Here is a 57,671-nt window from a genome sequence, read left to right as displayed (position 1 = left end):
CGTTCTGAATCTTCAACTACACGTCCTTGGAACAAACGAGTTGAAGTAGCCATTACTGTATCTCCTTTTGCAGCTTTCTCTTGGTTACCCATACATAAGTTACAACCAGGACGCTCTAAATACATAATATTTTCATATTCTGTACGAGCATTGTTTTTAGGTAAAAGGTCGCTAAATTCGAAACCAGAGTATTTTTGTAAATATTCCCAATCTCCTTCAGCTTTTAACTCGTCAATAATGTTGTAAGTAGGTGCAGCAACAACTAAAGGTGCGTTAAATTTAACTTCACCATTTTGTTTTTCAATGTTTTTAAGCATTTGAGAAACAATTTTTAAGTCATCTTTGTGAACCATACAAGATCCTACGAATCCTAAATCTACTTTTTTATCTCCACCGTAGAAAGAAAGCTCTCTAATAGTATCGTGTGTATAACGTTTAGAAATATCGTCATTGTTAACATCTGGGTCAGCAATCATTGGTTGCTCGATGATGTCTAAATCAACCACTACCTCAGCATAATATTTAGCATTAGCATCTGGAGCTAAAGCTGGTTTATCACCAGATTTAATCTCTTCGATTCTCTTATTCCCTTTATTAATTAAACCTTGTAATACGTGGTTTTTGTTATCCATACCTTTATCAATCATGATTTGGATACGGTTTTTAGCAATCTCTAAAGACTCGATTAACGTGTCATCTTGAGAAATACAGATAGACGCTTTCGCTTTCATCTCAGCAGTCCAGTCAGTAAATGTAAACGCTTGGTCAGCCAAAAGAGTACCAATATGAACCTCGATAATTCTACCTTGGAATACGTTTTCACCACCAAATTGTTTCAACATTTGAGATTGAGTAGCGTGAACCACATCACGGAAATCCATATGAGATTTCATTTCTCCTTTAAATGTAACTTTTACAGATTCTGGAATTGGCATAGACGCCTCTCCTGTAGCTAAAGCAAGAGCTACTGTACCTGAATCCGCTCCAAAAGCAACACCTTTAGACATTCTTGTGTGAGAGTCACCACCAATAATGATAGCCCAATCGTCAATAGTAATGTCGTTTAATACTTTGTGAATAACGTCAGTCATTGAATGATATTCTCCTTTAGGATCACGTGCTGTGATCAATCCGAAGTCATTCATAAATTTCATTAATTTAGGGATATTCGCTTGCGCTTTTTTATCCCAAACTGATGCAGTGTGACATCCTGATTGGTATGCACCATCAACGATAGGAGAAATAACTGTAGCAGCCATTGCTTCTAACTCTTGAGAAGTCATTAATCCAGTTGTATCTTGAGATCCAACGATATTAACCTCAACACGAACGTCAGAACCAGCGTGTAATACTTTTCCTTCTGTTACTCCAACTGCATTTCTATTGAAGATTTTTTCAACAGCAGTAAGCCCTTGACCTTCGATAGAAATTTCTTTTGACGGAGCAAAAACCACAGGAGCATCAACTCCTAATGTTTTAGCAGCAAAAGTTTGGATTTTTTTACCAAATACGATAGCGTAAGAACCACCAGCTTTGATAAACTCTAATTTTTGAGGTGTAAGAGCTTTTGCAATATCAATTAACTCTTGGTCTCCATTATAAAGTTTTTTCGCTTTTGTATCAATTGTAAGAACAGTACCTGTAGCTACAGAGTAAACTTCTTCTAATACTGGCTCTCCTTTTTCGTTACGAACTACTTCTCCGTTAGCGTCAGTCTTTTTAACCCAGTTTTTAAGGTCAAGACCAATACCACCAGTTACATCAACAGTAGTTAAGAAAATAGGAGAAATACCATTAGTACCCCCAACAATTGGAGCAATATTTACAAACGGTACATAAGGACTCGCTTGTTTTCCTGTCCAAAGAGCAACGTTGTTTACTCCAGACATTCTTGAAGATCCAACTCCCATTGTACCTTTTTCAGCGATTAACATTACACTTTTTCCTGGGTGTAATTCTTGTAACGCTTTAATTTCTTTTTGTGCTTCAGGAGTAATCATACACTGTCCGTGTAATTCACGGTCAGAACGAGAGTGAGCTTGGTTACCTGGAGATAATAAGTCAGTAGAGATATCACCTTCTCCAGCGATAAATGTAACTACTTCAATTTTCTCAGCTACAGCTGGTAATTCTGTAAAGAACTCAGCTTTTGCATAGCTCTCTAAAATATCCTTAGCGATTACGTTTCCTTTTAAGAAAGCTTCTTTTAAACGATCAGTATCTGCGTCGTATAAGAAAACTTGAGTTTTAAGTACTTTTGCAGCTTCCTCAGCAGTTGCAACATCATTACCTAAAGCTAAATCAAGAAGAACTTCAATAGAAGGTCCACCTTTCATATGAGATAATAATTCGAAAGCATAAGCAGGAGTAATTTCACTTACTACAGCAGTACCTAAGATAATCTCTTTTAAAAATTTTGCTTTAACACCAGCAGCACTTGTAGTACCAGGTAAAACATTATAAACAAAAAGTTTTAAAGACTCTGCGTGATATTCATTAGCAGCATCTTTAACTTGTTCAATAATTTCACTTAATAGTTCAGCACCATCAATTGGTTTCGGGCTAAGTCCTAACCCTTTTCTTTCTTCAATTTCGTTTAAGTAATCCTTATAAAGGCTCATAATTAATATCTATTAAATCTAAGGTTGACAAAGTAATTTTGACATTTCTATCAACCTATTAATGTTATTTTGTTTTTAGTTTTAATACTCGCTATGCTCTCACAAAGCACAAGCCCTTGCTCCCTTTAGATTACTTCACTTTTAAATAAATTCCACTTTGTGATTATTAATACAATCACCTTTAAAATTCCATATTAATAGTAAATGAATAAAACGCTATCGTCTTACACTTATTTTTAGTGTAAATAGACCATAGCACACTACCCTATTCAAGTAATTAGAAACCAAACACCTTATCCTTAAAAAAGTCTAACTTGTATTTAATTTTTTGTCATCACAAATTTACGCAAACTAATTAATTTTCAAAAGTTTTTAATGTTTCCTACAAATACAAATAAGATTATTTATAAACATTCTATTGTAATGATAATAAGCTAATAATTTTAAAGAATAAAACCTACTTTACTCAAATTGATTGTTTTTTAATGCTTAAAATATCATTTTAGAAAATAAACTCTTTAATTAATAAAAAAACGACATTTCAACCTATTGTCAAAATGTCGTTTTCAATCTCTGTGATTATTATTTTCTTATTTTTTCAGCCAATTATTGCGAAATTTACAATCGCGAAAATCACCCTGAATATTGATATAAGCATCTTTTGTCTTAATAGATACCCATTTTTCTACTTCTTCAGCTTGTTTTTTGTTCAAAGCCATATTCTTAACCTTAGTATAATCTTCTACAAAGTCAATTTTGTGCTCTGGAAACTTCTTATTTACAGTTACAATACGGAAATTCTTCCCTCTTGTTTGCATATCTGTTTTTGTAGCAATTGGAGAAACTTCCCCTTCTTTTAGTCCAGAAACTAAGAAATACAACTCTCTATCATCCATATTATTCAATTCAAAACGAGGGTCCATTGTCATTGGATCTTTCATAATTCCCCCATTTTGTCTTGTCTCTTTTTCGTCAGATGAAGCTGCTGCTGCCTCTGCAAAAGTGATTTCCTTATTGATAATTTTCTCTCTAATTCCCTCTAATTTCTTCTTAGCTTCAGCTACTGCCTCATCCGTTGGTTTAGGAATTAACAAAATATGGCGTAAGTCCACATATTGTCCTCTAATTTTTTCAACCTGAATAATGTGATATCCATACTCTGTTTCAAATGGCTCAGAAATATCTCCCTCTGCCGTACTGAAAGCAACATCTTTAAACTCTTTTACGAAAGGTGTTTTCTTTGTAATAGAGTAGAATCCTCCATTTGGTGCAGAACCAGGGTCATCTGTAAACAATACAGCCTTACTAAAAAAGCTTGCCCCATTTTCAAGAACATCTTTTTTCATTTCTTTCAAACGGTCAATCACCAATTGTTTTTGCTCTTTTGAAATAACTGGTTTAATAACAATCTCAGCCAATTCAACCTCATCACCTACCATTGGTAATTCATCTTTTGGAATCTCGTTAAAGAACGAACGTACCTCTTCAGGAGTAATCGTAACCTTAGACACAATGTGCTGTTGCATATTTTGTGTCAATTTGTTTTGCTTTACAATATCAAAAAAGTACTCGCGGAATTCCTCTTCAGTCTTTTTGTTGTAAAACTTCAATATCTTATCCATTGAACCTACCTCTTCAACCATTCGGTTTACTTGGTCAGTCATAAAACTCGTAATCTCAGCATCAGTAACCTCTAAACTGTCTTGTACTGCTTGGTGCGCAAAAAGTTTGTCCTCTAATAATTTTTCGAACAAGTCACATCTCGACAAATCTCCAACAGGAATACGTTGTGCTTTTAACTCAATCAACGTTTTGTCAATTTCAGACTCCAAAATAACGTACTCTCCTACTACTCCTACTACACCATCAATCTTTCTTCCTGGCTTAGTCTGCGCTTGTGCGAAACCTACAAAAGACAACGACAGCCCTAAAGCCATTATCATCTTCTTATTAAAAAACTTCATATCTCTTATTGTTTTTAGCATCCTTTAAAATATCTTCTTCAAATTGTTTTAATAACTCCATTTTACGATCGTTTATTACCATCAATCGCAATGATTTTTTCATAAAGTCATACGGTATCACTTTTCCTCTACCTATAACTGATTTCACTTTCACAAAATAAGTACTATTTTCTCCTTCTTCCTCAAAAAAATAGTTGTTTTTTAAATAACTATCCCTATTTCCTCGCTCTATAAACGGTAATTTCTCATAAATCTGTTTTACATCTACCCAAATTGAATCATTCAAAGCATAAGATTTCATATGTAATGACATATCTTCTAACTTCGTTAAATCCTCTTTTTTAGACGATGTAAAGTACTTTTTAATAGTCTTAAAATTGCTGTTGTCATTCATTACATTAACGTAAGACAACTTTACCAGCATATCATCAATCAAGAAATTCTGCTTATACTTACTATAGTACGCTTCCAAATCTTTTTCTTTAACTACGGTATCAATTTGCTGTTGCACTAACTTTTCCAAATACGCTTTAATCAGCAAATCACTTTTAAATTGAGCGACCAATTTATCTATTTCCTCTACTTTATCATCTGATAAGTTAAACTCAGCCGCATCTAATAACAGTCGCTTACTTGCCCACTTATCTATAAATCGAGTTACAATTCCCAAACTATCTTTTTGTGTTGCCCCTAACGGAACAATACTATTTAGTTCATCTCTTTGTAAGTAATTGTTGTTTACCCTTGCTACAGCATTCTTCTTATCACCTGCATCCCCATTGTTTCCACAAGAAGTCAAAACTGTACAACTCGCCAGTAAAATCAAACAATAGCTTAGAATATTACGGTTTTTCATACCAATACATTTTGACTTTTATCAAACTAATTTTCAAAAATACTTATTTAAAGTTAGTTCTTAGCAATCTTTCTTTTATTAATCACCTATTTACAACAAATGGTGTATAAATTAGAACTACTGTAACACAATAATACAACTACTCTTACAAAGCAGAACTATATGTTAACTCTATATTGGCATTTTAATTGCCTTACTGTTTTAAAAAGATTCTATTCCTTTTTTCCACAACGTTATTACTCTAAAAAAAGGGATGAATTCAACGCAATTGTACCCAAATAACTAAAGTAAGCTTTAAAAATAAGCATAAAATAACCTACTTAGCAAGTCAAGACACAGCTATAACGCAAAAAACAGCTTTTTTTTATACAAATAATAAGTACTTTTGTAGCCTAAAATTTTTAATAATGAGTTTTTTAAAAGAAATTGATCGTAGACGTACATTTGGTGTTATTGCTCACCCGGATGCTGGTAAAACTACACTTACAGAAAAGTTACTTCTTTTTGGTGGAGCTATTCAAGAAGCTGGGGCTGTAAAAAACAACAAAATTAAAAAAGGAGCTACTTCCGATTTTATGGAAATTGAGCGTCAACGTGGTATCTCTGTTGCTACATCTGTACTTGCGTTCAATTATAAAGACAAAAAAATCAATATTTTAGATACACCTGGACACAAAGACTTCGCTGAAGATACGTTTAGAACGCTAACTGCTGTAGATAGTGTTATCGTAGTAATCGACGTTGCGAAAGGGGTTGAGGAACAAACAGAAAAATTAGTTGAAGTTTGTAGAATGCGTAATATTCCAATGATTGTATTCATCAACAAATTAGACCGTGAAGGTCGTGATGCATTCGAATTAATGGATGAAGTTGAGCAAAAACTACAATTAAGAGTTACTCCTTTGAGTTTCCCAATTGGAATGGGATACGACTTTAAAGGTATCTATAATATCTGGGAAAAAAATATCAACTTATTCAGTGAGGATAGTAGAAAAAACATTGATGAAACAATTAGTATTTCTGACTTAGAATCTCCTGAATTAGATAAAATAGTTGGAGCTAAAGCTGCTGGTACACTACGTGAAGAATTAGAAATCATTGAAGGTATATACCCTGCTTTTGACAGAGAGGAATATGTAAGAGGAGAATTACAACCTGTATTCTTCGGTTCTGCTTTAAACAACTTTGGGGTACGTGAATTATTGGATTGTTTTATTCACATTGCACCATCTCCAAGAGCAAAAGAATCTGACACAAGAATCGTAGAGCCAACAGAGAAAACATTTGCTGGATTTGTATTTAAAATTCACGCGAATATGGACCCTAAACACCGTGACCGTTTAGCGTTTATCAAAATCGTTTCTGGTACTTTTGAACGTAATACACCTTACTTACACGTAAGACAAGGTAAGAAATTGAAGTTCTCAAGTCCAAATGCATTCTTTGCAGAGAAGAAAGAAATTGTTGATATTTCTTATGCTGGAGATATTGTTGGTTTACACGATACAGGTAACTTCAAAATTGGAGATACACTGACAGAAGGTGAATTAATGAGTTTCAAAGGAATTCCTAACTTCTCTCCTGAGCACTTCCGTTACATCAACAATGCTGATCCGATGAAATCTAAGCAATTAGAAAAAGGTATCGACCAGTTAATGGATGAAGGGGTTGCACAGTTGTTTACACTTGAAATGAACGGCCGTAAAGTAATTGGTACGGTTGGTGCGTTACAATATGAGGTTATCCAATACCGTTTAGAACACGAATATGGTGCTAAATGTACGTATGAAAACTTCCCTGCTCACAAAGCTTGTTGGGTACGTCCTGACGATCCGAAGAACGAGGAGTTTAAAGAGTTCAAACGTATCAAACAAAAATACCTTGCAATTGATAAATCAGGGCAGTTGGTATTCTTAGCGGATAGTGAATTCTCTATTCAAATGACACAAAGTAAATTCCCTTCAGTAAAATTAAGATTTACATCTGAAGAAATTAAATAATACGTTTTTTATAAAACAACAAAACGCTTGGGTATAATGCTCAAGCGTTTTTTTTGTTTATAATTTCCATATTTTTCTTTCCTCTTAAAATAGCAAACACAACAACACGTTACTTTTCAATTCTCGTAAAAGAGCAAGCTATTCTGAAGTATTACTATTTCTCTTAAAAACGAAGTACCAATAATAGTTTTTAATAACTACCTTGCCAGTCTATTACAAGCTATTCAGTTATCTAAAATACAATGTAGGCTCTACTACAAGCAACACTGTATTTTAATATTTAAAACACGTGAAATGAAATTTATTATGATTAAAAACATCAAAACTCCACTCTTATTTTTACTATTAGTATTTCCAATTCTTATTTACGGACAAAAAGTAAGTAATAACAATCAGGTTAAAAAGATTCCTATATCGCTTGATAATTTGAAAATCTACTTTGAATACTTTAACGATGCTAATCATTCTAATTATCCATTAATTCCCGCTTTAAAAAAAACGACTGTAGATTCAATTGTTCAAAAAGAACGAGGTATGACCATACACTTATCTGAATACAAACAATACGAAGCTGCCCAAATTGTTACCAATAGAAAAAAATATAATGAAGCCATTCAAGAGAAAAGAAATTCGGCAGATATATTAATCCTGACGCAAGCTGACTTAAAAGCTGAAATGTCCAATCATCCTATAAAACCATACCTCGACGATAGCTTTTACAAAAACGGACTACTGCAATGGAGTATTGAAATTGAAGCACTTGACGAAAATAATTCACAGTTAACTTTCATTTTCGATTCTCTGAAAGAAGCACATAGAAAAGAATTTCTAAAAAAGTATATATCAGAAATAAAAGACAGCAATTATAACTTTACAGTACAAGAAATCTATATTCTTGAAACCTTTAAGAAACTCATCTTAAAGTATATAACAGCAGCAGACGAAACAGTCGCTTTTAATGCTATTCCTATGCGTTAGTCATTCGTTACCACATTCAAAATCCCCTTCAGTAAAATGAATATTTATAGCTGAAGAGATTAAATAATACATTTTTTATAAAACAACAAAACGCTTGAGTATAATACTCAAGCGTTTTTTTTTGTTTACACTTTTCAATCAAAATTGCTTCAAATCCTTACAAACACTGGACTTAAACAGTATTCATAACTATCTAAAACGGCATTAAGTCGTAATTACCTCGGAATTAAGTCGTAATTAGTTCGCGAAAAAGGCCTTTAGGTGAGGTAATTACGACTTATTTACGGCTTATTTGCGACTAAATGTCATTTAAAACCATCTCAATCCCTTTATTCATAAGGGATTAAAGATAATTATGTGAAAAAGTGGGACGGAGTTTATAGTGCATATGATGTCATTTGATAGCAGATGATAGCAAATGATGTCAAAATAACCGCTTTGCTAATTTCTATGTTTCAGCTATTCCTACTTTTGCATTAGATATAACAGACATTTGTTTTGCTTATCAACCCAATACAAGCTTGCTAAGTTCTTTGATATCCTAATAAAACATAAATATCCGTTTGTTATAACTTAACTACTGCTTGAATTATAGTCGTAACTTATTCGAGACTGACACCACACAAATTCGAGAGATGTTCGGAAAACACCCCCTGTTTCCGAGCGAATGTGGGCGTTGTGTCGAACTTGTCTCGAACATAGTATAAATAAAACTCGCGTAAGCCTCGTGTTTACTGTGATACCCAAAACAGCATTTGTACACTAAACAACTATAATTAAGCGGTAGACTATAAGTAGTTTGTTATTATAAAGGCGAGAACACAAAAGTCAAAGTAAGCCTATCCCTTGTTTTTAGTTTATTCACATAGCACCGCTACTTACTATTGTTATTAATTACAACAAGCAGGTATAGGCATAAAAAAAAGCCGCACATAAAATGTACGGCTTTCTATATCTTAAAATGAGTGATTCAATTAGAATCTCTTCATTTGTTCTTTCATCATTTTGATTTGATCTTTTAGCATTCCTTGCTTGTCTAATTTTTGAGCTTCACCCAATAATTTTTGAGCTTCAAGCTTTCTGCGTTTAGTCATTGCAATACCTGCCAACTGTAATTTAGCCATTGCTAAATCTTGATCCATATTCAATCCTAACTCTACTGCTTTCTTCATATATTTTTCAGAAGCATTTAAGTTAGTTTGAGATGTCATAATTCCCATTAAATAGTTATAGTAACCATTCTGTTTGCGAACTAAAGCTGTTTCAGGATTCTTAATTTTATTCAACCATTTTTGAGCTCCATCAAAGTCTTGTTTTCTCAATTTTAAGAAAGCTAAAAGAATAAACTCATTTTTGTAGTAAAGCAATATTACGATTGCCATTAAAAACAATAAGAAAATTCCGTTTCCGATTCCTCCTTCTACAAATTGCCAAATCGCTGTTGCAAACAATAGCCCAGCTATACCTAATTTAATATATCTATGAAACATCTATGTAAATTAACGTTTGTTATAAAGAAAGCAAAGTTAGTAAAAACTTAGCATTATAAAAATAAACCGAAGCAAATAACTAATCCAAATTAAGAATATAATCTGCGTTTATCTCTGTAAAATCGCGCACTATATAATTTGCTCCCGTATAATCTTGTTGCTTTGAATTAGCACTCTTATATCCGATCACTCGAATACCCGCTGCATTCGCTGCTTTAATTCCGTTTGTACTATCCTCAATCACAATACATTCGTCTTTCGCATTGTGTTTAGCCAACGAAGCCGCTTTTAAGAAAATAGCTGGATCAGGTTTAGACTTAGGCAAGTCTTCTCCACTTACGATATGTGTAAAATAAGGATATAGGTTAAAGCGTTTAAATACGCGGTCTATCGTACTTTTAGAAGCAGATGACCCCACAACCAACTCTACACCTTGGTGATAAAGCCCTTCAATCAAATCTCTTACCCCATCAATTAGCTCCAAATCAGGTTTTGTGTCAAAAGCATCGTTAAACAAAGCGCGCTTGCGAAGCACCATTTCCTGTACGTCTCCCTCTACTCCATATAACTCTTTAATGCGCTCATACGTATTCTTAGTTGAGTGTCCTGTAAAAGAATTGTAAACGTGTTCAGAAATTTCAATTCCCAATTCTGCAAAGTGACTGTGGTATGCATAACGGTGTACCGGTTCTGTGTCCACAATAACACCATCCATATCAAAGATTACTGTCTTTACCATTTTTTCCCACAAAAATAACAGCTTTCGCGAAATAAACCGATATTAATACATATTTTTACCTCTTACCAAAAAACGAACTACACTAACCAAAGCAATACAAATTGACTGACGAAAACGAATTAGTTGAAAGACTAAAAAATAGCGTTACCAAACACGAAGCTTTTCGCGAGTTGATGTCTCTCTATCAAGAGCGACTGTATTTGCATATTCGTACGTTAGTCCTAAACCACGACGATACAGATGATGTACTGCAAGAAACATTCATCAAAATATTTCAAAATATAGATAAGTTTAAAGGCGACAGTAAACTATTTTCTTGGATGTATCGCATTGCGACAAATCAGGCATTGGACTTTTTGAAACAACGCAAGAATAAAATGAAGGTTAATTCAGAAGAGCTAAACGAATATCTAATAGACCAATTAGAAGCAGATAGTTTGTTTGACGGAGATGAAGCTGAAATACTCTTGCAGAAAGCAATAGCCACCTTACCTGAAAAACAACAATTAGTGTTTAAGTTGAAGTATTTTGAAGAGCTCGACTATCAAACAATATCAGAAATTGTAGATACCAGTGTCGGAGCTTTAAAAGCATCTTATCACCACGCAGTCAAGAAAATAGAAAAATTTATTAATAGCAATTAAACCTTTAGACATTTATATCGTCTAAGGATAAAGGAGTAATATGAAACAGTTACAAAATACAGATGCCAAAAAAGTTTTTAAAGTGCCAGAGGACTACTTTAAGAATTTAGAACAACGTGTTTTTGATCAGTTGGAAAATGCGCCTACAGAGCCAAAAGTAATTCCTCTAAAACGCAATAGATTCCTATGGGTAGCTGCTGCATCCGTAGTGGCATTGCTTGCTTTGACATTAACTTTTAAATTTGAAAAATCAACTAAGATTGAAACGGAGTCTTTAGAAAATTACTTAGAATACAACCAATCGTATTCCCTTTCTAACGACATCATCAATGCTTTAGATGAAGACGATATTCAAGAAATTGAAAACTCAATAAACATTAACCAAACTCAAATTGATCACTATGTACTATCACATATTGACATTGAGTATTACTTAAATGAATAATAATATGAAAAAAATAATTCCTTTCTTACTTATCCTTTTCGTTTGTCATTCTTCATTTGCACAAGATAAACACGAACAAATTAGATCGCTAAAAATAGCACACCTTACAACACAATTAAACTTAAGTGATAATGAGGCTGAAAAGTTTTGGCCTGTTTATACAGCTTACGATAAAAAGATGGGTGAGTTAAGACATAATGACATTGTTAAATACATTAAAAGAAGTACTGTTGAAGATCTGAATCAAATCAGTGAAAGCGATGCTTCTAAGCGTTTGAAAGAGTTAGTAGAGTTTGAAAACTCGTATTTCTCTACCCGTAAAAAGTTTATCGAAGATGCTAAAAAGATAATTGGAGATAAAAAAATCTTGATTTTAAAGAAAGCGGAAGATGATTTTAACAAAAAGCTCTTAAAAAAATACAAAGAGAAGAAATAAAGAGAAAATAACAATCTATAGTTAAACATATAGCCTACAAAGACGTATATTTGTAGGCTATTTTATTATATTATATTAATGAGACTACACAGAAACCTTGTATTTACAGTAATCGACTCTATTTTAGCAATTTTCAACGACGGAGAGTATGCCGATAAAATGGTGGCGAGAGCCTTAAAAAAGGACAAACGTTGGGGAAGCGCGGATCGTAAATTCGTTGCTGAAACTATTTATGAAATCACGAGATGGAAAAGATTATATGCTGAAATTGCAGAAGTAAAAGAACCATATACCAGAGATGACGCTTGGCGTATTTTTGCTGTATGGGCTGTTTTAAGAGGTTATACACTTCCAGATTGGAAATATTTTGAAAACACTCCTGTTCGTAGAATCAAAGGTAGATTTGACGAACTTACAAAAACAAGAAAATTCAAAGAATCTATTCCTGATTGGATTGACGAACTTGGATTACAAGAACTTGGAAAAGAAGTTTGGGAGAAAGAAATCACTGCTCAAAATCAACAAGCAAGCGTTATTTTACGTGTGAATACGTTAAAAACGACACGTGAGAAGTTACACGCTATTTTGTTTGACTTAGATATTGAAACTATTATGCCTGAGGAATACCCAGATGCTTTAGTTTTAAAAGAAAGAGCTAATGTTTTTATGACAGACGCTTTTAAAGAAGGATTGTTTGAAGTACAAGATGCTTCTTCTCAACTTGTGGCACGTTTACTTGACGTGAAACCAGGTATGAGAGTTGTTGATACTTGTGCTGGTGCTGGTGGTAAAACATTACACATTGCTGCTTTGATGGAAAACAAAGGGCAGATTATTGCTATGGATATCTACGAAAGCAAACAAAAACAATTGAAATTACGTGCTAAACGTAATGGGGCATTCAACATTGAATACCGCATCATTGAGGGAACAAAAACAATTAAAAAATTACACGAAAAAGCAGACCGTGTTTTAATTGATGCTCCTTGTAGTGGTTTAGGTGTTTTAAAGAGAAACCCTGATAGCAAGTGGAAATTAAGACCTGAATTTGTTGAAGAAATTAAAGCTGTTCAACAACAAGTATTACAGGATTATTCTAAAATATTAAAACCAGGTGGTAAAATGGTTTACGCTACTTGTTCAATCTTGCCTTCTGAAAACGAAAAGCAAATTGAGAAATTCTTAAACAGTGAAGCTGGTCAAGACTTTACTTTCATCGAAGATAGAAAAGTATTGTCGCACGAGTCTGGATTTGACGGATTCTATATGGCTTTATTGGAAAGAAAAAACAAGTAATCTTTTTTCATAGAAAAACTTACAAAACATAATACACTACACTTACCTAATGAAAAAAAACACATTACTTGTTTTAATTGCAGGTTTTATGCTGTCTGTTTTAGGATGTACAAAAGATCCTATTATTACAGAGCCTACTAATACGAAAGTAGAAAAACCTAAACCGACAAAACCAGGAGGAGATAAACCAGGAGATAATGGTGGTAAACCAACAGATCCTTCAAAACCAACTGGCGATGCTGGTGTTGATGCCAACAAACCAAATACGGTAGCTGATTTCAACGATTTTGAAAGCTTTAAAAATTCGCTTAATACATTTAAACTTCAGCCTTATGCAACTTTAGCTGCTGGTCAAGGTAAAGATGGTAAAAACGCTTTAAGCATTAAAGGAGCTACTACTAAAAATGAATATGTATTTACAACTGAAAACCAGACTGTAAACGCAAATGCTAAAACAATCACTTTCTTCCTTAAAGGAACAGCTAATCAATCGCTTTCTTTTAATGTGTATAAAGCGGATGGTTCTTATAATGTTTTCAATTTAAGAACGGATGCAGAGATCAATAGTAAAACAGATATTATTTTATCTAAGGATATCGTTTTAAAGAAAACTGCTATCACAATGAATGATAGTAATACAGCATTTGCTAACAACTATGTAGGGGTTAATATTAATGCTACAAATTGGATTAAAGTTACTTTAGATTTAACTGGTGTTGATTACAACAAAAGTGGTAAAGGATCTGTGTTTGCTTTTAAAGTTGGTAAAAACGGAAACTACAATTTATTGATTGATAGTATTGTTTTTGACAATAACCAACCGACAACACCAACTGAACCTACAGAGCCAGAACAACCTACTACACCAAGTAAACCAGGTGAATTTAATATTCCAAGTGATCAAGCTAATTACTATAAGGGAGTTGATTTCAAGAAAACAGGAATAGCACTAAAAGAAGAGTTAAGTAAGCTTGTGAGTGATACACATACTAAAACGTTGTCTTATGGTAATGTTTGGGATGCAGCTAAAGCAACTGATTTGACACCTGCTGGAAATGAAGTGTATTTATTGTATGGACATAAAGGGACTACTACTGGTACAAAAGCATACACAAGAGGTAAGCAATCTAATGGAGGTGGTCAAGGACAATGGAATAGAGAGCATACGTATGCTAAATCGTTAGGTACGCCTAATTTAGGTGAATCTGGTCCAGGTGCTGATGGACACCACTTACGTCCAGCAGATGTACAATGGAATGCAGCAAGAGGAAACTTGAAATTTGCAAAAGGTTCAGGATTTTCTGGTCCTGTATCTGGTGGATGGTATCCTGGTGATGAATGGAGAGGTGATGTAGCACGTATGATGATGTATATGTATGTTAGATACAACAACAGATGTTTACCTACAGGAGTTGCCGTTGGTTCTACTACTAAAGAGGATAATAATATGGTTGCTATCTTATTAGAATGGAATGCAGCTGATCCAGTATCAGAAATTGAAAGAAACAGAAATAAATACCACGCAAATACTTCTAACCAGTATGCGCAAGGGAATAGAAACCCATTTATTGACAATCCGTACTTAGCTACTCAAATTTGGGGAGGTCCGGAAGCTAAAAATCTTTGGAAATAGACAATATCAATTTTCATATAATTTAAAACTACTCTACTTTGGAGTAGTTTTTTTTTGTCGTAACTTTATTACTATCTAATTAATAGTCAATGTTATAAAATAAAATTATATGAAAAATAAATTATTCCTCTTATTAGGGGTTTCCTTATTGGCATTAAATGCTTGTACCAAAGACCCAATTATAACGGAGCCAGATTTAACACCGGTTGAAAAACCATCTAAACCTACTCCACCCACTACTGATCCAACTGATCCAGGAACAACTGATCCTGTAAAGCCAGGTGATTTTTCAAATATACCTGAAGCACAAAAGGCTTACTACGCAGGTGTGGACTTTACAAAAAAAGGAACTGCTCTTAAAGCTGACTTAACTGATAAGGTTACAAAAACACACACTAAAACAATAACATATAAACAAGTATGGGATGCTGTTAAGGCTACAGATTACGTTCCTGTTACATCAGGAAACCCCACTGAAGTATATTTAGTTTATGGTCATAAGGAAAAAGGAAGCTCTGCCGAAATGCAAGCTTATACAAGAGCTATAAGCAAACAAGCATCAGGTGGAAGCGGTAATGACACTTGGAATAGAGAACACGTTTATACACAAGATGCAGGTGGTTTTAACACCAATCCTCCTGGTGCTGGAACTGATGCACATAACATTAGACCTGCAGATACAAATTGGAATGGAAAAAGGGATAATCTAAAATTTGCACCAGGTAATGGTTATTCAGGTCCTGTTACTGGTGGATGGTATCCTGGCGATGAATGGAAAGGTGATGTAGCGCGTATGATGATGTATATGTATGTTCGTTATGGAGAGCAATGTTTACCTTCTAAAATTGGAGTGGGTTCTACAACCAGTACTCCAGATGGTATGATTGACCTATTCTTGAAATGGAATGCTGAAGTGCCTGTTTCTGAAAGAGAAAAAACAAGAAACGAATATCTTGGTAATGCTAATAATCCGGCTGGACAAGGAAATAGAAACCCATTTATTGACAATCCGTATTTGGCTACTCAAATTTGGGGAGGTCCGGAAGCAGATAACCGTTGGAAATAAATAAAATTACTTTTCATATACATAAGAGCTACTTTACTAAGTAGCTCTTTTTTTTATCTTAATTTAAGCTGTACCTTAGCAGAAATTGACACGAATCAAACATTTACAAGAACACACTTTAACAAATTATATAATATTAAATCACTCTAATATGAAGAAAAGATCATTACTCTTTTTACTTGGACTTTCATTAATTACTTTCAGTTGTACGAAAGATCCAATTGTAACAGAACCAGATTTAACTCCTGTTGAAAAACCAACTAAACCTAATCCTAATGAACCAGGTGAACCGGGTAAGCCTGAGGAACCAGAAGTACCTGTTACACCAAATATGGGTGATTACCTTATTCCTGCTGAATATAAAGACTATTATAAAGGAATGGACTTTACGCAAGAAGGAATGGCGTTAAAAAAACAATTAGCTAAGTTAATTACCAAAACTCATACCCCTATTTCTTATACTCCAGGTATATGGGACGCATCAGAGATTACAGATGAGGATCCTGATAATCCTGACAACGTAATTCAGATTTACGGATGGGCAGATAAAGATGCCAAACAAATACACGAAAAGCGTTCTGTTCCTAAAATTGATAAAAACAACAAGTCTTCTAAAAAACCTGTAACTGAATTATGGGAAAGAGAACACGTATTTGCTAAATCATTAGCTGTTGATAAAAATAAAAATCAAGAAACATTAGCTACAAATGGTTATAATGGTGAACTACCTAAAAAAATTGAAGAAATTGCAGGACACGATGCCCATAACCTAAGACCTATCAATAGATCTCGTAATAGCTCAAGAGGAAATAAAAAATTTGTTGACGCAAAAGGTAATTCACATGCTATTGGAAATTATTGGTACCCTGGTGATGAATGGAAAGGTGATGTAGCGCGTATGATGATGTATATGCATATCAGATATGAAAATGAAAACGGTGGTGGCTATACAAAAGCAACTAAAGTTGGAATGCCTTTAAATGATAAAACAGGTATCTTATCTGATGAGATGATTGACTTGTTCTTAAAATGGAATGCAGAAGATCCTGTATCTCCTTTTGAACAAAAAAGAAATACATACCACGGTAATAAATCTAATCCAGGAGCGCAAGGGAATAGAAACCCATTTATTGACAACCCTGAGTTGGCTAACCGCATTTGGGGTATGAAACAATATCCAGGAGTTAATAAATGGAAATAATCTTTTCCAATCCATAATACTAAAGAGCATCTGATTACTTCAGATGCTCTTCTTGTTTGGAGTAATTTGTATCTTTACACTTCTTAAAATAATAATCACATCCCATAGAATGAATAAATATACGTTTGTAGCTATTGCTACCTTTTTTGTAGCATTTACAAGTTGTAAAAAGAATGCAGAAGCCCCTACTCCTATCATAGAAGCAAACCAAGGTTTTAATCCGATTGTGGACACAAACCACAAGGCTAATCTTGTTATTGCAGATAAATATGAAAAGGAATATTACAGTAATATCGACTTGAGTAAAACAGGAGAAAGCTTAAAAAATGACTTACACGATTTATTAGTAAAAACACATAAGCAGTTGCAATATACTCCGGATATTTGGGAAGCGTGTAAAGTAACTGATGCTGATCCGGCTAATAAAAACAACTTAATACTAATGTATAGTTGGCCTGCAACTGATGCTAAACTTCCTAAGCACCGCCCTTCTATGAGCAAATATGATCAGAACAACAGAAATGTAAATGCTGATCGAGATAAGAAATGGGAAAGAGAACACATCTTTGCTAAATCGTTAGCCAAACCTAAATTAGTAACAAGAGAAGATGATTATGCTTTTACGCCAGAAGGACTAATTGCGGGTGTGGATGCTCATAACCTTAGAGCCATTAATGGGGAGTGGAATGAAGAACGCGGAAATAAACGTTTTACGCAAGGTAGTGGAAATGCAGGAGTGGTAAACGTTGGACGTGAACCAGCTTGGTATCCTGGTGATGAGTGGAAAGGTGATGTAGCGCGTATGGTTATGTATATGTATGTTAGATACGGCAAACAATGTGCTCCTAATTTAGTGGGTACGGGTGCTTTTGAAAACAATACGCAAGGTGGAAATGAAAAAATGCTAAAGCTATTCTTACAGTGGAATGCAGAAGATCCGGTATCTGATATTGAAAAAAGAAGAAATGAATACCACGGTAACCCAACTAAGCGACACGCACAAGGAAATAGGAATCCGTTTATAGATAATCCTTATTTAGCCACTGCTATTTGGGGAGGACCACAAGCAGAAAACAAATGGCAATAAACTAACTGCCAATTATTTACAATATAGTAGAGCATCTGACACGTTCAGATGCTCTTTTTTTAGATAGTTGTTCTATCTTTGCAACAGAAAAGAAAGCACAGTAATAGTTTTTCTTTCTTCACACTATACAACTTTAATCCCCTCTATATGAAAAAATATAGTCTTATAATTTTTGCTGCATTTCTTGCACTAACAGCAAGCTGTAGTTCTTCTGACGATAGTTCTCCTATCGATAAACCAGTTATTGACAATCCGTCTACTCCTAATCCTAAACCAGACCCTAAGCCTGAAAATAACAAAGGATTTAACTATATTCCAGTTGATCAAAACCAACGAGCATACTATAAAGATATTGATTTTAGAAAAAGAGGTACAGATCTAAAAAATGATCTACACGAGCTTTTAGAAAAAACACATACTCCTCAATCATATACGCCTGGTATTTGGGATTCAAGTGTAATTACTGATGAAGATCCTGAAAACTCAGACAATGTATTATTAATTTATGGTTGGCCTAAAGGACAAGATAAAGGAGATATCACTAAACTTAGATCTTTTCCTAAAAAAGAAAGGTACACAAATGAATATGAAAGACATAAAAAATGGGAAAGAGAGCACGTATTTGCAAAATCTCGTTCTAATCCTGTGCTTATTGCTGTTAATAACAGACACCACATACCTCAAAATATACAAGAAATAGCAGGACATGATGCTCATAACCTTAGACCTATTAATGGAGAATGGAATTACATACGCTTAAACAAGCTTTTTGCTGAAGGAAGTGGTAATTCAGGTCCTGTTGCAGGTGGATGGTTCCCAGGAGAAGAATGGAAAGGTGATGTAGCACGTATGATGATGTATATGTATGTTCGCTATGGAGAACAATGTATACCTAATCGAATTGGTAATGGAGGTACTATAATCAACCCTCAAACTGGTGAAAGAGATGGAATGGTCAGTATCTTTATGAAATGGAATGCAGAAGACCCTGTATCTGAGATTGAAAAAAGAAGGAATGAACATCACGGTGATCCAAGAAACAGCTACTCACAAGGAAATAGAAACCCATTCATTGACAACCCACATTTAGCAAACTTAATTTGGGGGACTCACAATGATAAAAAATTGAACGCTAAAAACATTTGGACAGAAGTAAAACCTGACCAGAAATAATATAAAAAAAGGTGATCTATTAAGATCACCTTTTTTTGTATCATCATTTTAGCCTACCATCTAAGCATAACACTTCCCCAAGTGAATCCACTTCCGAAAGCTGCCAAGACTACTAAGTCTCCTTCTTTTATTTTTCCTGCCTCCCACGCTTCTGTTAAAGCAATTGGAATTGACGCAGCTGTTGTATTACCGTACTTCTGAATATTGTTAAACACTTTGTCATCTGGCAATTCAAACTTGTGTTGGATATACTGAGAAATACGCAAGTTAGCTTGGTGAGGAATCAACATATCAATGTCTGCAACTTTCAAATTGTTTGCTTCTAATCCTTCGTTGATAACTTCACTAAAGCGAACTACTGCATTTTTAAATACAAACTGTCCGTTCATATAAGGTGTGTAACTGATATCATCAGGATTGTTGTCCTCTAAAATATCCGTTACCCATCTACCACCCATTCCTGGAGCGATTAACGCTAATTCTTCAGCGTGCTCTCCTTGTGAGTGAATATGAGTAGATAAAATACCTTGATTCTCATTTTCAGATCGTGTCAATACTGCCGCTCCTGCTCCATCTCCAAAAATAACAGATACACCACGTCCTCTTGTAGTCATATCTAATCCTGCAGAATGTACCTCAGACCCTACAACTAAAACATTCTTATACATCCCTGTTTTAATGTATTGGTCTGCAATAGACAAGGCATAGATAAAACCAGAACACTGTGCTCTAATATCTAATGCAGCTACGGTATTTAACCCTAATTCTCTTTGTAATAAAACACCAGGACCAGGGAAGTAGTAATCAGGACTTAACGTAGCAAATACCACAAAGTCGATATCTTTTGCCTCTACGCCTGCTCTTTCCATCGCAATACGAGCAGCTTTAACTCCCATTCCTGAAGTAGTGTCTTCTTCTAACTTCTTATGTCTTCTTTCATGAATACCTGTTCTTTCAACAATCCATTCGTGATTCGTATCCATCACTTTTGATAGGTCATCATTGGTTACTACATTCTCTGGAACGTAATACCCTAACCCACTTATTTTTGATTTAAACATATTATTAAATTCTTGTTTCACGTGGTGCAAAAATACACTATTAACTAAATAGTAATATCATTTTTGACACAAAAAGCGCAGTTAACTTCTTGAACACTCGTTATTTTCAAGTATATTAGCACACATAACGAAAAACTAACCTCTATGAAAATCATCAAAACAACATTATTGTCTCTTTTTTTGATTACATCTATGTACGCACAAGAAAATATTACTTTCCAAAAGCCATCACAAGAAATTTTAGAACTTGCTGACTATGAAAGAGCTCCGTCTATTTCAATGGACAGCAAACTTGAATATATGTTACTTACTTATAGAAGTACGTATAAAACATTATTGGATTTAAACGTAAACGAAATGAGATTGGCTGGTTTGCGCATTGACGTAAACACAAATATTTCAAGTACGGTTACTTATATCACTAACCTAAAAGTTAGAAAAGTTAAGGACACACAAGAAGTTCAAGTAAAAGGACTACCGGCTAATCCGCGTATTACAAATATTACTTGGTCTCCAGATCAGTCTAAACTTGCTTTTACAAATACAATTGAAAACGGAGTAGAACTTTGGGTACTTGATGTAAAATCTGCTCAAGCTACGAAGTTAACGGAAGCGAACTTAAACGCAAATATTGGTAACCCTATTACGTGGTTTAGAGATGGACAAAGTATTTTAATTAATCAGATTCCAGCTAATAGACCAAACTTAATTGACACGTCTAAAAATATTCCAACAGGACCAATTGTTTCTGTTAGTGAGGGTATTGTTTCTCAAAATAGAACGTACCAAGATTTGTTGAAAAACAAAGCAGATGAAGCTAACTTTGAAACTTTAGTTACTTCTGAATTGTATAAAGTTGACTTAAAGGGAAACAAAACGCTTTTCAAAAAAGGTGATTTATACGTTGGTACTTCTTTCTCACCAGATGGAGAGTACTTAATGCTTACAACATTACAAAAACCGTTTTCTTACTTAGTGGCATTAAACCGTTTCCCTATGAAATCGATAGTTTATACAAAAGAAGGTCAAGAAGTAAAAGACGTAAATGATATTCCATTAAGCGAAGTAATGCCAAAAGGTTTTATGGCAGTACGCGAGGGAAAAAGAAATATGGGATGGAGAGCTGACAAACCAGCTACTTTATACTTTGTAGAAGCTTTAGACGGTGGAGACCCTGCTAAGGAAGTAACATACAGAGATGAAGTTTTTAACTGGGAGGCACCATTTAACAACGCTCCAACTTCTATGGTTAAGCTAACGCAACGCTATGGTGGAATTACTTGGGGTAATGACGATATCGCGCTTGTATCTGACCAATGGTATGACACGAGAAACGTGCGTACTTTTATGATTAATCCATCTACAAGTAATGAGAACCCTATTAAAATTGAAGATAGAAACTCTCAAGATGCTTATAGTGATCCAGGAAACTTTGAATTAAAACGCAATGAATACGGTAGATATGTTTTAGCGATTAACGACAACAAAATGTACTTAATCGGTGATGGATATACTGCAAAAGGACAGTTTCCTTTCATTGATGAGTTTGACATCAACACAAAAAACACAAAGCGATTATATCAGTCAAATTACACAGATAAAAAAGAGTCTATCCAATCAATAGAAGATATTAAAAAAGGACTTGTATTAGTATCTATTCAGTCGCCAACTGAGTACCCTAACTACTACTTCCGAAATATCAATAAGAAAAACGACTTAAAAGCAATTACACATTTTAAAAACCCTTTTGAGAGTTTAAATGGTGTTTATAAAGAAGTAATTACTTACAAGCGTGAAGATGGATTAGAACTTTCAGGTACTTTATACTTACCTAAAGGATATGACAGAAAGAAAAAAGCAGAGAAATTACCTTTACTAATCTGGGCTTACCCAAGAGAGTTTAAAGATAAAAACAGTGCGGGACAGGTTACAAACAACCCGAATGAGTTTACCTTCCCATACTACGGTTCTTTTGTATACTGGGTATCTAAAGGGTATGCTGTATTGGACGATGCTTCTTTCCCAATTGTAGGAGAAGGAACTGAAGAACCGAATGATACTTATGTACAACAATTAGTTGCAAACGGTAAAGCAGCTATTGACGCAGTAGATAAATTAGGATTCATCGACAGAAAAAGAGTTGGTGTAGGTGGACACTCATATGGAGCGTTTATGACAGCAAACTTATTGACATACTCAGATTTGTTTGCAGTAGGTATTGCACGTAGTGGAGCTTACAACAGAACATTGACTCCTTTTGGTTTCCAAACAGAACAAAGAAACTATTGGGAAGTACCAGAAGTGTACAACACAATGTCTCCGTTTATGAATGCTGAAAAAATGAAAACTCCGATGTTGTTAGTTCACGGTGAAGCAGATAACAACCCTGGAACGTTTACATTACAAACAGAGCGTTACTTCCAAGCCTTAAAAGGTTTAGGTGCACCTGTTAGAATGGTTATCTTACCGAAAGAAAGCCATAGTTATGTAGCAAAAGAAAATATTCTTCACTTGCTTTGGGAACAAGATCAGTTCTTAGAAAAACATTTAAAGAATAAAAAATAATAGACAAAAGGCGCTAACTTCATAGGTTAGCGCCTTTTTTATTTCTTACAATATCGATGTCCTATTTTATCACTCGTCTCTTTTAATGACATCACCTTTCAATCATTACTCTTCACACATCACCAACTACTCATTACACATCGCATCACGCATTACTATTTGAAATAAAAAAAGGGACACATTACTGTATCCCTTATATATTATTGAAACTTTTTAAGTGCTAACTTAATCTTCGTTTTCTTTTCGATATCAAACGGATGGTCAAAGAAAACCACTCTCTCATTACCAAAGAAAGATTTGATTAGATAACCATCTCCTTTAAAATAAGAGTCGATTACCTCTACTTCTATTTGTCCTTTTTGCTTAGACACCATTAATTGATGTGGGTAAACCAATAACATTTCGTCCATTTCAACCTTAGGAGCAAAGTCTGAAATATATAATTCGTTTACCTCCCCAAATAAAGAAGCTACATATTTATCATTTGGAAACTCATATAACTCTTTTGTTTCCCCCATATCAACTACATTACCTTCTCTAAGCACAATAGTTTCATCCGCAAAGCTCAAAGCATCAACACTATCGTGAGTAGCTACAATACAAGTAATTCCTTTCTCCTTTAAGTAAGCAAAAAGGTTTCTTCTCAACAAGCTACGACGAGAGTAATCAATATGACTAAACGGTTCATCTAACAACAACACTTCTGGTTCTAACGCCAAAACACGAGCAATAGCAACTCTTTGTTGTTGTCCACCACTTAAATGTTTAACCTTCACATCAGCAAAATCAGTTAAATCAACCAATTCAATTAACTCTTTTGTTCTATGTTTTTTGCCTTCCATATCAAAATTAGACAAAAACTTCCCTACGTTTTCAGCAACCGTAGTATGAGGCATTAAGTCAAAATCTTGTGCTAAGTATCTCATTTCATCCATACCTGGCACTAAATGATAAGCAGGTCCTAAAACTTGTTTTTCATTCCAATAGATTTCACCTTCATCTAAATCATGCAATCCATAAATCAACTTTAATAAAGTACTCTTTCCACACCCACTTTCTCCTAAAAGCGCAATGTGTTTTCCCTTTTCAATTACAAGGTCTAATTCGTTTATAACACGTTTTCCCTCTGTATAGCTGAATGATATATTTTTAAGTAAAAGCATTTTTTCTTTTTATGAACCGCAAATATAACAATATCCGTACAAGCACTCTAAAATATTAACTTTATAAAATAAAAAAAGACCACCTAAACAGGTGATCTTCCGATATACTTCTCTATGTTTTTCAGATTAATAGCTAAAATAAACCCAAAAAAGGTTTTCTATCTACTGAAAAACAGAAACAATTTACTCTTTTACTTGTTCTTTCTTTAAAACCAAGTCTAAAGTATAAGCGCTTTCACCTTCGTGTTGAATTTCGTGTCTTAAGACAACTTGCCCTCCTTCTTCGATCAATGTTGAATATTCAACATCATTAAAAAAGGCATTTGGACTTTCAGCATCCGTTCTAACTTGATACTTATTATCTCCTAAAGCTTTCCATGTTCCTTTTCTCTTTTCTTCTTCTCTTTCACATCGGAAATTAACAACTACTTCTTCTAAGACACCTTCTGGTAAAAACGAAATGGTAGACTGAGTTTCACACTCATTTAAACCTAAGTCCATACCATTTAAAAATAAAGCAGCAACAGTCCAATTACCTTCTAAAATATCCTTTACTTCAGGTTCTTCATCTACAGGAGTTTCAACAACTTCATCAGCAACAGTAAATGGCAGTCCATCATCATTACTACAAGAGAACATCATTCCTGCAAGCAACAATGACATAAAAAAATACTTAATCTTCATAATTTGATTAGTTTTTGGTTACAAATACCGAACTTACTAATTAAATTAAAAATAGACTATTTTTTTTATTATAATTTTAACTAAAAAAAGTCCTGAAAGAAATATCTATCAGGACTTTGTATATAATTTAATGTATATAAAGCTTATTTTGAAGCCATAAAGCGTTCAGCGTCTAAAGCAGCAATACAACCAGAACCAGCAGCAGTAATCGCTTGGCGGTAGTCTTTATCTTGAACATCTCCACAAGCAAATACACCTGGGATATTCGTTTTACTTGTTTTTCCTTCTGTTAACAAATACCCAGTCTCATCCATATTTAATTGACCTTTAAAGATATCAGTATTTGGTTTATGACCAATAGCAACGAAGAATCCAGTAGCTGGAATTTCTTTAACCTCGCCTGTTGCATTGTGTTTAACGCGAATACCAGTAACTACGTTTCCGTCTCCTAAAACTTCTTCTGTAACTGTATTCATTAATATTTCGATATTCTCAGTGTTTCGTACACGCTCTTCCATAATAACAGAAGCACGGAATTTTTCACTACGCACAAGCATAGTAACTTTTTTACACAATTGAGATAAATAGTGTGCTTCCTCACAAGCAGAATCACCTGCTCCAACAATCACTACTTCTTGATTTCTGTAGAAGAATCCGTCACAAACTGCACAAGCAGAAACTCCACCTCCTAATGATAGGTAATGTTGCTCTGATGGTAAGTTTAAATATTTAGCTGTAGCACCTGTAGAAATAATCACTGTATCAGCGTGTACTTCAGTAGTTTCATTAATCCACACTTTCTTTACATCACCACTTAAATCTACTTTAGTAGCCCAACCGTCGCGGATATCTGCTCCAAAACGTTGTGCTTGAGCTTGTAATTGCATCATCATTTCAGGACCTGTTACTCCTTCTGGATATCCAGGGAAGTTTTCTACTTCATTTGTAGTAGTTAATTGTCCTCCAGGTTGCATCCCTTGGTATAATACCGGATTCATATTAGCACGAGCTGCATAAATAGCAGCAGTATAACCTGCAGGTCCAGAACCAATAATCAAACACTTTACTCTTTCTATATTAGACATAATCAATCAGTTTTATATTATATAAACAAAAATACCTTTTTTATTGCCTTTTCAAAATAGGTTATGAAAGAAATAACAAATAGCCGAATCACTTTTATTTATTGTATTGTGATAAAATGGTCATTTTAACTGTACAGAGATAATCTTTGTGAGTTAGTATATCAGTAAATTGCAGTTCATTTAGATAGAAGGTACAAACTATTAATGCATTTATGTATTACCTAAAGCATATAAGAGGTCGTTTTACGGTGAAAGAGTCATCTTAAAACAATTTATTTCTATTTATTACACTGTGGATAAGAGAAGTAAAATGATCCTTCAAAAAAAATCAATATTTTTTTGCAAAATATGCTTTTCAATAAAAAAAATATTCTAAATTTGCACTCGCAAGGACGAAATAAGTCTAAGCGGGGTGTAGCGTAGCCCGGTCATCGCGCCTGGTTTGGGACCAGGAGGTCGCAGGTTCGAATCCTGCCACCCCGACTTTTTCGGCATCAGAATGTGCCTAAATCCGTAAGTATCAATTACTTACGGATTTTTTTATTTTTAAATATATCATAATAATCCATTGTAAATCAATCTAAATGTGAGCTATTAGGTGAGCTATTTTTAAAAGGTAAATTAGCTCACCGAATCGAGTTTAACTAATTGTATTTCAATAAACTAAATACAATTTATTTTAGTTTAATTCAGTGCTTTTTGGTCTTGTTTGAGTACTATTCAGGTGAGTAGTTTTTTAAAACCATATCAAAACAGTTCGGTTAACATTAAAATAGATTGATATGAAAACAAAAAACACATTTGGAATACACTTCATTATACGTGTTTCTAATTCAAACAAAACAGTTCCATCCCTTATATACGCAAGGATAACGGTAAATGGACAACGAACAGAAATTTCTTTAAAACTAAAAATATCCCCTACTTCTTGGGATAACATTAAAGGAAAAGCAAAAGGAAAAAGTGAGGATACGGTTCGAATCAATGCACATATTGAGCGAGTACGTTCTCTCATTACAGATGCCTATCATCAATTAGTCCAACAAAAAAGAGTTGTCTCAATTGGAGCTGTTAAAAACATCTTTCTTGGACATGATGATACTGAATCATCACTTTTAAAGCTTATAGACTATCACAGAGAGATAGCTACAAGTAAATTAGCTTATGGTACCCTAAAGAACTACTTCTCTACGGAAAAGTACCTTAAAAGCTATTTGCGTAAAGTACACAATCGAACTGACATCTATTTAAGCGAGATTAACTACAAATTTATTTTTGACTTTGAAAACTTCTTGAGAAACTGCAAACCTATTCATAAACATCAACCATTAAATAACAATGGTATTATGAAACACATTGAAAGGTTTAAAAAGTTAATCAACTTAGCTATCACCATGGAATGGATGGAGAAAGATCCCTTTACCAAATATAAACTTCAATTTGAGAAGACAGAAAGAGGACACTTAACTAAATCTGAACTTGAAATCCTTGTAAACAAAAATTTTGCTATTGAAAGATTACAATCCGTTCTTGATATGTTTTTGTTTAGTTGTTATACTGGCTTAGCTTATATAGACATCTTTCACTTAATACCTCAAAATATAGCTAAAGGAAGCGATGGAAAAGATTGGATTATATCAAGTAGAGAGAAAACTAAAATACCTGTTAGGGTTCCTCTTTTACCTGAAGCTTTAGAACTAATTGAAAAATACAAGGATCATCCTATTGCTTTTGCCAAAGGCAAACTGTTTCCTGTTATTAGTAACCAACGAATGAATGGTTACCTAAAAGAGATTGCTATTATCTGTGAAATAGACAAGAACTTATCTTTTCACTTAGCCAGACATACCTTTGCCACAACAATTACACTAAACAATGGTGTACCTATTGAGTCCGTGAGTAAGATGCTTGGACATACAGCAATTAAAACAACTCAAATCTATGCGAAGGTATTAGAACATAAGCTGAGTGAAGATATGGATAATCTAAGAGAAAGAAGACTTATTCAAGAAAATCACAAGTACAACTTTGAAGAGTCAAATTAAACCTCCCAAAGACAATAGAACTAAACCAGTACATACAAATTGTTATTTAGGGTTAGAACTAAGCTTATAGCAGCTTAAAACAAATCAAAACTAACCCTAAATACTATTAATTATGAAATTAGAATTTATTACAAAAGAAGACCTTGAGATTTTTAAACAAGAGATTATTACTGAGATAAGAAGGTATAGTCCTTTTAATAGAAAGAAAGATCAAGAAATAAAGCAATGGATTAAAAGCTATGAGGTAAGAAAGCTTCTTGGTATTTCTCCTGGTACCTTACAAAATATGAGAATAAATGGTACCATACCATTTAAAAAGATTGGTGGCTTGATGTTTTATAGGTATGAGGATATTTTAAAGATGATGGAGAGTGAATAATATTTTATAAATATTACAATTATATGTATGTTTACTTTTTAATTTTTACCAAATTTATTATGACATTAACAAGACTTAATTGGATAAACAAAAAGGGAACAGCAACAAGAAACTGTAAATGTGGATCATGGGCGCAACATTGGGTTAATCTAACTGGTAAAACATGGCCTCACCAATGTAGCGTAGAGGGATGTAATAATGAGCCTACTTTAGGAGCTCATATATACAATGCATCTGTGGAAGGAGAAAGGATTGCTCCCTTTTGTGACTCTTGTAACAAATTAGAAGGTGCTTTTAATCTAAAAGGAAATATATCCGTTCCTTTTGCTAACAAAGCAAACACTTGTGAGTTATAAGTACTTATTTAAAAGAGAAAGGATGTTTTGACCATCCTTTCTCTTTTTTAAACACTCCATAATTAGTAAATATCCATCCCTTTTTTATAATTTTTAATTGAGAAATTCTCATAATTATCATTTCTTTTCCAACCTAATAGTTCCGCGTCTTTTAATATACTTTCCTCATATTGTTTTGGAAGCTTCTTATTATCCACTATACTAAATTTAAAACTAAAATTACTGTCTATTCCTATTAAAATAATTTGTTCATATTTATACTCCTCTTTAATTAAAAAAGAATATAGTGCAATTTCACTAAGATTTTGGAACATATCAATGTCAACATCTAAACCATGTCCAACAAACAAAATACATGTATCCTTTAAAATCATATAACGTCTATTAAAGGTTTTTGGAATACTCAAATTATTTTTTTCAATAAAATCAAAAAATGACAAACCAATTCCCCTACGTTCAAGTCTATTAAAAGATAGTAAACAGGTAGCTATTTCTTCTCTATCTTTCTTTTTCTCACCAAAGAATAGTTCATTTTCTACAAATTTATCAACAAAATAACTGTATTCATTCTCCTCTGTTTTTATTTTAAACTTAGAAGACACTTCATATTCCTTCCATTTATTATCAATTATCAAATAATTATAGCTAGTTTCATTGTTTTCAAAAACAGAAAAGAATTTATTACCTAATTCAAGATAATGTGCTAAAAGATCCTTCTCAGTTCCTGAAATAATATTTTTCTTGATAGTAAAATCCTCTTCAGTAAGAGTTTTAAAGAACTCTTCTTGAGCTTCTACTGGAAAATCATTCTCCTCTCCTGGTAATAAGATAGTTTGAGTATTGACAAAAATATTTTCTCTCTTATCTAGGTACTCCGTAAAATCTTTAATAGTATCTAACTCAATCATCAAATTTTTAAATGTATCTTTATCAAAAACATGAACAAATGACTTATCTACAGTTAATTGATTAAAGGGATAAAATTTAACTCCTTCACCTAAATTCACTATAACTCTATAAACTCTTTTAATATTTTCTTTTGGAAAAATTTCATTCTCTTTATCAGGATGCTTAATTTCTAAAACTTCAGTTTTAAATAACGTTTTATAAGCTCCTGAAATCTGTTTTTTTGCCTTTTCTAATGTATTATTAAAATAGCGGAAATGCTTTCCCTTGAATTCATAATTCTTAACGGAAAAAATAATTACTAAATCATCGAAAATAACTAAGAGATCACATATCTCTTTTTTATCTTTGTTTTCATATTTTACTCCAGGATAACAGTAATGCTTAAAAAATGTATTATAAGCTAATTCATTAACAAACTTCTCTCCCTCTTCTCCTATTGGCTGACTATCAAATTTTTGATCCATCGAACTCATTATAAATAATTATATTAAAGTACTAATTTATACTATCCTATCTCATGTATCACAATATCACCACCAAACGTCTTTCTTAAATCATCATTAGATACTGTATCTGGAAAAGCCATCGTTAAAAGTTGTTTAGGTCTTGAACAAGCAACATAAATTAGTCTCTGCTTTTCGCTTAAAAACTTAGTTGCTTGTTTGAAATCTTTAAAAGTGATAGTTTCCTTACCACTATCTTTGTCAAAAAAACATAATATAGCATCTAATGTACTTCCTTTTACTTGATGAATAGTTGTAATAGGAATGTTTGAACTAACAGAAACTGGCTTATTGAAATACACACTAATAGCCTCCTTCTTTAAATCCTTCATTTTAAAATCTTTCATTTTTTGTTTAAACAAAAAATCTTCTGATACATCAAGTTGAAACTCATTATCAAAAACTTTTACACAAGATTTAGTCCACTCCTCAATAGACATTGAAATTTCAGGTAAAGAATGAAAGAAGTGTAATAATTGTGAATTCAAATGATTATCGCTCTTCTTTTCAACTAGCAACTCCTGAATTTCATTATATGATAAATTTGGATTTTGTAGGTTAATTACAACTTTTCTTATTTCTAAAACAGCTTTTTTAATAAATCCAGATTGATAATTAAATAATGCAGCTAATACAAGAAGAGGAATAGATTCTTTCCAAGGGTTTATCTCAGATTTACTTCCTGTCATTTTGTTTTTTAAATCATTACCTCGAACTACTACATGAGAATTTAGAAAACCATTACTCTCACATGTCTGTTCAAAATGTTCTAAAATTTCTTTAGAGTTTATATCATTATATTTATAAATAGTAATTGGTAGTTTATGATCTTTAACACCTAAAGATTTAATTTTCGAATCTTTAGCATTACGCATAATACTAAAGCAATCAATTATTCTCTGTACTGATCTTCTATTTTCAGTTAATGGCAGACCTAACCAACCTTCTTCTTTTTGCTTATCAAAGAAAATAGAAGGTTTCGCATTACGCCATTCATAAAGACTTTGATATGGATCTCCCACTAATTCAATATTTGTAAGTCCTAAAGACACTAATTCGTTAAAAATCTCATATTGAATATCAGAATTATCTTGAGCTTCATCAATCATTATATATGGAAATCTTTGAATTAATAATTTTCCAATATGAGGAAATTTTTTTAATAAATCCAACGCTAAATATGCACTATCAAGATTTGAGAAAAGTCCTTTTCTTTTTTTAATCCCCATAATTGCCTCGCCATAGGCTTGAAAATCTTCATCTTTAACTTTTGTAGGCCTAGTTCCTTTAAAACTATATCTACCTAAAGAATCTATCCAAACTGTACTAGGAGCGTATGAACGTGCTACCTGTGACCCATCATAATTTTTAAATTCTCTTAATTCTTGAATAAAAGCTTCTTGTTTTTTTCCTTTAGAATCATAATAGAATGTTTTACAAGCATCATCTATCTGTTTTTCATTTTCTATTATTTTAGGCCTTAAACTAGATCCTTCAAATAGATGAAAAAAAGGTAAAGTAATAAATGTATTAATAAAACTATCAAGAGTTGAAACTAAATGTGGATATTCCAAATGATCATTATACGATTTATTATACTTTTCTAAAATTTCATCTTTTGCATTATTAGTAAAAGAAAGACATGCTATTCCTGAGTATCTTCCATAAGTAGCAAGACACTCATTTTTAAGTATTGAAATTTTATGTACCAAACAAGTTGTTTTTCCACTACCTGGGCAGGCACTTAATACAATCTTTCCTCTTGCATCAAAATAAGTCTTTCGCTCACCAGTTAAATCAACTATCATGATTTATATTTTTAGATGATTAAACGCTTTTACAATATACTCAGGCACAATGAACGATTCTTTTGCTTCTTGAATATGTTCAATGATATGAAGTGAGAAATCTTGAGCAAAATCAGCTTTAGAAGGCATACATTTCCACATCAAAATTGCTATCTTTTCTTTTTCTTCTTCAATAATATTAGCCGTTCCTAAAGATTCTAAGTAAGTATCAACAGGATAAATTGGTTGATCATATCTATTTTTTAAAAATTTATAAAGAAAACTATCTTGCAACTCAATAATATTTTTTTTCATGTTACTTAAACAAAGTGCATATTCTAAAGTTTGGAATGCAGTATTTATACTAATATTACTTTGATTATTAGCAATTGATTCTATATTCTTTACTCGGTTACTATTGCTACGTCCATTCAATTCTTGATGAAGTTTACTAAGATTTAAATATCCATTCTCAATAAGGCGTTCAATTTTATATTCCTTCTTTTTTGAAGCAGGATATCTATCATCATCTGTCACAATAGCCACCTTTTTAGGCAGTCTTCTTTTATCATCTATACTATTAAACAGAAACATGAAAGGGTAAAAAGAAACACCACCAACATTAACTAACTCAATGCTGTAATCTTCTAAGCTAAACCCCTCAACCTTACAAAAAGCAGATAGTAATAATTCTTCTGAAATTCCTTCAACAAAAAGACACGACTTCGCAAAAAACAATTGAGATTTAGTTACATCTATATACCTCTGTAGTTGATTCTTTTTTATTACAATATCTATTTCAGAAAGTAATGTACCTTTAGATGTGTCTTGTACTAGATCTTCTTTAGCTCTATCATTAAATATATTTTCAATTGTATAGGCATCATTATCTAAAACAATTAAATTAGAAAACGGAACTTTAGAGGTCAATGTAGGTGAATGTGTCGTAATAAATAACTGACTATTATCAGAGCTATTGGATTCCTTTAAAAAATTATAAAGACTTAACTGAAGTTGTGGGTGAATATGTGCTTCAGGTTCTTCTATTAGTAATGCAAAATGAGGTATTGGATCCTCTTTTATACGTTCTTTTATATCCCCCAATACTGTAGCTATGTACATAAGATTATTAAAACCTAAACTATTCTGTATCAAATTAAATCCCTCAGCAGAATTATTTTTCACATCATGTGGTAAATATGGTTTGATTACATTAACAATGTATTCAATTCTTGATTGATCAATGCGTAAACCTATTTGATTATCATTAGTGTATTTATAAATACTTTTTAGGTTATTATTTATATTCCCTTTTGTATTTTGCACCTCTGGTTGTTTTAACAACTGATCATTAGCATCTTTTATTATATCTTTAAATGTATCTTCTGTCTGATTTTGTACAACAAGACGTTTGATAACCTTTCCTAATAGATTTCCTCTAGTAGTTAAAAGATCTTTTGTACTATCTCGTATTGCACTCAAATAATAATGTTGAAAAAGTTGAAAAGTATTATAATCAGCTTTTTGACCTTCTACTATCCCAGTAAAAAAATAAAACTTAGGGTTATATTTATCCATTTTATAACGCAACTCTATCCTTGCATAATCATTGCTTCTATCCTTGGAATCGATGACCATATACTCATAAAAAGCACCTTGTTGAGCTGAGCTTAATCCTTTAAACTCATAACTTATTGTGACTAAGTCACTAGTATTTATAGATAATATTCCACTTTTATCGACTGAAACTTCTTCGTAAAAATCTTCTTTGGTTACAGTTAATTCTCTTAATGGATCTCCAACGTTATACAAAAGTCTAATTGCATCAATAAGAGCGGATTTTTTAGCTCCATTCTCTCCAATAATGACATTTATTTTAGATGAAAAATTTACTTCAAGGTGTTGAATCCCTTTATAGTTAGTAATAGTTATTTTTGATAAATACATTTCAAAATAAAATTTAGTAAGATAATTTAGATAAAATATTTTCTGATATTATTAAATTATGAGTAAGAATCATTATCCTTCTTTAGACAGGAAATAATATCATTTCTAACAAATCTTAAATTTAGTTAAATATATCCTTATTCTCAAAGGAATATATTGCAAAAAAAAGCTACACTGAATTTAGTATAGCTTTTAAAAGTATCTATTATTTTAGGCTTAGAAACTTATGTATATGGTATTAACTTTTTTGAGGTTCAAAACATCCGAACTCTTTACTTTCAAAATCTGATTTCTCACCCCATTCTTTTCATTTACTTCAATTAATAGGATTTGCTTATCAGATAGAGTAAACTGATCTAACATAAAGACGTTATCTTGTTTGTTTTGACTGCTAATTATATGAAAATCACTATAACTTCTAATCGGTTTCAATGTTACTTCTTGAACTGTAGTTCGTTTTGAGGTTCTTTTATCTTTAATTTTAAAACTAACGTAGTCAACCTCGTATGGTAAATTGCTTTTGTTGTTAATAGAAAGATGAAAGTAAAGTTTACCATCTTGGGTATAGATACTTTTTAACCTTGCTTCTACTCCGTATGTTTTGCTTTTAATGTTTAGCTCTTTCTTATTCTTTTTGATAATAGCTTTCATAAAAAGATCTGCTAAACTTGGACTGGTAGTACCTAAATCTTTGAATAGAACTTCACTTTGCTGTTTACTATTCTGTTTTTCAAACTTCGTTAAGTCATAGCTAAGTTGTGTTGGCTCTTCATTGTAGCTAGCATTGAAACTATAGTATTTACCATCGTTTGTAATTACAGTAAAGTTTGTAGGTGAAATATCCTCTTTTACAGTTTTTAAACGAAGTACATTAGAAGTAGCCTCTACTTTATTAGCAATTATTTCACTACTTCCTAAGTCCACATACTCAATACTGCTTGGAAAAAGGATGTGAGTTGTTTTGTTTTGGGTAAGCTCTATCTTATATGGTGTTACCTCAGCATTAGATAGATTGATAGACTCTTTGTTCTCTTGAGCTTTTACTGTATTTACTGCTAGTAAGCACAGTAGCATATATTTAATAATTGTTTTCATAATGATCTATTTTTATGTTTTTATTTGATTAATGTTTATTCTTTAGGAATAAGAAATAATTCTTGTCCTTGTTTTAGGGTTACTCGTTGAGCTTTTACTTTCTTTGAAAAGTATCCTGACACCCCTTGAATAAGTCCTTTGGTTAAATCTCCTGCTATTTGGTCGGAGGCGGATCTACTCATAGATATACTCGTTCCTGTTGTTTGTCCCATATTGGCAATGATTTCTTTCGAAGCGCTTATTTCTTGAAGGTCTAATACCTCTAAGCCTTTTTGCCCGTAGTTATCATAACCAATAAGCTCTGTATCAATGATGCTATCGTCTATCTTAATAGAGTTTACACTAAGCTCTAATCTAGCGTTACTTACTTTGACTTTAGCAATAAGCGTACTTGCTTCAGGTAACAGAGCTCCGTTTATTACGATACTTTCTAAGAGTTTTAATTTAATATAACCTTCGTTTATAATGACCTGATCTTCTTTGATACTAACTCGTATGCTATTTTTATGAGTTTGCGTTTTACGCTCTCCTTCTGCTGTATAAAAGGTTGGATTATTTTCAAGATTAATAGGTAAGAAATCCTGTAAACTTGTTGGTTTTACAAGTGAGGATACAATCTCTTTACTTGTTTTATCAACCGTTGTTATAACCTGTTTTTTACTTGAAATTATTTTGATATTCGTATTCCCATTTGAAGGTGGTAATTCAGTTTGGTTTTGACCACCTGGCAAATACTTGGCAGCCATCTGAAATGATTTTTCCATAAGCTCTAATTGACCATCCATTGTAATAGACGTTGGAGTATCTTTTTCTTCTAATCGCTCCTCTAACTCTTCTATTTGCTTTTTAAGGCGTTCGGTTTCTGGATTTGTTGTACTCTCATAAAAACTACTCAGTACATCTTGGCTTTGCTTATAGTTCTGATAAGACCTCTGATAAGGCGTGTATGTAGGCTCCTCATTGTAATCTTGATGATTATAGCTACTATTAGACTCCTCTTGTGATTCATGCCAATAATCCGCTAAGGAGTGCATCTGATTTTCGTTTTCTAGTTGTTTCTGCTCCCATAGCTCTTTTTCATAGGCTTTGACCTTGTCTGTAGGCATCCCTTGTGTTATTGCCTCTGGAACTGAATCATTGTGAGTAATAAACTCTTTTTCTTTTGGTTTAAACAAAAGATACATAGCCCCTAAAAATACAATACCCATTAAAGTAAATACAAGATGCTTTTTGTGTTTTTCAATTATACCTTGGAATACCTTATTTTCTTTGGGTACTTTCTCTATTTGGTGGGCTTTATCTGATTGATTGTGATTCATAACTCTTGATTTTAATAGTTAATTTTGATTTTACCTTTTGCCTATCAAGCAAATACTTTACGGGTTTTATATTGCTTTGTCTCTCTTGATTGTTTGAGCTGTTTCTTATAAAACTTGTCTTTACAATAAAAAAGCAAACAAGGCTGTAAAGTGTATATAGAGCAAGTAATAAAACTCGTTGTCTTTTTATTGAGAGGCTATTCCAATAGGTCTGTAGCCTACTGGAATAGCTATGTCTTAAAAGTTGTAACTTATTCATGGATTAGTTTTTTAGCGTTTAACAACTTCTAAGTCTTTGTTCTCTAAAACAGTAAACTTCTCAATGATAAACCCCTGAGGGTTGTTATCGGATCTAACCGCAGATATGAGCTGACTACTTGTGACAAGATTTCTTTTAGTTAGATTACTTGATCTTATGATATACTGGGTAGCATAAGTCATTGTTTTATAGGGATAGGCATTAAAGTCTATTTTAATACTATCCACCTCAACTCGCTGCTGAATATTTCCTGAGATAACTCTACTATAATATCCTTTTTCGAGTAAGTCTTTGTAGTAATCAAAAGCAGTTTTATCAGCTAGGTTAAATGCTCTTTGCATATTACCTTCTATAGCTGCTTTCTCAGGTGAGAGGGTAAAAAATAGCTCATGAAAGCGCCTTACGTGTTCTCTTGCCTCTACTGGTCTGTTTATACTTGCATCTTGAGAAAGAGCAAGCATGAGAGATTTGCCTTTGTCAAGCACATAAATCTTCTCTCTCTGCTCTTTAGCAAAATCATAGCTTTTGTAGATAGTAAATCCAACTACTAAAAGACAAACTACAGCAAATACAATAGCATAAAGCCGAATCTGTTTAAAACTATTTTCTATATTTCGAAGTGATTTAAATTCCATAATACTTTTATTTTTTAATTAGTTGTCCTGAAATATTACCTACTGTTGCCCCTGCTCCTGCTGTTGCCATATTACCCGTAGTAGATACAGTCTTATTCATGTTGCGCATAAAGTTTCCTGCTCCACCTGCTTGAATTACCCATCCTGTTACTGTAGGAATTGTAAAATATCCCACAATACCAATGATCATAAAAATCGCATAAGCAGTATTAGAGGTATCAGGGACAAAACTTGGATCAGCAAGCATCTGTATATCTCTTTCAATAATTAATGATTGAATCTTAGCCAGCATACTACTAAATAAATCTGCTACTGGAAGCCAGAGATACACACTGATATACCGTGTGAGCCATTGCAAGAGCGTGGATTCAAAACCACTCCATATTGAGATAGCAAAGGCAATTGGACCAAGTATGGACAGTACTACTAAAAAGAAAGTCCGAATCGTGTCAATAACAAGAGCAGCCGCTTGAAAGAGCATTTCTAATATCTCTCTAAAACCATCTCTTAGGTTCTTTTGAAAATCATATTGCCATTTCTCTAAATACATTCCTGTCATAGCAGCTAAATCAGATGGAGACCACCCAAGCTCATCAAGCTTTTTATCAAATTCTTCATCAGAAACTAAATAGGCTGTTTCAGGATTTCGTAGCATTGCCTCTTTTTCTAAAATATCTTTTTTCTGCTGTAAAGAAGTCATATCAATCACTTGACGCTCTAAAATCTGATGTGTCCCCTTAACTACAGGGCTAAGCATCGTGTTTAGTGTTCCAAGAACAAGGGTTGGAAAAAACATAATACACATGCCCAAAGCAAATGGTCTTAGCATCGGATACACATCAATGGGTTCTGCTCTTGCTAAGGCTTGCCATACTTTTATACCAATGTAAAAAAGAGCACCAAGACCTGCTAAGCTTTTAGCCACACCAGCCATCTGGGCTGATAGTGGCATCATATCGTAATAGAGGTTCTGTAATACCTCATGTAAATTACTCTCTCCCATAACTACCAGTATTTTTGATTAGAAGTACCATACAGATCAAGTACCCTTTGAGTATTATTTCTCTTCTTTGACCTTAAGATGCTGATACCTATATTTTTTCTAGTGTAATAACTAACAAGGTTGTGATAGTCCTTTACTTCTTTGTAAACCCTGTCTATAATATCCATACGTTCTTTATCATTTAAAGAAAGACTCGAGGCGCTTACAATCTGCTTGAGTTCCTTGACTAGTTCTGTGCTTTCTTGAAGTAATACGGAATACCCATTGGCAATAGCTACAAGCTCCTCAGGCGAGAAATTTGGATCATTAAGCATTTTACCAAAGTTCTTGACATAGAGCTCTGAAACTTCTCCTACTAAGAGTACCGTTTGTTGAACCTTTCTTGCGTCCTTAACAAGGTTGTTTACCGCTTGGAGCTTGTCATAATACTCCTTGCCTTGTTTATAAACCTTCTCTACTTCTTTAAAGTTTTTAATAACATTACTTACCGTTGAAGAAGTTTGTATAATTTCATTGGCACTGTTTAATATGCCTGATGCCAGATTAGTGGGATCCGTAACTACCCACTGGGCATTAATCTGTATTGGTAGAATAAGTAGCATAGCTACCATTACTACCTGTAATAGTTTTTTCATCGTGATATGTTTTTAATTGACTGTTTATTCTATTGATTAATTCTTTACTCTTTTCTCTCCCTTAGTAAAGTTGGGTTTGAGTATTGTCAGGTCTTATTGTTGTTTTTCTTGTACAAGGCGTTTTATGGCCATCTCTACATTACCATCAAGTTCTTTAGCTAGGTTCATGACTTGTAGTTTTTCAGTTTCCTCTGTAGTATAAGCGAGATACTCTGAGTAGCTCACTTCTGTAGCATACACGCCTGAGTGAACTCCTCCAAGACCAATCCATACTTCTTTGTAAAGCCGATTTGGATTGTTGTTTAAATTGATAGAAAGGATTTGAGCTTTTTCTTTGTCAGTAAGACCTAACATGGCTTGTATATCATCGAACTTGTTCATATACTTGCGCTGATCAAGAAGTATCTTACAATCTGAATTATTGATAATACTTTCCTTAACAATCGGAGATTGAATAATATCATCTACCTCTTGAGTAACCACAATTGCCTCACCAAAGAACTTTCTAACGGTTTTAAAAAGGTAGCGTAAATAATCTGCCATCCCCTCTTTGGCTATGGCCTTCCAAGCCTCTTCAATTAAGATTAGTTTACGCTGACCTTTAAGACGTCGCATCTTATTTATAAACACTTCCATGATGATAATAGTCACAATGGGAAACAGAATTTTGTGATCCTTGATGCTATCAATTTCAAAGACGATAAAGCGTTTGTTAAGTAAATCAAGCTCACTTTCTGAGTTTAATAAATAGTCGTATTCACCTTCTTTATAATAAGGCTCAAGCACATTTAAAAAGTTCGCTAAATCAAAGTCTTTTTCCCTAACCTGCTTCTGTTCTAACTCAGCTTTGTAATCTGTTTTGATATACTCATAAAAGGTGTTGAAACTTGGTTTTATATCACTATTTTGAAGTTTTTGAATATACCCACTAACAGCATTTGAAAGCGCCACTTCTTCCGATCTAGAGGGTGGTTGGTCATCCCGCTTCCAAAGTGTTAAGATCAGAGTTTTAATACTCTCTCTTTTTTCAATATCAAAAACCCCATCATCCGTATAAAAAGGATTAAAAGCAATTGGGTTTTCTTCGGTGTATGTAAAGTACAGCCCATCTGTTCCTTTTGTCTTTGCTTTAATCAGTTCACATAATCCTTGATAAGAGTTGCCTGTATCAACAAGCAAAACATGCGCGTTTTGCTCATAATATTGCCTTACCATATGATTGGTAAAAAAACTCTTACCACTACCCGATGGTCCCAAGATAAACTTGTTACGATTGGTGATAATTCCCTTTTTCATGGGTAAATCCGAGATATCTAAATGAATTGGTTTACCAGTTAAGCGATCCGCCATTTTAATTCCAAAAGGTGACAATGAGTTTTGATAATTAGTCTCCCCTGCAAAAAAACATAAAGCTGGTTCAATGAACGTATAAAAGCTCTCTTCACTTGGAAAATCTCCGCTATTTCCTGGCATACCTGCCCAGTAAAGCACTGGAGCATCCACCGTGTTGTGTCTTGGCACGCACTCCATAGAAGCGATTGCACTTCCTGCGTCGTTTTTAAGCTGTTTAAGCTCGTTTTTATCATCAGACCATGCCATTACATTAAAGTGAGCTTTTATAGAAGTAAGGCCTTTACTATGAGCCTCATTTAAATATTCTTCTATCCACTGTTTGTTTATTTGATTCGCTCTGCTGTATCTAGCAAGAGAATGCATATTCTTGGCTGATTTCTCAAACTGCTTTAAATTGTAATCACTGTCCTCTATAAACAAATACTGATTATAGATGTGATTACAGTTTAAAAGAAGTCCAACAGGAGATGCAAACGACAAAGCCATACTGCTTTTATCGGTTGATAGCTTTTCATAACGTGATAAATAAGATACCTCAGTAGGTAAATCATCTGTACTTGATAAAGTGTGCATAGAGATTCTATTATCTCCTACTCTAACCTCCTCTGCGCTGATGGCTATATCCTGAAGGCTTCCTCTTTTAGTAGAGCTTAAAGTCAGGTACTGTTCCACAAGTCCGCTTTTATCCTCTGAGCCAATAATATCTTCTTCAGATAATTTAGTTAGGTGAATCAATCCACTATCATTGACGATTTTCTCTAATTGAGTAGTTGCTTCTAAAAAGCTTTGAACCGTATCTTTATCTCTTACTTCTTTTGGAGTGAGCTCGCCTCTTGTAAGAGAAGAAAAGTTACTCTGACTTTTAATTCGCTCTTTGGTAGTTTTTGTGATAAAGAGATAACAACTGTGATTCAGATAGGGACGCTCGTTAAAATGTCTTTCAAAGCTTCTACTTAAATAGCCCTGCTCTGCGTCTTTAAAATCAGCCTCATAGCTTTCTTTGACAAACCAATCCTGTTTGTGAATAACCGTAAACTCGGGTAATGTTTTAATCGCTTTATGCCACACGCTGTGAATCGTTTCATATTCTTTATCTGAGATAGTAAAAATCTCAGGTAAGATGACCTTATAACAAACCGTTATATCCCCTTGCTTAGAAACAATACAGTTGTTCTCTACCGATAGAATCGGAAACATCCTTTCTAAGATATTTGTCTTAGCTGTATTTCTCATAGCTTCTTAGTTTTAAGTTTCTACTTACATACCCTTTGACATCCTTTCTTGAGATGATATACTTTGGAAAGTATTTTCTAGCCTGAAGTTTCATAAGACCAAACTGACCGTATTTCTTGTTTAGTGAAAACACTTTGTAAACAAGATAGCCAGATGTACCAAGGCCAAGGGCTAAACAAACTATGTTGTTTACTCCTGCCATATACAAAACCATAACAAGAATTAAATCAGCCAATAATCCTCCTGCAAAATAAAACAGGTATTGCGCCTTGAGGCCTTTAAACTCTACACTGGCTCCAATGCCTTTATTGATACTATACTTTTTCATAATAGTATCTTTTAAAGGAAAAACGAGCGAAGGATTGTAGCCGCTACAATTAAGAAGATACAAGCCCCAAACCAGCTTGCGGCTGTCTTACTTGTATCGGGATCTCCACTTGAGAATTTGTTGTATACCTTCACCCCTCCAATAAGACCTACTACCGCTCCAATGGCGTAAATAAGTTTAGTGGCTGGATCAAAATAAGAAGTGACCATTTGAGTAGCCTCTGTGATTCCTGCAGCTCCATTTCCTTGAGCTAAGAGTGGCAAACTACTTAGTACAATAAGTAATAAGAAAAGCCTTTGTTTGATTGTTTTTGTTTTCATAAGAATGACATTTAATTAGTTATAATCATGCCCTTTGCATGATACTTTGGTAAATGTCTTTTGAAAACAGGTTGAAGAATTGATTATGGAAGTTAGTGGATGCTCATGGCGATAAGATGTAATAAAAAAGGCGTTAAGTATGTTTTACTATAACGCCTTCACAGTTTTTCTTTACACAAAATCATTAATATTAAAATCTTCACTATCTATTACTTCTTCTTCCTTCTTTGGTGATTTTTCACTTAAAGATTGATCTAATAACTTTGCTATTGCTTTAGCTGAATCAGGTAGTGCCTGTTGGAGTAGTTCCAATAACTCTGAGCCTTCTATTTTTTTAGCTATTTTTACTGTAGTCTCATTAATTAACTCTTCTTCAATAGAGTTCACAAACCTATTAAGCTCATCCATACTGACTCGCTCAGTAAACTCATTATCTAAAGGTTCTAAATTCTTCCTTAACTCTTTTTCTTCCTCTTCTAAATCAAGTTCAACTTCTGTTTGACTCATTAGCGATTGCTTTAAAACAACTGGTTTACTTTCTCCTATAATACTAACAGGGACATCTTGTTTAAAAGGTAGCTCTTCTGTTTTAGTTGGGTTCTCCTGTATACTAGTTTTATTTTTATCTAATAACAGAAGAGTGATAACAAGAACCAGACTGATTATTATAATTATTTCCATAGATTACAGAATTGGTTTAAAATGTTCTTGAAAATAAGCCTTGATGTGTCATCTGCGTGATTTTTAAGATGCTGTGCTAAAATATTGTCTATATAAGCATAGAGCGTTGTCTTATTTTCTTTAGATAATTGAACAAGGCGAATGAATACCTCGTGATGTTCAGGGCGGATGTACACCACTTTTCCCTTACTATTTGCAGGTAATCGATTAACTAAAAACTGATCCTCATATTTTTTAGTATCGATTTTTTCTTCTGTTTTTTTGAATAGATTTTTCATGATTTTTGGTTTTAAATTGGTTTATACTTCTCATTGTAACTCTTGGTAATCTGCTGAGCAAACTCATCAAAATGATTGTCTAACAAATTATCTAAATAGGCATAAATCGTTATTTTGTCCTCACCTATTATGTGAATGATACGAGTTAGTTTTTCATGAAATTCAGGTCTTATATACACCGTTTTTCCATCTCTGGCATTGGTATCAGATTTTTTAAAAAAGATACTCTCGTAATCTGTTTCGATACTTTGCCTTGTTTGTTTCTTTTGTTTTGAAACAGGACTCTTCTTTAAGGGAGTGTCTTCTACCTTTCTCTCTTCTACTTTTTCAATATCCTGAGACGGTTCTTTGATTCCTTCTTTTCTCACTCCATCAACCATTAGACTCATCATTAGTTCTTCATCAATATGCTGTTGTTTTTTGCTTTCTTTTTCCATGATATTATAATTGGATGATTGTTAAAAATTCTTCTATAAAAAGGTCTAATCCACTTGCTTTACTAAGACGTTTATCTGGAGGTAGTAAAGTGGAGCGGAAAACAAACTTGCTTGTCGCTTCACTCTCCTTACGAAATCTTGTGCTACTTTTAATCTGACTTTGCATCAAACTAAAATCTAATTCCTTAATAGCTTGGTTATAGATATCGTACAAAGGAGTACTTTCCCTCCCATCCACTTGGTTCCAAAACAGATTGATACTTTGTATTGCTGTCTCTGATTTTTTCATCACAACATCTCGCAAGAGTTGCGTAAAAACAAGCGTGCTTTCCATCACTACTCTATCCGCTGTGATAGGCGTAAAAATATAGTGCATGCCTGATAATGCGTTTAGAATTCCAGCAGTATTAACCGTTCCTGGTAAATCAAAGAAAACTACATCAACTGGTATAGCTGATTCACTTATAAATTGTTTGGCTGCGTTTAATACATTATCTGCCTTCTCTTGTAATATTGGAAAGGCTTTTTTATTAATTGTTGTAAACTGCTTATAGGCAAGTTTTTTCAGCACATCGTTCTCCATAACAATAGATAAATCTCGTTCTTTCATTTTCACAAGACTGTGTTGTGGAAAATCTGCATCAAAGACAACGACATTGTAATCCATCTGATAATGTAAAATACTTGCCACCAATGTGGTAAACGTGCTTTTACCTATTCCTCCCTTTTGTGAGGAGAAAGCAACAAAAATTGGTTCTTTTTTTGTTTTCATAATTGTATGTATTTAGCTATTTGCATAAGTAAATAGATACGTTAGTCAATCAGTAAGTATGTGGTCATCTATACTTGTTTTTATTTACTTAGTTAAGTAGTGAACTATAAGCCTAATTAAATACTTAGCTAAATATTTAATTACCTGTTTAGCTTTATACTTCTCTATGTGATGTTTTACATAAATAGTTAAGCAGCTACGCTTGCGCTTAGCCTAATAGATACTTAAATAACTACTTATTGCTCTAATTATATACTAATGCACGTAATGACCTCATTACTTACTTTTTTAGATACATCAGTACTTTGTAACTGATCTATCTACCTATGCAAATATGATTATACATACAAAGAAACTTCATAAACCAGCTGAATCTGATTTATGGCATTTTGTGGTAACACTTGGCATTTTAGTGTCAAATAGTGGGTGATTTATTACTATGAAATCACTTTAGATTTTACTTTGTAAAATTGGTGGAATTACTCATCGAAAGATGAGAGCAAGTTATGTTTTGAGGCACTCGAAATTGAGATTCGGGCTTTCAAAACGACTTGCTCTTGCAGAGGGCTAGAAAACTACTCCGAAGTCGTTGGTTTTTTCAAGAAAATTCAATCATATCAATGGCGAAATGATGCTTTAAATAAACAATTAAAAATTGAAGAAGTTACCTATATATTAACAGAAATAAATAACAATTTAAACAGTTCAAGCGGTTATCTAGGAGCCATTTCAGACAGAAGAAAAAGTTTGTATTTCAACAAAGAAACGGAAATCGGACCAAGAGTGGCTCCAAAATCTTCTCTCTTATTTCAAGAGTTTAAAATCTGGCAAGTTTTAAGTAATATTTTGATTCGTAAAAAGGGAAGCAGAAAAAGAAAGGTAAGTTCAGATGAACAATCAACTTTGTTTGAAGAAGAAAAGGAAATTTTTAAATTAAACTTAAATGCTAAAGAGACAGTTTATGAAGAGTTGAACTTAAAAGATAATTTAAAAACAGATCGCATTATCGAAATATTAGGTTATAAACCAAAAGATTTGGGAAATCAATTATTTGGAAATTGAAGGAAACAAAACCAATCAAGCTTTCTATAATGTATTCCTTAAAATTCCTGAAACAGAAGGGTATAATGAAGATTTATTGAAACTTTCGGACGAAGATAATATTGATGTTTCGAAGTTGAAAACACCAGCTTCCGAAATAAAAGATATGGTACAACGAGTTTTTGAGGTTTGGAAATTAATACCGAAATCTTAGAATTTGATGCTTTCTTGGAAGGAAAATATTTTGAAAAACAAGCTTCTTATCAGTTTTGGCATATGCTATATTCGGCAGAAGATCATACAAATAAGTACAGCGATAAAGAAAAAGTGATATACGGAAATGATAACATTGGGTTGAAAAAACAATTGTGTCAAAAATTTGGTTTCAAACCGGAACACGCTAAAATTTTAAGCAGTGTAACTTTTCAAGATGATTATGAAAGTCTTTCTACCAAAGCTATTCGAAAAATTTATCCGTCCGTCAAAGAGAATAATTACAGTACTGCTTGCGAATTGGCGGGATATCGTCATTCTAAACATTCTTTAACCAAAGAAGAATTGGAAAACAGAATCTTAAAACCCAAATTAGATTTAATTAAAAAGAACAGTTTAAGAAATCCTGTGGTTGAGAAAATTCTCAATCAAATGGTGAATGTAGTGAATACGCTTATTGAAAAAGAAAATAACGTTTTAAAAAAAGAAGGAAAAGCTAAGGGTTTTAAGTTTGATGAAATTAGAACTGAATTTGACTCGTGAACTAAAGAAGAATGCGAAAGAAAGAGCAGAAATGACAACCAATATCAATGCTTCTAAAATTGAGCATGAAAAGTTTTATAAAATCCTTCAATCTGAATTTGGATTAGCCAATCCAACTCGAAATGACATTATTCGATATAAATCATATAAGAAACTGAATGCCAATGGTTACCGAGATTTGTATAACAACAAATATATTCTAAGAGAAAAACTATTTTCAAAAGATATTGATGTTGAGCATATCATTCCACAATCCAGATTATTTGATGATAGTTTTTCGAATAAAACAGTGGTTTATCGAGAAGATAATTTGAAGAAAAGGAATTCACAACAAAACGAGAAACAAGATTTTATTATAACGAATCGGAACTTGCAGTAAAATTTAAATTAATAAAAATTGTGCAATAGGGAATTTAAAAATAACTATAAGACACATACTAATTATCAAATATTTTTAAAAAAACATTAAATTAGATAGGAAGTTTAAAAAAAATAAATATCTTTGTGCAGAATTTATTTAAGGCTTTTAGTATTCGCCTCTTCTGATAAAGTTAAATTAACAATTTCTCTCTCAGTTTTGACCTTCCTCACTTGCCATTTTATTTTTAAAATGAGATTTCATCGGCAAATCTAATGTGCATTAATAACCAGCACAAATTAGATATAACATTTCACAATAAGAAAAAATCAGAATAAAATCATTACAGACCTATTTAGGTACTAACTAATATTTCTTACATGCATTTTGAAACGTTATTTAGAATATTCATTCATAGTACAGTGCGTGCGTAATTAGGATTTGTAAATTATTAGACATCATTACGATGACTTATCAATTGATATGTTTTAAATTTTACACATGTTTACAATTTAAAACTTTCTATTATACAACAACAATTACTTTGCCGCTTGTGTACAGAACGGAAATTGTAAATAACATCGGTTTTCCGATACAAATAATCATGGATTTTAAACAATTAAATATTATACCTTCAATTATGAAAGCTGTTCTAACAGCTGGATATACAAAGGCTACAGAAATACAATATCAATCAATACCACATATACTTAACGGACATGATCTTATAGGATGTGCACAAACAGGTACAGGTAAAACAGCTTCATTTGCTATCCCAGTATTACAATTGCTCGATAAACAAAAGATTAAAAGCAAAGGAATCCGTTCGCTGGTATTGACACCAACTAGAGAATTAGCCGTACAGATAAGTGAAAACTTTAAAACATACGGACAATTTTTAAATATCAAACACTTAGCTATTTTTGGAGGTGTTCCTCAAGGTAAACAAGTAAAGGCACTAAATGCAGGTATTGACATACTGATTGCTACACCTGGACGCTTATTGGATTTAATCTCTCAAGGTTACATTGATTTAGCACATATTGAAATAATGGTACTTGATGAGGCTGATCGTATGTTAGATATGGGATTTGTAAATGATGTAAAAAAGATACTAACAAAAGTACCCGTAAAAAAGCAAACGCTTTTTTTCTCGGCAACAATGCCACAAGAAATAAGAAAGTTTTCTCAGTCAATTCTTAAAAAACCCATAGAAATTAACGTAACGCCAGTATCTTCAACAGCAGAAACTGTAAAGCAGTCCGTTTATTTTGTAGAGAAGAATGAGAAATTCGATTTGCTTGTTCAAATTCTTGAGGATAAGAAATTTAATCGTTCATTAGTTTTTGCACGAACTAAACATGGTGCTGACAAATTAGTTAAAAGCTTATTATTGTCTGGTATTCAAGCATCTGCAATACATGGTAATAAATCACAAAATGCAAGACAACGTGCATTAGATGACTTTAAAAGTTCTAAAATACGAGTTTTAATAGCGACTGATATTGCTGCTAGAGGTATTGATATTAACGAATTACCACATGTGATTAATTATGAATTACCAGATGTGCCTGAAACATATGTTCACAGAATAGGGCGAACAGGACGTGCTGGATATCAGGGCACAGCGGTTTCATTTTGTGATCGCCAAGAAAAGAAAGAATTACAAAGTATACAAAAACTAATTGGCTTTAAAATGGCTGTTGCCATACAATAAAGTTTAATTAATAATCAAATAAGATAAATTATGGCAGAATCTTTCACTAAAAAAGAGAATACCAAGAAAAAATTAAAAAGATTCAAAGATAAGCAGCTTAGAAGAGACGATCGTAAAGAGAACAACAATAAAGGCAAAAATTTTGAAGATATGATTGTTTATGTTGACGTGAATGGCCATTTTACAGCTGTTCCTCCTCATCTTCAGAATAGAGATGCTGACTTAGAAAAAGCTAAGAAAGCGCAAGAATCTGCTACACGTCATAACGATGATTTCACAGGAATTGTAAATTACATAAGCGAGAAAGGCTTTGGTTTTATTACAGAAGATGAAACAGGTGAAAGTGTTTTTTTTCATATAGGTCAACTTACTCAAACTTTTAAAAAAAACAATAAAGTAACATATAAAAAAGAATTAAGTGCGAAGGGTTACCAAGCAGTTGATTTAAAAAAATAATAAATTAAATAATAACAAGAATGCAAGAAGGTACAGTAAAATTTTTCAATGAAACTAAAGGATTTGGTTTTATTTCTCAAACAAATGGTAATGATGACGTATTTGTTCACAACTCAGGTTTAATAGAAAACGTACGTGAGAACGATGACGTAGTTTTCGACATTGAGCGCGGACAAAAAGGTCTTATGGCTGTTAATGTTAGAAAAAAATAACCCAAAGAGTTTTTATATCTAAGGCATGTAATTTTTTTTACATGCCTTTTTTTTAAATTTTATACAAGATCGAATTTATATTCATTCCAGCTCCTACTGATGCTAAAAGTATAACATCACCTGTTTCTAAGCTATGATTTTCTAATTCATCATGTAAAACCATAGATAGTAAGCTTGGTACTGTCGCTACAGAACTGTTTCCTAATGTACTTATAACCATTGGCATAATATGATCGGGAATTGGATAGTCATAAAGTTTATAAAACCTCTTTAAAATTTCCTCATCCATCTTCTCATTCGCTTGGTGAATGATTATTTTCTTTAAATCTTTGATTTCAACATCTGCTTTATCAAGACACATTTTCATAGCAGAAGGCACATTTGTTAAAGCAAATTCATAAATTTTTCTACCATTCATTTTCAAGTACTTATTTGTGCATTCTTTGTCTTTGTTATTTGATATCCCAAAATATAAATAATCTAATTCTTCTAACGTATGTGATGCTGAAATATGAGAAAGAATACCTTTGTTTTCATCCGTAGCCTCTATAACTATAGCTCCTGCACCGTCTGAATATATCATCGTATCTCTATCATGTTCGTCAACAACACGAGATAATGTTTCTGCTCCAATTACTAAACATCTTTTTGCTAATCCTGATTTTATAAATGAATTAGCCTGAATAAATGCTTCAATCCAACCTGGGCAACCAAATAATAAATCGTAAGCAACGCAAAAAATATTTTTAATTTTCAATCTGTTTTTAACTCTTGCTGCTAAACTAGGAACACTATCCATTTGATTACTAAAATGATGTACATCGCCAAAATTATGAGCAAAAATGATGTAATCTAAAGATTCAGGATCAATCTGAGCATCTTCGATAGCCTTTTGAGCTGCGATAAATCCTAAATCAGAAGAAACTTGAGAATTGTTTGCATATCTTCTTTCAGATATACCAGTAATTAGTTGAAGTTTTTTTTGAATGATATAATTATTATCTTTTAAAATTAAACCATTTGTATCTAAAAAACTGTGATTGTTAAAGTAAGAATTCGTAATCTTTAATGATGGAATACAATTACCTGAGCCGATAATTTTACTAGTCATGAAATTTAATTTTTTAATATTAGAATAAAATTACTAAAAAATCAATTACTTATCAAAATATTTATAAGCACAACTTATTGAAGTCGTCTTGACTTTTGTAAAATAAATAAGGGTTATAGAAATTTGTGTCGCTCAACAAACAAAACACAACCTAGTGTAACAAGTACTCCACAAAAATAGTATATAATTAAATATAGTACCTCATTTAGCACTTCCAAAAAGAGAATTTAAATCAAAAGCTGCACTTTATGAGATAATAAATAATATATTATATAAACTAAAAACGGGTATCTAATGGAGTTATTTGTCAGTTCAAACTTTCTCCACAACATAATTAAAATTATTACCTTATATAGGATTCAAAACAAGACAAAAGCCTGCAAATTGATTAATTTTGCAGGCTTTTATATTTAACTTAGCTACTCATTTGTTTTAAAAGTACTCAAAATGTGAATACATAATTCGAAGGGCAATATATCTACTAAAGACTTACAAATAAAATAAAAGCTTAGTTCTTCAATAATAAGAGTTAATTTATATCAAACCCATCTTTTAAGATAAACTCTTTCAAAAGTGTATCTATTCGAATACTTATTTTGAAAGGAGGCAAAGTTGTACCTTCCAATGATTCAAAATAAACCTTAGCTTTCTCGCGGTCAACAGTCTCTTTTAATGCATCAAAACGTCCATATTCATTTAAATTAGCTTCAGATGTAAATGTATTCATTAGATTTTTAAGTGCTACTACATCAACTCCAATCGCATCAACCAATTTATTGATATACGCATTTTTTGCTTTAAATTGATAATCAGAAATATAATCTCTAAAAGTTTTATTCGGATCTAAGGTTACATTTCCACTTCGCACTTCATTTAAGAATATGTTTGCAAACTTTTGCTCTTCTTGATTCAATGTCGCAAAAGACTTATGTAACTCATCTAAAATAGCTTGACTTTGCTTTTGCGTTAACTCACTTTGATTTAATGATTTCAGAAATTTTTCAAAACGACTATTCATGTAATTCGTGTCAATAACTCCTGTATCAATTTCCATGATATAATTATCGATTTCAAAAGGAACTTGATCTGAAGAACCTCCTATACCATCACCTTCTTGAAATAATTCTTTATAACGTGCTAAAAGTATATTGTAAGTACGTTCATCTAAAATGACTTCAATAATTTTTTTTAGTTTTGGTTTATCTTCGTTAAATACATACGTTAATTTACTCCAATAAAAGCCTTGAACTTTAGCCGCCTCTAAAATGCTGTTTAAATCTTTAAACATTTTCGCAAATTTAGCACGTTCACTTACATCATCTGGAAGTCTTTCGAATTCAAAAAATACCTGCATTTTCAAACAATAGTTTAATTTCGTTAAAAATGAAATTAATACGGTCTAAATTTTCGTCTAAATGCTCTACAAATAAACCATATGGACGATCGCCTGAATATAGTTTAACTGCACGATCTATATTACGCTCCATAGTGTGTGGATAACGGTAATAACGGATAGTGCCAAATTGTTTCTCTATACCAAACAATCTATTAGTACGTGAAAATGCTTGTATGATGTTTTCGTATTCTAATTTCTTATCTAAGTACAACGTATTTAACCATTTTGAATCAAATCCTGTTAACATTTGATCCACAACAATTAATAAATCTAACTGCTCCTCTGGTTTGGTATCTATTCTATCGTAAGGCTTTTTATGTGCCAAACGATTGGCTATATCCTTCTTAAATAATGCATGAGAACTCATTTTAAATTTTTTAGAATAAAGAGTATCGTAATGTTCTAAAATTAATTCAAGTCCCTCTTCTTTAAACTGAAACCCTGCATTATTATCTATATTTGGGTCAAACAACGCTGATATTTTTAATTCTGGAAATTCTTGTCTAAATAAAGCAAAATACTCAATAGATTCTGCAATGCTACTTGTAGCAAATATCGCATGAAACTTACTATTTCTACTCAAAGTAACCCAATTTTCCTTTATATCTTTAACTACAATACGTTGATGTTCTTCCCTCTCGTATTGAATACTTTTTATGTAATCTTCAATCCCACGTTGGTACTTACCTGCGCTATTATAATCTCCTGCCATTCTTACTTTAGCTGGATTCATAAATCTGCTATAGATTTCATTTTTCTTAGGATCACTTAACGCATCTGCCTCATCGATTGCTTTAGCTTCTTGTAAAGCTACTGCACGACGTAAATCACGGTCTTTATACGTTAAAATTTTATATGGATCAAATCCTAAAACATTTTTATCTCGAATTCCATCAGCTAAACTATAACGGTGTAATTCGTTACCAAAAATGGTAGATGTATCGGAATCTTTACGGCTATTTTCACTTTGAATTGGTGTACCTGTAAAACCAAAAAACACAGCGTTTGGAAAAGTTTTTCTAATTGTAGGTAGCATCGTATCGCCAAAAACAGTACGGTGTGCTTCATCTATAATGATTACAATTCTCTTGCTTCGCATGACTTCTAAATCATGACTTTTTAGTCCTTCGGTATCGTCTTCTATATTGCTCATCTTTTGAATAGATGTAACAATTAGGGTATCTGCTGGATCTTTACTTTTTAATTTATTAATCAAAACATAAGTATCCTCAGTTGCCTGTACACTTTGACTTTCGTCTGCAAATGCACGGTACTGCTCTAAAGATTGTGTACCTAATTCTATACGGTCTAACAAAAAGATCACTTTATCAGCATCTTTAGAAGATGCAATAAGTTGAGCTGATTTAAAACTCGTCATAGTTTTTCCCGATCCCGTAGTATGCCAAATATATCCGCCACGAATATCTGGCTTATTCCAATCGGTTTGAGCTACACGTGAAGAAATGGCACTTGCTGCATAAATTTGATAACTACGCATCACCTTCAAAATATTATCTGTACCATCAGCAATGGTATAGAATCCTATTAATTCGTGTGCCATAGGTATAGATAAAAATTGAGAAGCAATACTACGCCAATCGTTTATAGGTTCATTGTTAAAATCTGCCCAATGAAATTGGTAATCGCTATTAAATTTACCATCTACGCCTGGATTGGCAAAATATAGCGTTTCCTCAGGGGTCATAGCCACAAAGATTTGGATAAGTAAAAATATTCCTGTAAAATGTCCTTCGTAACTATATTTTTCAATTTGTTTTACTGCCTGACTTATATGTACACCGGAACGCTTTAACTCGATATGGATTAAAGGCATCCCGTTAATTAACAACAATACATCTCCACGACGATCGTTACGCAAATCTGACTTGCGTTTGTATCGTGGTTGTTGAACAATTTGATAACGGCTTTGACCTGCTGAAATTTCACGGCGATCATACATTTTCAAACTTACTTCTTTACCTAAATGCAACACATCATCTGGATTATCTCTAGTAATAGTAACAGTACGCCCATTTATAAAACCATTCAAATTAAGAGGTGTACGTAGCTCTTGTATCTTCGTTAAAATTTGTTGCATTTCACTATCCGTTAAAGGCACATCGTTTAAACGATCAATGTCTTTATTATTTTCGAATAGTATAGCAGCCCAATTTTTAATTAAATCTTCTTCGGTAACATTTTTTAAGATGTTATTCTCCCAACCTTTTTGATGTGCTAAGGTTTTCACTAATGCCTCTTCAAAAGCCAATTCAGATGTGTACATATTCATGTATTTTTGTCATTAATTGCTTATTAAACAAACATTTTTTGTAATAAAGCTTGTTTGATGTTTTTGTATTTTTTGATTTGCTCTTGGCTTTGTTGGATTAGGTTGTCTAATTTTTCAAAGTATTCGCCAATTTTTTGTTGTTCTTTTAAGGACGGTACAAATATCTTAATCAATTGTATTTTCTCAGAAGAAGAATGTTTTACTGTTGTACCAGAAGATGTAGAAACTACGTTAGTATGATATAAATTAGTGCATAAAAAATGGTATAAAAACAACCTATCTGTTTTTATATCGAATAATTTACCAAGTCGTTGATTATGTAAATATATATTACCATCATTAGGAATAATGGCAGGATATCCTAGAGTTTGCCCTGTAGGAGTTAAATCTGTAAGTGTTATAAAAATATCATTTACCTCGAATTTAAATTTTGACAAGTATTGAGAATTGGGATTATAATAATGACCTTTCTCTGCTTGATATCCACCACAAACTTTTACATTACCAGGCGTAATGACAATAATATTACTATTAAACAAAACAAAGTTCTTACTCTGAAATGCATAACCATTGAATATTTTAACAATATTCCCCAACTTCTTCTCTTCCCATTTCTCTGTAAAACCTTTAAAACGAATTTCCGGTAGATCAGAACCTTCTTTTGGGAACATTTTTTGTAACATTGCCTTTTTAAGATTTATCAACTTTTGGTGCTTTTGTTCCTGTGCATTGATTTGACTGTCTAATGTTTTAAAGAAATTACCGATTTGGGTTTGTTCAGTTAGTGTTTTAGCAGAATTTATTTTGATATTCATCATTGTAGTAGCGTTCAATTTTGATCTACTCCCCCAACAATTATTTGCTCAAAATCAGTTTTCAGTAGTGTATTTTTTAAAAATAGATTTTCAACTTCTCCAACAATTCCTTGGATTACATGTGCATGATTATTCACCCAAATTTTACCTTTAACATACTGAATTGGGTATTTTTTCAAATCATTCGCACCATCCTCAGCTAATAAAACAAACTCTCCGTCATGAGTATATCCATCTACAAAATCTTGAATTCCATTTGCGCCATAATAAGGTGTATTCCCAGAAATACGTTCTGATGCTTTAACAGGTTTTCTTAGATTATCCAATCTATATACAATATTACCTAACTTTTTTTCCTCCCATTCATCCTCAAACCCTTTAAACCGAATAGCAGGCACCTTTTTATTTTCCTCCATACTATTCAATATTTAATAAGTTTTGTAATGCTTTAATACCTTCAAGGTCATGATTTGATCCTGTTAACTCGTCCATCATGTTTGCTAAAGCAGTTTGACTTTCTTTTAGTTGCTCATTTACTTCTACCAACGTTGTTTTGTACTTCGTAGCTAAATGATTGATTTTTTGCGATAACTCGTCTAACTTATTAGTAGAAATTTCGTTTAAATTGATTACTAAAGGTGTAATCCATTTTTGCTCTAATAGATTAGTCACTTGATCGTCTAATAGGTTTTCAATTAGCTGTTTAGTTTGTAAATGTAAAGCCGCTGTTTGGTCGGTTAGTTTCTTGTTAACTATCTTTAACTCTGATTGTAACTTACTAATGCGTACCAATTTTGTTTCGTCGTCATCTTCTCCATAAACGATTCCTTTTTTAATATCGGCAGTAATTTCTTTTACAGCTTTTGTTAATTCACCAGCTACTAATTTATCTTTTGCTTCGTTGGTTAAATCACTATCTTTACTTTCTTCAGATAAAGATTCAAACAATTCGTCAACTTCAGATGTAAGCTCTACTACTTGATTCTGTAACGTTGCTAATGCCTGTACCTGTTCTTGTAAATATACCTCTTGTACCAACTCGAATGGAAAAATATGTCCTTTCCAACCGTCTTGTACTTCGACTTCTTTGTTATTCTTCTTTTTGATGACTAAATTAGGTTCTACAATTTTAGCTGCTTGTATTCCTTCTGTTTGTAAAATCTCAATATCTCCAGCAATGGTTTCCCATTGATTGCTTAACATTTGAAAAGCTACATATTTATCAATTAATGGAACCTGATTGATGCGATCAAATATTTCGGTACTCAAAGCAGCTTCTTCTTTTCCAATACTAACATTTTCTAATCCATCGATTAATCTTGTCTTTAAATGTAAAGGGAAAGAACTAAGCGCATCATAATATTTTTGATTGAATGTTTGTACTTCTGTATTTGATTGAATGGTAGTTGTTATATCATCAGCTTTTAACTGAGCCATTTCTGGTGATACCGTTTCAAACAACTGATCACGCAATGTTGGGAAAGCTTCCCAATACACTTTTAACTCTTCGATTTCTTGTTGTGGAATACCACCAAACATCGTAGCATAAATATCAAAACTCTCTGCTTTCTCGCTACTGTCTACATAACGAGGAATATTTAGGTTATATTCGTTATCACGTAGATCTTGCTTAGATACTACTTTTGCATAGTTCGGCACATCTTTACGCTCTACGTAAGTATCTACAATACGTTTAATATCAGACGTACGTAATTTATTATTTTTACCAACTTTCTCAAATCCTTTAGATGCATCAATAATTAAAACGTCGTTACCTTCACGCTTTTGTTTAATTACTAAAATAACCGTAGGGATACCAGTACCAAAGAAAATATTTGATGGTAAACCAATTACGGCATCGATATTATTATTTTCAATTAATCGCTCTCTAATGATACCTTCTTCACCTCCTCTAAATAAAACTCCATGCGGTAAAACGATGGTCATAATACCTTTTGGCTTTAAGTGGTAAAGATCATGTAAAAGAAAAGCAAAGTCAGCCTTAGATTTAGGAGCCAATCCATAATTTTGATAACGGGCATCATCTCCTTTACCCTCAGGATCCCATTTTTGAGAGTATGGAGGGTTAGATACTACAGCATCTACATACAACGGATTAAATTGGTTATTTTCATCAACATAAGGCCAATCACTTTCTAAAGTATCGGCATTACGAGTCACAATATTGGTTGCCAAAATACCACGCATCACTAAGTTCATACGTGTTAAGTTGTAAGTATTTTGTTTTAATTCTTGTGCATAGTACTTTATATTGTTTGCATTATCCATATAACGCGCAATACTTTTACCTATAGTAATTAATAAAGATCCCGAGCCACTTGTAGGATCGTAAATCTGTATTTCGGAACGATTTTGTAATTCATGGGCAACAATATCCGACATCAACTGAGACACTTCATGTGGCGTATAGAATTCACCTGCTTTTTTACCAGCAGTTGCCGCAAACATACTGATTAGGTATTCGTAGATAAAACCTAACACATCATAATCTTGTTTGCCATCCATTGGGATGTCTTTGATCAAGTATAATAAATCGCTAATTGCCTTTGTCTGTGCATTGGCATTTTCACCTAATTTACTTAACCCCGTTTGTAGGGTATCAAAAATTCCTTCGAATAACTTTTTATGTACAGGATCAATCAGACGAGAGAAAGCAGACAAAGCAGTATGTACATTTGCTACACCGAAATCACTTCCCATCTCAATCCAAGTTGAAAATAAATTTTCATACGCAATAAAATATCCTACATTTTTTTGGATATATTTCATTGTTTCTCCCTCTTCTTCTGAAAGGTTTCTGATATCTTCTTGAGAAAAACCTTCTTTAAGGGTAAATCTTATCTGTGCTTCTGATAGGTATTTATAGAAAATAAAACCTAATATATAATCTTTGTATTCGTTTGCTTCTATTTTAGAACGCATTTGATTGGCTGATGCCCAAATCTTAGCGGCTAGTTGCTGTTTATTCATTGGTTTATTACCGAAGTCGTCTTGACTTTTGTAAAATAAAAAAGGGTTATAGAAATTTGTGTCGCTA

At 32.9% G+C, this 57,671-nt stretch carries 53 protein-coding genes and 1 tRNA gene (1 of these 54 running past the window's edge); 23 read left to right on the top strand and 31 right to left on the bottom strand.

The window, feature by feature from the left end:
* The 3 genes from AABL81_RS10115 to AABL81_RS10105 all read right to left on the bottom strand — a co-directional run.
* Positions 1–2,621, bottom strand: partial view of a bifunctional aconitate hydratase 2/2-methylisocitrate dehydratase gene (locus AABL81_RS10115; RefSeq protein WP_341340958.1) — the 5' portion only. 142 nt of this gene lie to the left of the window's left edge; 2,621 of the gene's 2,763 nt are visible here — the first part of the coding sequence; the start codon lies at positions 2,619–2,621; the stop codon falls past the left edge of the window.
* A 590-nt stretch (positions 2,622–3,211) separates the two neighbouring features.
* Positions 3,212–4,585 carry a peptidylprolyl isomerase gene (locus AABL81_RS10110; RefSeq protein WP_341340957.1) on the bottom strand — a complete coding sequence of 458 codons (1,374 nt, stop codon included), beginning with the start codon at positions 4,583–4,585 and terminating at the stop codon, positions 3,212–3,214.
* The gene (locus tag AABL81_RS10105) at positions 4,572–5,441 is read right to left on the bottom strand and encodes a hypothetical protein (RefSeq protein WP_158210418.1); all 870 of its coding nucleotides are present in this window, start codon (positions 5,439–5,441) and stop codon (positions 4,572–4,574) included. The genes AABL81_RS10110 and AABL81_RS10105 overlap by 14 nt, the downstream gene beginning before the upstream one ends.
* A 407-nt stretch (positions 5,442–5,848) precedes the next feature.
* Between AABL81_RS10105 and AABL81_RS10100 the strand changes: the two genes are divergently transcribed.
* Positions 5,849–7,441 (top strand): peptide chain release factor 3, encoded by a 1,593-nt coding sequence (locus tag AABL81_RS10100; RefSeq protein ID WP_158210417.1) that lies wholly within the window; start codon positions 5,849–5,851, stop codon positions 7,439–7,441.
* A gap of 294 nt (positions 7,442–7,735) precedes the next feature.
* Entirely contained in the window at positions 7,736–8,419 is a 684-nt protein-coding gene (locus tag AABL81_RS10095) for a hypothetical protein (RefSeq protein ID WP_341340956.1), read from the top strand.
* A 974-nt stretch (positions 8,420–9,393) separates the two neighbouring features.
* Here the strand turns inward: AABL81_RS10095 and AABL81_RS10090 are convergent.
* On the bottom strand, positions 9,394–9,909 hold the full coding sequence (locus AABL81_RS10090) for a DUF2892 domain-containing protein (RefSeq protein WP_158210415.1): 516 nt from the start codon (positions 9,907–9,909) through the stop codon (positions 9,394–9,396).
* 79 nt (positions 9,910–9,988) lie between these two features.
* Positions 9,989–10,648, bottom strand: a complete 660-nt coding sequence (locus AABL81_RS10085; RefSeq protein WP_158210414.1) for an HAD family hydrolase — start codon at positions 10,646–10,648, stop codon at positions 9,989–9,991.
* 101 nt (positions 10,649–10,749) lie between these two features.
* Between AABL81_RS10085 and AABL81_RS10080 the strand changes: the two genes are divergently transcribed.
* The 9 genes from AABL81_RS10080 (at position 10,750) to AABL81_RS10040 (ending at position 19,629) form a co-directional block, all read left to right on the top strand.
* Positions 10,750–11,292 carry an RNA polymerase sigma factor gene (locus tag AABL81_RS10080; protein WP_341340955.1) on the top strand — a complete coding sequence of 181 codons (543 nt, stop codon included), beginning with the start codon at positions 10,750–10,752 and terminating at the stop codon, positions 11,290–11,292.
* 40 nt (positions 11,293–11,332) lie between these two features.
* On the top strand, positions 11,333–11,737 hold the full coding sequence (locus tag AABL81_RS10075) for a hypothetical protein (protein ID WP_158210412.1): 405 nt from the start codon (positions 11,333–11,335) through the stop codon (positions 11,735–11,737).
* Between the two features lie 4 nt (positions 11,738–11,741).
* Complete coding sequence (locus AABL81_RS10070; RefSeq protein WP_158210411.1) at positions 11,742–12,173, top strand: hypothetical protein; 432 nt, start codon at positions 11,742–11,744, stop codon at positions 12,171–12,173.
* A 78-nt stretch (positions 12,174–12,251) separates the two neighbouring features.
* A complete protein-coding gene (locus AABL81_RS10065; protein ID WP_158210410.1) occupies positions 12,252–13,469 on the top strand; it encodes an RsmB/NOP family class I SAM-dependent RNA methyltransferase in 1,218 nt (405 codons plus the stop codon).
* Between the two features lie 49 nt (positions 13,470–13,518).
* Complete coding sequence (locus tag AABL81_RS10060) at positions 13,519–15,102, top strand: endonuclease I family protein (protein ID WP_233269249.1); 1,584 nt, start codon at positions 13,519–13,521, stop codon at positions 15,100–15,102.
* Positions 15,103–15,211: 109 nt separating this feature from the next.
* On the top strand, positions 15,212–16,168 hold the full coding sequence (locus AABL81_RS10055) for an endonuclease I family protein (protein WP_341340954.1): 957 nt from the start codon (positions 15,212–15,214) through the stop codon (positions 16,166–16,168).
* 151 nt (positions 16,169–16,319) lie between these two features.
* Positions 16,320–17,369, top strand: a complete 1,050-nt coding sequence (locus AABL81_RS10050; RefSeq protein WP_341340953.1) for an endonuclease I family protein — start codon at positions 16,320–16,322, stop codon at positions 17,367–17,369.
* A 109-nt stretch (positions 17,370–17,478) separates the two neighbouring features.
* On the top strand, positions 17,479–18,456 hold the full coding sequence (locus AABL81_RS10045) for an endonuclease I family protein (protein WP_341340952.1): 978 nt from the start codon (positions 17,479–17,481) through the stop codon (positions 18,454–18,456).
* A gap of 147 nt (positions 18,457–18,603) precedes the next feature.
* On the top strand, positions 18,604–19,629 hold the full coding sequence (locus AABL81_RS10040) for an endonuclease (protein ID WP_341340951.1): 1,026 nt from the start codon (positions 18,604–18,606) through the stop codon (positions 19,627–19,629).
* Between the two features lie 53 nt (positions 19,630–19,682).
* Here the strand turns inward: AABL81_RS10040 and AABL81_RS10035 are convergent, their stop codons facing one another.
* Entirely contained in the window at positions 19,683–20,690 is a 1,008-nt protein-coding gene (locus tag AABL81_RS10035; protein WP_341340950.1) for a 3-oxoacyl-ACP synthase III family protein, read from the bottom strand.
* A gap of 144 nt (positions 20,691–20,834) precedes the next feature.
* On the opposite strand from AABL81_RS10035, the gene AABL81_RS10030 reads away from it, so the two are divergent.
* Positions 20,835–23,255 carry an alpha/beta hydrolase family protein gene (locus tag AABL81_RS10030; protein WP_341340949.1) on the top strand — a complete coding sequence of 807 codons (2,421 nt, stop codon included), beginning with the start codon at positions 20,835–20,837 and terminating at the stop codon, positions 23,253–23,255.
* 200 nt (positions 23,256–23,455) lie between these two features.
* Here the strand turns inward: AABL81_RS10030 and AABL81_RS10025 are convergent, their stop codons facing one another.
* From AABL81_RS10025 to trxB, 3 genes are all read right to left on the bottom strand, one after another.
* Positions 23,456–24,418: an ABC transporter ATP-binding protein gene (locus AABL81_RS10025; protein WP_158210403.1), complete on the bottom strand. Its 963-nt coding sequence runs from the start codon at positions 24,416–24,418 to the stop codon at positions 23,456–23,458.
* 183 nt (positions 24,419–24,601) lie between these two features.
* Complete coding sequence (locus AABL81_RS10020; RefSeq protein WP_158210402.1) at positions 24,602–25,102, bottom strand: hypothetical protein; 501 nt, start codon at positions 25,100–25,102, stop codon at positions 24,602–24,604.
* A gap of 143 nt (positions 25,103–25,245) precedes the next feature.
* On the bottom strand, positions 25,246–26,187 hold the full coding sequence (trxB, locus tag AABL81_RS10015; protein WP_158210401.1) for a thioredoxin-disulfide reductase: 942 nt from the start codon (positions 26,185–26,187) through the stop codon (positions 25,246–25,248).
* Between the two features lie 408 nt (positions 26,188–26,595).
* Here trxB and AABL81_RS10010 point away from each other — a divergent pair.
* From AABL81_RS10010 to AABL81_RS09995, 4 genes are all read left to right on the top strand, one after another.
* Positions 26,596–26,670 (top strand) — tRNA-Pro (locus AABL81_RS10010).
* A 299-nt stretch (positions 26,671–26,969) separates the two neighbouring features.
* On the top strand, positions 26,970–28,232 hold the full coding sequence (locus AABL81_RS10005) for a site-specific integrase (protein WP_341340948.1): 1,263 nt from the start codon (positions 26,970–26,972) through the stop codon (positions 28,230–28,232).
* 112 nt (positions 28,233–28,344) lie between these two features.
* Complete coding sequence (locus tag AABL81_RS10000; protein WP_341340947.1) at positions 28,345–28,611, top strand: helix-turn-helix domain-containing protein; 267 nt, start codon at positions 28,345–28,347, stop codon at positions 28,609–28,611.
* Between the two features lie 59 nt (positions 28,612–28,670).
* Positions 28,671–28,967, top strand: coding sequence for a hypothetical protein (locus AABL81_RS09995; RefSeq protein ID WP_341340946.1), 297 nt, complete (start codon positions 28,671–28,673; stop codon positions 28,965–28,967).
* Positions 28,968–29,029: 62 nt separating this feature from the next.
* Here the strand turns inward: AABL81_RS09995 and AABL81_RS09990 are convergent, their stop codons facing one another.
* The 16 genes from AABL81_RS09990 to AABL81_RS09915 all read right to left on the bottom strand — a co-directional run bounded on the left by AABL81_RS09990 (position 29,030) and on the right by AABL81_RS09915 (position 44,461).
* Positions 29,030–30,340, bottom strand: a complete 1,311-nt coding sequence (locus tag AABL81_RS09990; protein ID WP_341340945.1) for a hypothetical protein — start codon at positions 30,338–30,340, stop codon at positions 29,030–29,032.
* A gap of 41 nt (positions 30,341–30,381) precedes the next feature.
* Positions 30,382–32,187 carry an ATP-dependent helicase gene (locus tag AABL81_RS09985; RefSeq protein ID WP_341340944.1) on the bottom strand — a complete coding sequence of 602 codons (1,806 nt, stop codon included), beginning with the start codon at positions 32,185–32,187 and terminating at the stop codon, positions 30,382–30,384.
* A gap of 3 nt (positions 32,188–32,190) precedes the next feature.
* Positions 32,191–34,113, bottom strand: coding sequence for an ATP-dependent nuclease (locus AABL81_RS09980; protein WP_341340943.1), 1,923 nt, complete (start codon positions 34,111–34,113; stop codon positions 32,191–32,193).
* 216 nt (positions 34,114–34,329) lie between these two features.
* A complete protein-coding gene (traN, locus tag AABL81_RS09975; RefSeq protein WP_341340942.1) occupies positions 34,330–35,208 on the bottom strand; it encodes a conjugative transposon protein TraN in 879 nt (292 codons plus the stop codon).
* 35 nt (positions 35,209–35,243) lie between these two features.
* Positions 35,244–36,527: a conjugative transposon protein TraM gene (traM, locus tag AABL81_RS09970; protein WP_341340941.1), complete on the bottom strand. Its 1,284-nt coding sequence runs from the start codon at positions 36,525–36,527 to the stop codon at positions 35,244–35,246.
* Complete coding sequence (locus tag AABL81_RS09965; RefSeq protein ID WP_341340940.1) at positions 36,505–36,786, bottom strand: hypothetical protein; 282 nt, start codon at positions 36,784–36,786, stop codon at positions 36,505–36,507. Before AABL81_RS09965 ends, traM begins: the two co-directional genes overlap by 23 nt.
* 11 nt (positions 36,787–36,797) lie before the next feature.
* Complete coding sequence (gene traK / locus AABL81_RS09960; protein WP_286432738.1) at positions 36,798–37,421, bottom strand: conjugative transposon protein TraK; 624 nt, start codon at positions 37,419–37,421, stop codon at positions 36,798–36,800.
* Between the two features lie 7 nt (positions 37,422–37,428).
* A complete protein-coding gene (traJ, locus tag AABL81_RS09955; RefSeq protein ID WP_341340939.1) occupies positions 37,429–38,424 on the bottom strand; it encodes a conjugative transposon protein TraJ in 996 nt (331 codons plus the stop codon).
* Positions 38,425–38,426: 2 nt separating this feature from the next.
* Positions 38,427–39,059 (bottom strand): DUF4141 domain-containing protein, encoded by a 633-nt coding sequence (locus AABL81_RS09950; RefSeq protein ID WP_341340938.1) that lies wholly within the window; start codon positions 39,057–39,059, stop codon positions 38,427–38,429.
* A gap of 93 nt (positions 39,060–39,152) precedes the next feature.
* A complete protein-coding gene (locus AABL81_RS09945) occupies positions 39,153–41,645 on the bottom strand; it encodes a TraG family conjugative transposon ATPase (protein ID WP_341340937.1) in 2,493 nt (830 codons plus the stop codon).
* A complete protein-coding gene (locus AABL81_RS09940) occupies positions 41,629–41,973 on the bottom strand; it encodes a DUF4133 domain-containing protein (RefSeq protein ID WP_341340936.1) in 345 nt (114 codons plus the stop codon). The genes AABL81_RS09945 and AABL81_RS09940 overlap by 17 nt, the downstream gene beginning before the upstream one ends.
* An 11-nt stretch (positions 41,974–41,984) precedes the next feature.
* Entirely contained in the window at positions 41,985–42,293 is a 309-nt protein-coding gene (locus AABL81_RS09935; RefSeq protein ID WP_058699398.1) for a DUF4134 domain-containing protein, read from the bottom strand.
* Between the two features lie 171 nt (positions 42,294–42,464).
* A complete protein-coding gene (locus tag AABL81_RS09930) occupies positions 42,465–42,974 on the bottom strand; it encodes a hypothetical protein (RefSeq protein WP_341340935.1) in 510 nt (169 codons plus the stop codon).
* On the bottom strand, positions 42,965–43,252 hold the full coding sequence (locus AABL81_RS09925; RefSeq protein ID WP_341340934.1) for a DUF3408 domain-containing protein: 288 nt from the start codon (positions 43,250–43,252) through the stop codon (positions 42,965–42,967). The genes AABL81_RS09930 and AABL81_RS09925 overlap by 10 nt, the downstream gene beginning before the upstream one ends.
* 11 nt (positions 43,253–43,263) lie before the next feature.
* Positions 43,264–43,689 (bottom strand): DUF3408 domain-containing protein, encoded by a 426-nt coding sequence (locus tag AABL81_RS09920; protein ID WP_341340933.1) that lies wholly within the window; start codon positions 43,687–43,689, stop codon positions 43,264–43,266.
* 4 nt (positions 43,690–43,693) lie between these two features.
* Positions 43,694–44,461 (bottom strand): ParA family protein, encoded by a 768-nt coding sequence (locus AABL81_RS09915; protein WP_341340932.1) that lies wholly within the window; start codon positions 44,459–44,461, stop codon positions 43,694–43,696.
* Positions 44,462–45,208: 747 nt separating this feature from the next.
* Between AABL81_RS09915 and AABL81_RS09910 the strand changes: the two genes are divergently transcribed.
* The 7 genes from AABL81_RS09910 (at position 45,209) to AABL81_RS09880 (ending at position 49,001) form a co-directional block, all read left to right on the top strand.
* Complete coding sequence (locus AABL81_RS09910; protein ID WP_341340931.1) at positions 45,209–45,523, top strand: hypothetical protein; 315 nt, start codon at positions 45,209–45,211, stop codon at positions 45,521–45,523.
* A complete protein-coding gene (locus AABL81_RS09905; protein WP_286425072.1) occupies positions 45,513–45,716 on the top strand; it encodes a hypothetical protein in 204 nt (67 codons plus the stop codon). Before AABL81_RS09910 ends, AABL81_RS09905 begins: the two co-directional genes overlap by 11 nt.
* Positions 45,692–46,258, top strand: a complete 567-nt coding sequence (locus AABL81_RS09900) for a hypothetical protein (RefSeq protein WP_286425074.1) — start codon at positions 45,692–45,694, stop codon at positions 46,256–46,258. Before AABL81_RS09905 ends, AABL81_RS09900 begins: the two co-directional genes overlap by 25 nt.
* Positions 46,230–46,637 carry an HNH endonuclease domain-containing protein gene (locus AABL81_RS09895; RefSeq protein WP_074746783.1) on the top strand — a complete coding sequence of 136 codons (408 nt, stop codon included), beginning with the start codon at positions 46,230–46,232 and terminating at the stop codon, positions 46,635–46,637. The genes AABL81_RS09900 and AABL81_RS09895 overlap by 29 nt, the downstream gene beginning before the upstream one ends.
* A gap of 583 nt (positions 46,638–47,220) precedes the next feature.
* Complete coding sequence (locus tag AABL81_RS09890) at positions 47,221–48,333, top strand: DEAD/DEAH box helicase (protein ID WP_074746861.1); 1,113 nt, start codon at positions 47,221–47,223, stop codon at positions 48,331–48,333.
* 30 nt (positions 48,334–48,363) lie between these two features.
* The gene (locus AABL81_RS09885; protein WP_074746785.1) at positions 48,364–48,789 is read left to right on the top strand and encodes a cold-shock protein; all 426 of its coding nucleotides are present in this window, start codon (positions 48,364–48,366) and stop codon (positions 48,787–48,789) included.
* Between the two features lie 20 nt (positions 48,790–48,809).
* Positions 48,810–49,001, top strand: a complete 192-nt coding sequence (locus AABL81_RS09880) for a cold-shock protein (RefSeq protein ID WP_074746787.1) — start codon at positions 48,810–48,812, stop codon at positions 48,999–49,001.
* A 52-nt stretch (positions 49,002–49,053) separates the two neighbouring features.
* Here AABL81_RS09880 and AABL81_RS09875 read toward each other — a convergent pair whose 3' ends face one another.
* The 6 genes from AABL81_RS09875 to AABL81_RS09850 all read right to left on the bottom strand — a co-directional run.
* Positions 49,054–50,112 (bottom strand): 3-oxoacyl-ACP synthase III family protein, encoded by a 1,059-nt coding sequence (locus AABL81_RS09875; RefSeq protein WP_341340930.1) that lies wholly within the window; start codon positions 50,110–50,112, stop codon positions 49,054–49,056.
* Positions 50,113–50,641: 529 nt separating this feature from the next.
* Positions 50,642–51,466 (bottom strand): type I restriction endonuclease subunit R, EcoR124 family, encoded by an 825-nt coding sequence (locus tag AABL81_RS09870; protein ID WP_341340929.1) that lies wholly within the window; start codon positions 51,464–51,466, stop codon positions 50,642–50,644.
* Positions 51,450–53,792 carry a type I restriction endonuclease subunit R gene (locus AABL81_RS09865; protein ID WP_341340928.1) on the bottom strand — a complete coding sequence of 781 codons (2,343 nt, stop codon included), beginning with the start codon at positions 53,790–53,792 and terminating at the stop codon, positions 51,450–51,452. Before AABL81_RS09865 ends, AABL81_RS09870 begins: the two co-directional genes overlap by 17 nt.
* 29 nt (positions 53,793–53,821) lie before the next feature.
* Complete coding sequence (locus AABL81_RS09860; RefSeq protein ID WP_341340927.1) at positions 53,822–54,616, bottom strand: restriction endonuclease subunit S; 795 nt, start codon at positions 54,614–54,616, stop codon at positions 53,822–53,824.
* An 11-nt stretch (positions 54,617–54,627) separates the two neighbouring features.
* On the bottom strand, positions 54,628–55,029 hold the full coding sequence (locus tag AABL81_RS09855) for a restriction endonuclease subunit S (protein ID WP_341340926.1): 402 nt from the start codon (positions 55,027–55,029) through the stop codon (positions 54,628–54,630).
* A gap of 1 nt (position 55,030) precedes the next feature.
* A partial coding sequence (locus AABL81_RS09850; protein WP_341340925.1) for a type I restriction-modification system subunit M occupies positions 55,031–57,671 on the bottom strand: 2,641 nt, incomplete at its 5' end.

Source organism: Myroides sp. C1519 (genome assembly GCF_038039755.1).
GTDB classification, from domain to species: Bacteria; Bacteroidota; Bacteroidia; order Flavobacteriales; family Flavobacteriaceae; genus Flavobacterium; species Flavobacterium phaeum_A.
This window is presented reverse-complemented; position numbering and strand designations above follow the sequence as displayed.

Bases quoted from the DNA above. Each gene is read 5' to 3' on its own strand.
- AABL81_RS10110 (WP_341340957.1), bottom strand. From the start codon at position 4,585: ATGAAGTTTTTTAATAAGAAGATGATAATGGCTTTAGGGCTGTCGTTG.
- AABL81_RS10105 (WP_158210418.1), bottom strand. From the start codon at position 5,441: ATGAAAAACCGTAATATTCTAAGCTATTGTTTGATTTTACTGGCGAGT.
- AABL81_RS10100 (WP_158210417.1), top strand. From the start codon at position 5,849: ATGAGTTTTTTAAAAGAAATTGATCGTAGACGTACATTTGGTGTTATT.
- AABL81_RS10095 (WP_341340956.1), top strand. From the start codon at position 7,736: ATGAAATTTATTATGATTAAAAACATCAAAACTCCACTCTTATTTTTA.
- AABL81_RS10090 (WP_158210415.1), bottom strand. From the start codon at position 9,909: ATGTTTCATAGATATATTAAATTAGGTATAGCTGGGCTATTGTTTGCA.
- AABL81_RS10085 (WP_158210414.1), bottom strand. From the start codon at position 10,648: ATGGTAAAGACAGTAATCTTTGATATGGATGGTGTTATTGTGGACACA.
- AABL81_RS10075 (WP_158210412.1), top strand. From the start codon at position 11,333: ATGAAACAGTTACAAAATACAGATGCCAAAAAAGTTTTTAAAGTGCCA.
- AABL81_RS10070 (WP_158210411.1), top strand. From the start codon at position 11,742: ATGAAAAAAATAATTCCTTTCTTACTTATCCTTTTCGTTTGTCATTCT.
- AABL81_RS10065 (WP_158210410.1), top strand. From the start codon at position 12,252: ATGAGACTACACAGAAACCTTGTATTTACAGTAATCGACTCTATTTTA.
- AABL81_RS10060 (WP_233269249.1), top strand. From the start codon at position 13,519: ATGAAAAAAAACACATTACTTGTTTTAATTGCAGGTTTTATGCTGTCT.
- AABL81_RS10055 (WP_341340954.1), top strand. From the start codon at position 15,212: ATGAAAAATAAATTATTCCTCTTATTAGGGGTTTCCTTATTGGCATTA.
- AABL81_RS10050 (WP_341340953.1), top strand. From the start codon at position 16,320: ATGAAGAAAAGATCATTACTCTTTTTACTTGGACTTTCATTAATTACT.
- AABL81_RS10045 (WP_341340952.1), top strand. From the start codon at position 17,479: ATGAATAAATATACGTTTGTAGCTATTGCTACCTTTTTTGTAGCATTT.
- AABL81_RS10040 (WP_341340951.1), top strand. From the start codon at position 18,604: ATGAAAAAATATAGTCTTATAATTTTTGCTGCATTTCTTGCACTAACA.
- AABL81_RS10035 (WP_341340950.1), bottom strand. From the start codon at position 20,690: ATGTTTAAATCAAAAATAAGTGGGTTAGGGTATTACGTTCCAGAGAAT.
- AABL81_RS10030 (WP_341340949.1), top strand. From the start codon at position 20,835: ATGAAAATCATCAAAACAACATTATTGTCTCTTTTTTTGATTACATCT.
- AABL81_RS10025 (WP_158210403.1), bottom strand. From the start codon at position 24,418: ATGCTTTTACTTAAAAATATATCATTCAGCTATACAGAGGGAAAACGT.
- AABL81_RS10020 (WP_158210402.1), bottom strand. From the start codon at position 25,102: ATGAAGATTAAGTATTTTTTTATGTCATTGTTGCTTGCAGGAATGATG.
- trxB (WP_158210401.1), bottom strand. From the start codon at position 26,187: ATGTCTAATATAGAAAGAGTAAAGTGTTTGATTATTGGTTCTGGACCT.
- AABL81_RS10005 (WP_341340948.1), top strand. From the start codon at position 26,970: ATGAAAACAAAAAACACATTTGGAATACACTTCATTATACGTGTTTCT.
- AABL81_RS10000 (WP_341340947.1), top strand. From the start codon at position 28,345: ATGAAATTAGAATTTATTACAAAAGAAGACCTTGAGATTTTTAAACAA.
- AABL81_RS09995 (WP_341340946.1), top strand. From the start codon at position 28,671: ATGACATTAACAAGACTTAATTGGATAAACAAAAAGGGAACAGCAACA.
- AABL81_RS09990 (WP_341340945.1), bottom strand. From the start codon at position 30,340: ATGGATCAAAAATTTGATAGTCAGCCAATAGGAGAAGAGGGAGAGAAG.
- AABL81_RS09985 (WP_341340944.1), bottom strand. From the start codon at position 32,187: ATGATAGTTGATTTAACTGGTGAGCGAAAGACTTATTTTGATGCAAGA.
- AABL81_RS09980 (WP_341340943.1), bottom strand. From the start codon at position 34,113: ATGTATTTATCAAAAATAACTATTACTAACTATAAAGGGATTCAACAC.
- traN (WP_341340942.1), bottom strand. From the start codon at position 35,208: ATGAAAACAATTATTAAATATATGCTACTGTGCTTACTAGCAGTAAAT.
- traM (WP_341340941.1), bottom strand. From the start codon at position 36,527: ATGAATCACAATCAATCAGATAAAGCCCACCAAATAGAGAAAGTACCC.
- AABL81_RS09965 (WP_341340940.1), bottom strand. From the start codon at position 36,786: ATGAATAAGTTACAACTTTTAAGACATAGCTATTCCAGTAGGCTACAG.
- traK (WP_286432738.1), bottom strand. From the start codon at position 37,421: ATGGAATTTAAATCACTTCGAAATATAGAAAATAGTTTTAAACAGATT.
- traJ (WP_341340939.1), bottom strand. From the start codon at position 38,424: ATGGGAGAGAGTAATTTACATGAGGTATTACAGAACCTCTATTACGAT.
- AABL81_RS09950 (WP_341340938.1), bottom strand. From the start codon at position 39,059: ATGAAAAAACTATTACAGGTAGTAATGGTAGCTATGCTACTTATTCTA.
- AABL81_RS09945 (WP_341340937.1), bottom strand. From the start codon at position 41,645: ATGAGAAATACAGCTAAGACAAATATCTTAGAAAGGATGTTTCCGATT.
- AABL81_RS09940 (WP_341340936.1), bottom strand. From the start codon at position 41,973: ATGAAAAAGTATAGTATCAATAAAGGCATTGGAGCCAGTGTAGAGTTT.
- AABL81_RS09935 (WP_058699398.1), bottom strand. From the start codon at position 42,293: ATGAAAACAAAAACAATCAAACAAAGGCTTTTCTTATTACTTATTGTA.
- AABL81_RS09930 (WP_341340935.1), bottom strand. From the start codon at position 42,974: ATGGAAATAATTATAATAATCAGTCTGGTTCTTGTTATCACTCTTCTG.
- AABL81_RS09925 (WP_341340934.1), bottom strand. From the start codon at position 43,252: ATGAAAAATCTATTCAAAAAAACAGAAGAAAAAATCGATACTAAAAAA.
- AABL81_RS09920 (WP_341340933.1), bottom strand. From the start codon at position 43,689: ATGGAAAAAGAAAGCAAAAAACAACAGCATATTGATGAAGAACTAATG.
- AABL81_RS09915 (WP_341340932.1), bottom strand. From the start codon at position 44,461: ATGAAAACAAAAAAAGAACCAATTTTTGTTGCTTTCTCCTCACAAAAG.
- AABL81_RS09895 (WP_074746783.1), top strand. From the start codon at position 46,230: ATGAAATTAGAACTGAATTTGACTCGTGAACTAAAGAAGAATGCGAAA.
- AABL81_RS09890 (WP_074746861.1), top strand. From the start codon at position 47,221: ATGGATTTTAAACAATTAAATATTATACCTTCAATTATGAAAGCTGTT.
- AABL81_RS09885 (WP_074746785.1), top strand. From the start codon at position 48,364: ATGGCAGAATCTTTCACTAAAAAAGAGAATACCAAGAAAAAATTAAAA.
- AABL81_RS09880 (WP_074746787.1), top strand. From the start codon at position 48,810: ATGCAAGAAGGTACAGTAAAATTTTTCAATGAAACTAAAGGATTTGGT.
- AABL81_RS09875 (WP_341340930.1), bottom strand. From the start codon at position 50,112: ATGACTAGTAAAATTATCGGCTCAGGTAATTGTATTCCATCATTAAAG.
- AABL81_RS09870 (WP_341340929.1), bottom strand. From the start codon at position 51,466: ATGCAGGTATTTTTTGAATTCGAAAGACTTCCAGATGATGTAAGTGAA.
- AABL81_RS09865 (WP_341340928.1), bottom strand. From the start codon at position 53,792: ATGTACACATCTGAATTGGCTTTTGAAGAGGCATTAGTGAAAACCTTA.
- AABL81_RS09860 (WP_341340927.1), bottom strand. From the start codon at position 54,616: ATGATGAATATCAAAATAAATTCTGCTAAAACACTAACTGAACAAACC.
- AABL81_RS09855 (WP_341340926.1), bottom strand. From the start codon at position 55,029: ATGGAGGAAAATAAAAAGGTGCCTGCTATTCGGTTTAAAGGGTTTGAG.